The sequence below is a fragment of the Pseudomonas fluorescens genome, from assembly GCF_001307275.1.
Classification (GTDB): Bacteria; Pseudomonadota; Gammaproteobacteria; order Pseudomonadales; family Pseudomonadaceae; genus Aquipseudomonas; species Aquipseudomonas fluorescens_AA.
Window position 1 is genome coordinate 3,040,545 of record NZ_CP012831.1, and the last position, 56,093, is coordinate 3,096,637.

Sequence of the window (56,093 nt, forward strand, 5' to 3'; positions counted from 1 at the left end):
GCTCAGTTGGTTCTTTTCCACCGGCCCCAGCTCGGCGCTGGAGCAATTGCGCTCTGGCACCCAGAACAACGGGTCGTAGCCAAAACCGTGCTCGCCGCTGGCTTGGGTGAGAATGCGCCCGTGCCACAGGCCTTCGCAGAGGATCGGCAGCGGATCGTCGGCGTGGCGGACCAGGGCCAGCACACAGACAAACTGCGCGCCGCGCTCGGCTTCGGGCACGTCCTTGAGGGCATCGAGCAGCTTGGCGTTGTTCGCCGCGTCACCCTTGCCGTCAGCGTAACGGGCCGAGTAAATGCCCGGTGCGCCGCCGAGGAAGTCCACGGCCAGCCCGGAATCGTCGGCGAGCGCCGGCAGGCCCGAGATGCGTGCGGCATTGCGGGCCTTGAGGATGGCGTTCTCGACGAACGACAGGCCGGTCTCTTCCGGTTCCACCTGGCTGAATTCGCCAATCGAGCGCAACTGCACCGACCCGCCAAGCATGGCCTGCAGTTCCTTGAGTTTGCCGGCGTTGTGGCTGGCCAGTACGAGTTGGGTGAGGTTCATCATTCGCCGGGGAACAGTTCCTGGTTGAAGTTGATGGTGTTGATCTTGTCGCCGGTTTGCACCTTGATCTCGAAGGTGCGGGTTTCCTGTTGGTCCACTGGATACTGGGCGATGTAATAGATCGCGCCTTGTTCGGTGATCTGGCGGAAGGAGAGGGGGACTGTCTTGCTGGTCAGGTCCTTCACCGTGCCGCTGACGTCGGCGATCAATGGCTTGCCGCTTTTGATCACCGAGACATTGATCACACCTTGGTTCTTGCTGCGAATCAGTTCGGCAGCCTTGGCGATCTCCGGCGTCAGGAAGGTGGAGTTGAACGTGTTGTAGTGCACGGTGATATCACCGAACACTTCCTTGCGCTCGCCCTTGATGACGTCGGCGGCCATGGCGCCCACGCTCAGGCAAGCGGTGATGAGAAACAACGCTAGACGTTTCATGTCGTGCTCCTGGTGAGGCCGGGGCTTACACCGCGACCTGGTAATCGGCAAGGCCTGGGCTGCTGACCCGATAGATGCCTATTTCACCTAACAGATTAGGCCATAGCTTGCTGGCCCACCCGTGGCGGTGCTGCTGGTCCACGGCCAGGCGATCGATGACCTTGGCTTCGCGTTCGCGGCACAGCGCTTCGAAATCCTTGAAGGTGCAGAAGTGGATGTTCGGCGTGTTGTACCAGGTGTAGGGCAGGAAATCCGAAACCGGCATGCGTCCCTTGCTCGCCAGGTACCAGCGGCAGCGCCAGTGACCGAAGTTGGGGAAGGTGATGATGCACTGGCGCCCGACCCGCAGCATTTCGTCGAGGATCTTGTCCGGGTAGTGCACCGCTTGCAGGGCTTGGGTCATGACCACGATGTCGAAGCTGTTGCTGGCGAAGTTGCCCAGGCCCTTGTCCAGGTCCTGCTCGATGACGTTGATGCCCTTGGCGACGCATTCGGCAATGTTGTCCGGGTCGTTTTCCAGGCCGTAGCCGGTGACCTGTTTGTTGTCCCGCAGCCAGGTCAGCAGTTCGCCGTTGCCGCAGCCCAGGTCGAGCACGCGGCTGCCGGCGGGGATCCATTCCTGGATGATGTCCAGATCGGCTCTCATGGCGTCCTCACAGCGTTATACGGTTCATGTAGTTGCCGAACGCCTGCAGGTAGCGCGGGATCGGGATCAAAAAGGCGTCGTGGCCCTGGGGCGCGTCGATTTCCAGGTAGCAGACGTCCTTGCGCGCGGCCATCAGCGCGTCCACCAGCTCCCGCGAGCGCGCCGGGGAGAAGCGCCAGTCGGTGGTGAACGACATCACGCAGAACTTGGCGGTGGCATTGGCGAAGGTTTTCGCCAGGTTATCGTCGAAGTTCGCCGCCGGATCGAAGTAGTCCAGCGCCTTGGTCATCAACAGGTAGGTGTTGGCGTCGAAACGCCCGGAGAATTCTTCACCCTGATAGCGCAGGTAGCTCTCGACCTGGAACTCGACGCTGTGGAAGTCGTAGTTGAGCTTTTCGCTCTTGAGGCCACGGCCGAATTTCTCGCCCATGGAGTCGTCGGACAGGTAGGTGATGTGCCCGACCATCCGTGCCAGCATCAGCCCGCGCTTGGGGATCACGCCGTGTTCCTGGAACGAACCGCCGTGGAATTCGGGGTCGGTGAGGATCGCCTGGCGCGCCACTTCGTTGAAGGCGATGTTTTGCGCCGACAGCTTGGGGGCCGAGGCGATTGCCAGGCAGTGGCGCACGCGGTCCGGGTAAGTGATGGTCCATTGCAGGGCCTGCATGCCTCCCAGGCTGCCGCCGATCACGGCGGCCCACTGGCCGATACCGAGGCGGTCGGCCAGGCGGGCCTGGCTGTGGACCCAGTCTTCCACGGTCAGCACCGGGAAATCGGCGCCGAAGGGCTTGCCGGTGTCCGGGTTGAGGCTGCTGGGGCCGGTGGAACCGTTGCAGCCGCCCAGGTTGTTCAGGCTGACCACGAAGAACTTGCTGGTGTCGATGGGCTTGCCCGGGCCGATGCAACTGTCCCACCAGCCGGGCTTGCGGTCGTCGATGCTGTGGTAGCCGGCGGCGTGGTGATGCCCCGACAAGGCGTGGCAAATCAGCACGGCATTGCTCGCCGTGGCATTGAGGGTGCCGTAGGTTTCGTAGATCAGGTCATAGGCTGGCAACGAACGGCCGCAGGCCAGGGCCAGGGGCTCGCTGAAATGCGCCGTTTGCGGCGTCACCAGACCAACGGAATCGGGGGGAAAGGCAGCTGGCATCGACCCTGCTCGCGTTGAAATGAGGCGTAAGTCTAAAGACCGCTGTGGCGGGCGGCAAGCAAAGGGCGGCGCTGATTCTTCGGTGAACGTAGACCCTGTGGGAGCAAGGCTTGCCCGCGATGGGGCCGATGCGGTCTTTTGGGGACCGAGGCGCCTGTTTCGCGAGCAAGCTTTGCTCCCACTGAGAGAGGTGCTGACTGATCAGGCCGGTATCGGGTCAGATCAGCAGCCGCAGGATTTCCGGCATCATGGTCATCGCCGCCAGGTTGTTGATCACCAGCATGTCGATCAGCTTGAGCACCATGAACGCCAGGATCGGCGAGATATCCAGGCCGCCCAGGTTCGGCACGATGCGACGGAACGGCGCCAGGGCCGGTTCGCAGATCTGGTTCACCAGCTCGGCCCCCGGGTTATGGCTGCCCGGCGCGACCCACGACAGGATCACGCTGATGATCAGGGCGAAGAAGAAGATCTTCAGGAACAGCGCGGTCACGCCAATGAGCGACCAGATCAGCAATTGCAGCGGGTTGCCGGTGGTGCCGTAGGTCAGCAGCAGGGTCAGGGCCATCAGCGCCATTTGCACGAGGATCGCCAGGACCAGCGACGACATGTCCAGGCCGAACAGGCTCGGGATGATCCGGCGCAGCGGCTTGAGCAGCGGCTGGGTGGCCTTGACGATGAACTGGCACAGCGGGTTGTAGAAGTTGGCGCGCACCAGTTGCAGCACGAAACGCAACAGCACGATCAGCAAGTACAGGCTGCCGAGGGTTTGCAGCACGTAGACCGCTGCAGTGTTCAATCCAATCATGAATGGCTCCTTATTGGCCCAGTTGTTCGGCCATTTCGGCCGAGCGGTGCGCGGCGGCGCCGAGTGCTTTTTCCACCAGGGCTTCGAAGCCCCCGGCCTGGAACGATTTGATGGCCGCTTCGGTGGTGCCGGCCGGCGAGGTCACGCGACGACGCAGCTCGGCCGCATCGACATCGCTCGACACCGCCATGTGCGCGGCACCGAGGGCGGTCTGCAAGGTCAACTGGGCGGCGGTTTCCCGGGTCAGGCCAAGTTTTTCGCCCGCGGCGGTCATGGCTTCGATCAGCAGGAAAAAGTACGCCGGGCCGGAGCCGGAGACGGCGGTGACCGCGTCCAGTTGCTGTTCGGTGTCCAGCCACAGGGCCAGGCCGACGGCCGACAGCAGCGTTTCGGCCTGCTGGCGTTGCTCGGCGCTCACGTGTGGCGTGGCGAACAGGCCGCTGACGCCCTGGCGCAACAGCGCCGGCGTGTTGGGCATGCAACGTACGATCGGCTGCTCGCCGAGCCAGTTGTTCATGCTGGCACAGGTGATGCCAGCGGCAATCGACACCACCAGTTGATGGGGCTTGAGGCTGGGGCGAAGGGCTTCGCAGACGGTTTTCATCGCTTGCGGCTTGACCGCCAGCACGATGACGTCGGCGCCGTCGATGGCCTGGGCATTGTCGGCGAAGGTTTCGATGCCGTGCTCGGCACTCACTCGGGTGCGGGTCTCTTCACCCGGATCGCTGGCGCGGATCAGCGAAGCGTCCAGGCCCTTGGCCCGCAGGCCGCCGATCAGGCTGGCGGCCATGTTGCCGGCGCCGATGAAGGCAATACGCGTGTTGCTCATGACAGGTCCTTATAAAGAGATGAGTCGGTCATGGTTCAGGAGTGACCATAGTCGCGGGCACCAAACAGGGCAGTACCGATGCGCACCCAGGTGGCGCCTTGGGCAATGGCCGACTCGAGGTCGTGGCTCATGCCCATGGAAAGCGTGTCCAGCGGCAGTGCCAGGCTGGCTTGCAGGCGTTGAACGGCGGCGAAGGCTGCATCCTGGGCGGCACGTTCTTCGGTGGGTTCGGGAATCGCCATCAGCCCGCGCAGCTTCAGGCGTGGCAAAGCGCTGATGGCGCTGGCCAGGGCGGGCAGGTCCGCCGGGGTGCAGCCGGATTTGCTGGCTTCACCGCTGACGTTGACCTGGATGCAGATGTTCAGCGGCGGCAACTCGGCCGGACGCTGCTCGGACAGGCGCTGTGCAATTTTCAAGCGATCCACGGAATGCACCCAGTCGAAGTGTTCGGCGATAGCGCGCGTCTTGTTCGATTGAATGGGGCCGATGAAGTGCCAGATCAAGGGCAGGTCGGTCAATTCGACCTGTTTGCCCAGGGCCTCTTGCAGGTAATTCTCGCCGAAGTCCCGCAGGCCGGCGGCATAGGCTTCACGCAGGGCCTGGGCAGGCTTGGTCTTGCTCACGGCCAGCAGTTGGACACTGCCTTCGGCACGTTGGGCGGTCTGCTCCGCCGTGCGGATGCGCGAACTAACCTGAGCAATGTTGTCTGCTATCGTGGACATAAAGGAAGCGCCAGCGGTGAGGTTCGCGGCATTCTACTGGAATTGAGGAGCGCTATGGATATCACTGAACTGCTGGCGTTCAGCGCCAAACAGGGGGCGTCGGACCTGCACCTGTCCGCCGGGCTGCCGCCGATGATCCGCGTAGATGGCGATGTACGGCGGATCAACCTGCCGGCGCTGGACCACAAGCAGGTCCATGAGCTGATCTACGACATCATGAACGACCGGCAACGGGTGGATTACGAAAAGTTTCTGGAGACCGACTTTTCCTTCGACGTGCCGGGCGTCGCGCGATTCCGGGTCAACGCCTTCAACCAGAATCGCGGCGCGGGGGCGGTGTTCCGGACCATTCCGTCGAAAGTCCTGACCATGGAAGACCTGGGAATGGGCGAGGTGTTTCGCAAGGTGACCGAATCGCCGCGCGGGCTGGTGCTGGTGACCGGGCCGACCGGTTCGGGCAAGTCCACCACCCTGGCGGCCATGATCGACTACCTCAACAGCCATAAGCACCATCACATCCTCACCATCGAAGACCCTATCGAATTCGTTCACGAACCGCGCAAATGCCTGATCAACCAGCGCGAGGTGCACCGCGACACCCAAAGTTTCTCCACGGCCCTGCGTTCAGCCCTGCGGGAGGATCCGGACGTGATCCTGGTGGGCGAGATGCGCGACCTGGAAACCATCCGCCTGGCGCTGACCGCCGCCGAAACCGGGCATCTGGTGTTCGGCACCTTGCACACCACCTCGGCGGCCAAGACCATCGACCGGGTGGTGGACGTGTTCCCGGGCGATGAAAAGTCCATGGTTCGCTCGATGTTGTCGGAGTCGTTGCAGGCGGTGATTTCCCAGGCGCTGATCAAGAAGATCGGCGGCGGCCGGATCGCGGCGCATGAAATCATGCTGGGGACCTCGGCCATCCGGAACCTGATCCGTGAAGACAAGGTGGCGCAGATGTACTCGTCCATCCAGACCGGCGGCTCGCTGGGGATGCAAACCCTGGACATGTGTTTGAAGGACTTGGTGAACAAGGGCCTGATCAGCCGCGAACATGCCCGGGAGCGGGCGCGTACGCCGGATAATTTCTAGGGGATCTGTCAGGGGATTTGCAGCGCTTTTGCAGGCCTCATCGCGAGCAAGCTCGCTCCCACATTTGATTTGCGGCGGACACAATTTCTGTGAGCACTGAAAATCAAGTGTGGGAGCGAGCTTGCTCGCGATGGGGGCCTCAGCTGTGACACAAATGCTTGATCAGCGCTGAACCACGCGCAGCGCACCTGGTTCTTTCGGCAGCACTCGCTTGGCCACTACGTAGTGGGTGTCCCAGTACGGCTTGTTCAAGGTGTCGATGGTCACCGACTTGCCACGGCGTGGGGCGTGGATGAAACGGTCGTTGCCCAGGTAGATGGCCACGTGGTTGACCCGGCGGCTCTTGAGCTTGAAGAAGATCAGGTCGCCGGGCTTGAGATCCTTGCGCTCTACTTTCTCGCCATGACCGGCGGCCATGGCGTTGGACGTGCGTGGCAGATCGAACGTGGCGTCGTTGAAAGCGTATTTCACCAACCCGCTGCAATCGAAGCCTTTACTTGGGCTGCTGCCGCCCCAACGATAAGGTGTGCCGAGTACATTCACGGCGCGGCTCAGCACGTTGCTGCTCGCTTTGGTCGCCATGGGCGGCACCAGCTTGCTGTTGGCCGTGCCCACGCGCTGGACGCTTGGCTTGTTCTTGCTCGAAGGAGCAGAAACATGGGATTTCGGGGTGTAGCCGTTGACGTTGGGAAGACGTTGCTCACGATTGGTGGCGTGGGCGGCCAGTGGCAATAATAGGCAAATGGTTAGCCATGTCTTGAAAAATGGACGCATTAGGCAAGGCTCTTAAAGGTTAGCGCGCAACTTTATAACAGCTTTTTTTGCCATTCCGAGGCCGTTTGTCGATTCGAAACCCAGCGTAAACCCTGCACAATGGCGACAATGGGGCTTGATTGTCCGACAGAACCCCCGTGACACGGGGGTTTCCCCGGTTCGTGTCGCCCAGGACCGCTTGTCGGCGAGACACAAAAAAGTCACAAAAAGTCCGAACAAATTTTTCTATCGAGGCAAAAGAGGCCATTCATGAACAGCTATCAGCAGGACGCAATCCGCGATACCCACAGCAAAGTCATCGGGTATCTGCTGTGGATTTTCGGTTTTACCGGCGCCCACCGTTTCTATTACGGCAAGCCGGTCACGGGGACGATCTGGTTCTTCACCTTCGGCCTGCTGGGCATCGGTTGGCTGATCGACCTGTTCCTGATCCCGGCCATGGACCGCGAGGCGGACCTGCGTTTCACCCCAGGGCCGATCGAGTACAGCGTGGCGTGGATTCTGCTGACGTTTCTCGGGGTGCTGGGCGTACACCGGATGTATCAGGGCAAGTGGATCAGCGGGATTATTTACCTGCTGACCGGCGGGGTGTTTTTTCTCGGGGTGCTGTATGACTTCTGGACGCTGAACGATCAGGTGTCGATTCGTAATGCGCAGAAGCGGGGTGCTTTTCAGTAAGACCGAGTCGCCTGTATCGCGAGCAAGCTCGCTCCCACATTGGATCGAGGTGTTCACACGTCATGTGTTCACCGAAGATCCCCCTGTGGGAGCGAGCCTGCTCGCGATAGGAACGGCGCGGTATCAGGCCTGGTGGGTGATCCGCCCATCCATCAGGGTATAGCGCACCACTCCCGGCAGGCTGTGACCGAGGAACGGGCAGTTGTCGCCCTTGGAGCGCCAGGCTTCGCCGGCCACGGTGGACGCGGCAGGGTCGAACAGCACCAGGTCCGCCGGGGCGCCCACCGCCAGTTTCCCCGCTGGCAATTGCAGCGCCTGGGCCGGGCCGGCGCTCAGGCGGGCCAGCAAGGTCGGCAGGTCCAGCAAGCCGTCTTCCACCAGCGTCAGGGCCAGCGGCAGCAGCAGTTCGACGCTGCTGATGCCCGGCTCGGTGGCGCCGAACGGGGCCAGCTTGGCATCACGCTCGTGGGGTTGGTGATGGCTGGAGATGGCCGAGATCACCCCGGACTTCACCGCCTCGCGCAGGCCATCGCGGTCGGCGCGGGTGCGCAGCGGCGGCTGGACGTGGTAGACGCTGTTGAAGTCGATCAGCGCCTCGTCGGTCAGGATCAACTGGTACAGCGCCACATCGGCGGTCACCGGCAAGCCGCGGGCCTGGGCCTGGGCGATCAACGCCGCGCCGCGGGCGCTGGTCAGCTGGCTGAAGTGGGCGCGCACGCCGCTTTGTTCCACCAACAGCAGGTCCCGGGCCAGGGCCACGGTCTCGGCGGTTTCCGGGATGCCCGGCAGGCCGAGGAAGCTGGCGGTCGGGCCTTCGTGGGCCAGGCCACCTTCGGCCAGGTCGTGATCCTGGGAATTGAAGATCACCGTCAGGCCGAAGGTCGCCGCGTATTCCAGGGCGCGGCACAGGGTACGGGTGTTGCGGAAACTGTTCAGGCCGTTGCCGAACGCCACGCAACCGGCGTCCCGCAGGGCGATGAGTTCGGCCAGTTGCTCGCCGTCGAGGCCTTTGCTCAGTGCGCCGATCGGGAAGACCTTGGTGTTGCCGGCTTCGCGGGCGCGGTCGAGGATCAGTTCGGCCACGGCCGAGGTGTCCAGCACCGGTTTGGTCTGCGGTGGGCAGCACAGGCTGGTCACGCCACCGGCGGCGGCGGCCCGGGTTTCGCTGACGATGCTGCCTTTGCGGCTGTAGCCCGGTTCGCGCAGGGCGACGTTCAGGTCCACCAGGCCAGGCGCGGCCACCAGGCCCTGGGCGTCGAGGATTTCAGCCGCCACGAAACCGGTGGGCGCGGCGCCCAGGGCGACGATCTTGCAGGCATCGATATGAATGTCAGTCACTTGATCCAGGCCACTGGCTGGATCGATCACGCGTGCGCCGAGAATGCTGAGCTTCACTGGGCGTTCTCCTGGTCGAATTGGCGCTGGGCCGTTTGCCCGCTCATGGCCATGGACAGCACGGCCATGCGGATGGCGATGCCGTAGGTCACCTGGTTGAGGATCACCGAGTGCGGGCCGTCGGCCACCGCCGACTCGATCTCCACGCCGCGGTTGATCGGCCCCGGGTGCATGACGATGGCATCCGGCTTGGCCCCGGCCAGGCGGGCGGTGGTCAGGCCGAACAGGCGGTAGAACTCGCCTTCGCTGGGCAGCAGGCCGCCGGTCATGCGTTCGCGTTGCAGGCGCAGCATGATCACCACGTCGACATCCTTGAGGCCTTCGGTCATGTCGGTGTAGACCTTCACGCCGTATTGCTCGACGCCGATGGGCAGCAGGGTTTTCGGCGCGATCACGCGGATGTCCGGGCAACCGAGGGTCTTGAGGGCCAGCATGTTCGAGCGGGCGACCCGCGAGTGCAGGATGTCGCCGACGATGGCCACCGACAGGTTTTCGAAGCTGCCCTTGTGCCGACGGATGGTCAGCATGTCGAGCATGCCCTGGGTCGGGTGGGCGTGACGGCCGTCGCCGCCGTTGATGATCGCCACTTGCGGGCACACGTGTTCGGCAATGAAGTGCGCTGCGCCGGAGTCGCCGTGGCGCACGACGAACATGTCGGCGGCCATGGCTTCGAGGTTGCGCAAGGTGTCGAGCAGGGTTTCGCCCTTGCTCGCCGAGGACGTGGACACGTTCAAGGTGATCACGTCCGCCGACAGGCGCTGGGCCGCCAGTTCGAAGGTGGTGCGGGTGCGGGTGGAGTTTTCGAAGAACACGTTGCACACGGTCTTGCCGCGCAGCAACGGGACTTTCTTCACTGCCCGGGCACCGACCTCGAGGAACGAGTCGGCAGTGTCGAGGATTTCCGTCAACAGCTCGCGGCGCAGGCCGTCGAGGGACAGGAAGTGCCGCAGCTGGCCCTGATCGTTGAGCTGCAGCGGGCGCTTGGTTTCGAGAGGCGTCATCGCGATGGACTCTTACAAGGGCAGTTAAAGGGCAAGGTCTTGCAGTTCGAGTTGCAGCGGCGACGGCCCGGAGAGCTTGACCCGCTCATGGGCGGCCAGCGTCAGCGTCGCGCCGACCACGTTCGGCCGGATCGGCAGCTCGGCGGCGTCCAGGTCCAGCAGGCACACCAGCGTCACGCTGGCCGGGCGACCGTAGTCGAACAGTTCGTTCATGGCGGCGCGGATGGTCCGGCCGCTCATCAGCACGTCGTCGATCAGCACCAGGTGCTGGCCTTCGATCTCGAACGGCAGCGCCGAGGGGCGTACTTGCGGGTGCAGGCCGTTCTGGCTGAAGTCGTCGCGGTAGAAGGACACATCCAGGGTGCCCAGCGGCGATTGGCTGCCCAGTGCTTCGAGCAAGGCCTGGGCGACCCAGACGCCACCGGTGCGAATGCCGATGTAGCGCGGTTCGCTGATGCCGCGGTGTTCCAGGTGTGCCGTGAGACGAATCGCCATCTGGCTGATCAGTTCGGCAGGATTGGGCAGGCTCATGCTGGCTCCTTCAGGTTCCCGGGCCGGTGGTGAGTGGCGCGGCTTGTCGCTAAAAGAAAGCGCCTTGGCGGCGCTTTGTAAAAAATCAGGTTTCGAACAGGGCGGCGTTGGCGTCGAGCCAGCCTTGCAGCAGCAGGGCGGCGGCGATGGCGTCCACCGGGTTGTCGCGGTAGCTGCCTTTCTGCCCGCCGCGCACCAGGCGCTCGCCCTTGGCCTCGAAGGTGGTCAGGCGCTCGTCATGGGTATAGAAGGGCAGGTTGTAGCGGCCATTGAGCCGGCGGGCGAACTTTTCGGCGCGCAGGCACATGTCGCTGGGCGTGCCGTCCATGTTCAGCGGCAGGCCGACCACCACGGCATCGGGTTTCCATTCCTTGATCAGCGCTTCGACCTGGTTCCAGTCCGGAACACCGTTCTGCGCTTTCAAGGTGCACAACTCGCGGGCCTGGCCGGTAATGACCTGGCCGACCGCTACGCCGATCTGTTTGGTGCCGTAATCGAAGCCCAGCAGCAAGCGCAGGGCCATCAGGCGTGTCCTGCCTGGCTGGTGAGCAGGCTGAGGTTGACCCCCAACCGGCTGGCCGCCGCTTCCAGGCGCAGTTCGCTGCTGGTGTTGAACAGGATGTCGGCGTCGAACGGGCAGGTCAGCCAGGCGTTGTCGGCCAGCTCGGCTTCCAGTTGCCCGGGTTCCCAACCGGCATAGCCGAGGGCGATCAGGCTTTTCTCCGGGCCGACCCCATCGGCGATGGCGAACAGCACGTCCTGGGAAGTGGACAGCGACAAGCCGTCCAGGTCCACCGTGGCCTGGTATTTGGGGCCCGACGGATGGAGCACGAAGCCGCGGTCGGTCTGCACCGGGCCACCGATGAAAATCGGCACGTGCTGGCACAAGAGTGGCGGTTCGATCTCGGGCCGCAGTTGCTCAAGAATGTCCGCCAGGTTCAGCTCCTGCGGGCGATTGATCACCAGCCCCATGGCCCCATTGGCCGTGTGCTCGACGATGTAGGTCAAGGTATGGGCAAAGTTCGGATCGGCCATGTGCGGCATGGCAATCAGGAAGTGATGCTTGAGGTAGGTGGGGCTGACGTTTTTCATAGGCGCTAGTGTGGCGGGGCAGGGGCGAACTGACAAGCCGGGAAATGCCTGAGACTGTCACACAATCCCCTGTGGGAGCGAGCTTGCTCGCGATAGCAATTGATCATTCAACACAGAGGTCGACTGACCGTCTGCTATCGCGAGCAAGCTCGCTCCCACAAGGGAATTGGGGGGTTATCAGTTGCTGGACAGCCGGTCGCCGCGGGCGAATTTCCAGGTGCGGATGATTTCCAGCCGGTCGATGTCCGACAGGTCCCCGGTAAACGGCGCGAACGGTGCCGCCAGACGGACGATCCGCTGGGCGGCCTGGTCCAGCAGCGGCTGGCCGGAGGATTCGAGCACCAGCACTTCATACAACGAACCGTCCCGATTGATCGAGACCATTAGCCGCAGGTTGCCGTAGATCTGCTTGCGCCGCGCTTCGTCAGGGTAGTTGAGGTTGCCGATGCGCTCGACCTTCTTGCGCCACTCGTCCTTGTACCAGGCACCCTTGTCGCGCATGGTCGAAGCGGCGCTCAGGCGGTGGATGCGCGGGCGCTTGGCGTAGAGCTGTTGCTCCTGGGCCAGTTCGGCTTCCAGGCTGGCGATGTCGCTGGACAGTTGGGAGCTGTCGAAGGTAGGCAAGGGGGCCTGGGGCTTGGGATCAGGCTTGACCTCTTCCTTGACCGGGGCTTTCTTCGGTTTCGGCGCGACGGTGGTCACGGCCGCCTTGGGCGCCGTTTCCTGCACTTCGGGCTTGGCCGCTGGCGGCGGGGTGACTTTCTGCACCGTGTTGTCCTGGAAGGGCGCGATCTCGGTAGTCTTGGGGATCGCCTTTTTTTCCAGGGTGCCGCTGCCTTGCTGGTTTTCCTGGGCGAGGAAGTCGGCCTTCTTGGGCTTGGTCTCGCTCTTGAAGGTGGCCAGGGTGATTTCCAGGGTCTGGCTGATCTGTTTCGGCTCGACCGTGGCAAACCCGACGCCCAGCAGCAAGGCCAGGTGGATCAACGCCGCCAGGAACAGGGTAAAACCGAGGCGATCGGCCGGGCGCACGCCACGATGGGCGAGCTCTAGGGGCAGATCGGACGGGAGTGTCATGACAAGGAAACCAACATCGCGTTTTTTTCAGGCCGGGCATGATAACGCAATGTGGGTTTCCTTCAGCAGATCTGGATCAACGAGCCTTGAGCTTCTGATCGATGGCATCCATCAGCATGCCGCCGATGTCGGTGCCAAAGGCGTTATCGATCTCGCGGATGCAGGTCGGGCTGGTGACGTTGATTTCCGTCAGGTGCTCGCCGATCACGTCCAGGCCCACGAACAACAGGCCTTTTTCCCGCAGCGTCGGGCCGACCTGGGCAGCGATCCAGCGGTCCTTCTCGGTCAACGGACGGGCTTCGCCACGTCCACCGGCCGCCAGGTTGCCCCGGGTTTCACCGGCCGCCGGGATACGCGCCAGGCAATAGTCCACCGGTTCGCCGTCGATCATCAGGATGCGTTTGTCGCCATCGACGATGGCCGGCAGGTAGCCCTGGATCATGATCTGCTGCTTGCCGTGCAGCGTCAGGGTTTCCAGGATCACCGACAGGTTCGGGTGGCCGGCGGTGTGCCGGAAGATCGAGGACCCGCCCATGCCGTCCAAGGGCTTGAGGATCACGTCGCCGTGATGGTCGGCAAATTCGCGCAACACGTCCGGGCGGCGGCTGACGATGGTCGGCGGCGTGCACTGCGGGAACAGCGTGGCAAACAGCTTTTCGTTGCAGTCGCGCAGGCTCTGGGGCTTGTTGACCACCAGCACGCCGGCGTTTTCCGCTTGTTCCAGCAGGTAGGTGGAGTACACGAACTCCATGTCGAACGGCGGATCCTTGCGCATCAGGATCACGTCCAGGTCGCTGAGCAGCGCATCGCGCTCGTCGCCCAGCTCGAACCACTTCTCAGGGTTGGCGAAGACGTTCAGCGGCTTCATCCGCGCCCGCGCCTGGCCTTCGGCCTGGTAGAGGTCGCGCTGCTCCATGTAGAACAGCTCCCAGCCGCGCTTCTGAGCGGCCAGCAGCATGGCCAGCGAGCTATCCTTTTTATAGGAAATGCTGGCGATAGGGTCCATGACAATGCCGACGCGTACGCTCATGGCTTGGTTCCTCGAAATATGATGGGCACATAATGGCGTGAAAAAGTGGCGTCAGAGTGGCGCCCGGAAGATTGGCGGTCAAGGAAAAACCACCGCGCCCAGCGGCCGATAGATCGGCGATGGAGACTGTGCTAAAAAGGCTGCCATGTGACGTGCGGGCCTTGAACATCAAGGGTTTGCGCTGTCGTTCACTCTCAGGCGTTAAAAACCGGTCCGCAGCGGCAATGGCAGAGCACTCTACGCAACAGCAACCCAGCGCCTTGAAGGTCATGGTCATCGACGACTCGAAGACCATCCGCCGCACCGCCGAAACCTTGCTGCGCAACGTGGGCTGCGAGGTGATCACGGCGATCGACGGTTTCGATGCCCTGGCCAAGATCGCCGACCATCATCCGGGCATCATCTTTGTCGACATCATGATGCCGCGCCTCGATGGCTACCAGACCTGTGCCCTGATCAAGAACAACAGCGCATTCAAGGCCACGCCGGTGATCATGCTGTCGTCCCGGGATGGGTTGTTCGACAAGGCCAAGGGGCGCATCGTCGGTTCCGATCAGTTTTTGACCAAGCCGTTCAGCAAGGAAGAACTGCTGGGGGCGATACAGGCCCATGTCCCGGGCTTTGCCGCTGTCCAGCCGCACCAGGCACATTAATGACACTCGGCCAACGGGCCTGGGGTCAACAAGAAAATGGGGAACACCATGGCACGAGTTCTGATCGTCGATGATTCGCCGACTGAAATGTACAAACTGACCGGCATGCTGGAAAAGCACGGCCATCAGGTCCTGAAGGCCGAGAATGGCGCCGATGGCGTGGCGCTGGCCCGCCAGGAAAAACCCGATGCGGTGCTGATGGATATCGTCATGCCCGGCCTCAATGGTTTCCAGGCCACGCGCCAGTTGACCAAGGACCCGGACACCGGCCATATCCCGGTGATCATCATCACCACCAAGGATCAGGACACCGACAAGGTCTGGGGTACGCGCCAGGGGGCGAAGGACTACCTGACCAAACCGGTGGACGAAGAAACCCTGATCGCGACCCTGAACAAAGTGCTGGCGGGTTGACGGCGCGGCCATGAGCCAATCCCTGACGGCCTTCGAACTGCTGCTGCAGATCGACCGGCGTTGCCGGCTGCTGGGGGCGGACCTGCCTTCCCAGCCGACCCACCGTGCCGGCTGGAGCGGCATCGGCTTTCGCCTGGGCGAGCACTGGTACGTGGCGCCGATGGGCGAAGTCAGCGAAGTGCTGCACGAGCCTCGTCACACGCATTTGCCCGGGGTCAAGCCGTGGGTGCGCGGCGTGGCTAACCTGCGTGGGCGCTTGTTGCCGTTGATGGATTTGTGCGGGTTCTTCGGCCATGAGCTGTCCACCGTGCGCAAGCAACGGCGGGTGCTGGTGGTGGACCACGACGAGGTGTTCGCCGGGTTGCTGGTGGACGAGGTCCTCGGGCTGCAGCACTTTGCCCAGGACAGCCTGGAACCGATGCTGGTGGACGACCACGACGGCCCGGAAGCGGCCTTCGTCAAGGGCCGGTTCGGCGGCGAGCGCGAGTGGCAAGTGTTCAGCCCGTTTGCCCTGGCGCGGTCGCCGGGGTTCATGGATGTGGCGATTTGACGAGATGCAGCGCAGGCCCCTTGTGGGAGCGAGCTTGCTCGCGATTGCGGTGGGTCAGCCAGAGCAATGCTGACTGATCCAAGGCTATCGCGAGCAAGCTCGCTCCCACATGGGGACCACGGTGAGTGAGTTGGACTGGGTAGCACAGGCGAGAACCGATGATCAAAGCAAAAACAGGCAAGCCACTGGAAGCGTCGCGCAGTCGTTCGCAGATCATCGTGCTGTTCGTCGCGCTGATCGTCTTCATCGTGCTGCTGTTCGCCAACTTCGCTTACCTCAACACCCAATCCACCTACGACAAACAGTACATCGGCCATGCCGGTGAGCTGCGGGTGCTGTCCCAGCGCATTGCCAAGAACGCCACCGAGGCCGCCGCCGGCAAGCCTGCGGCGTTCAAGCTGCTGAGCGATGCGCGCAATGACTTCGCCCAGCGCTGGGGCTACCTGAAACAGGGCGACCCGGTGACCGGCCTGCCGCCTGCGCCCGCCACCCTGCGCCCGCAGATGCGCGCCGTGCAGCTGGATTGGGAGCGCCTGCTCAAGAACACCGATGCCATCCTCTCCAGCGAACAGACCGTGCTGTCGCTGCACCAGGTGGCGGCCACCCTGGCCGAAACCGTGCCGCAGTTGCAGGTCGAGTACGAAAAAGTCGTCGAAATCCTGCTGCAACGGGGCGCCCCCGCCACCCAGGTGGCCATGGCCCAGCGCCAGTCCCTGCTGGCCGAGCGGATTCTCGGCGCAGTGAATACCGTGCTGGCTGGGGACGAAAACGCCAGCCAGGCCGCCGATACCTTCGGTCGCGACGCGGCGCGTTTTGGCCAGGTGCTCAATGGCATGTTGCAAGGTGACCCGGCCCTGAAAATCTCCCAGGTCCAGGACCGCGATGCCCGGGCGCGACTGAGCGAAATCAGCGAGCTGTTCGAGTTCGTCTCCGGCTCGGTGGATGAAATCCTCGAGACCTCGCCGGAGCTGTTCAAGGTCCGCGAATCGGCCGGCAATATCTTCAACCTGTCGCAGACCTTGCTCGACGAGGCTTCGCACCTGGCCACGGCCTTCGAAAACCTGGCCGGCGGGCGTTCCGTCAATACCATCGGCGGTTATGTGCTGGGCCTGCTGGCGCTGATGTCGATCATCCTGATCGGGCTGGTGATGGTCCGCGAGACCAACCGCCAGTTGCACGAAACCGCGGAAAAGAACGAGCGCAACCAGAACGCGATCATGCGGCTGCTGGATGAAATCGAGGACCTGGCCGACGGCGACCTGACCGTCACGGCCTCGGTCACCGAGGATTTCACCGGCACCATCGCCGACTCCATCAACTACTCGGTGGACCAACTGCGGGATCTGGTGGCGACCATCAACCTCACCGCCGGCCAGGTCGCCGCCGCCGTGCAGGAAACCCAGGCCACGGCGATGCACCTGGCCCAGGCGTCCGAGCACCAGGCCCAGCAAATTTCCGAAGCTTCGACTTCAATTAATGAAATGGCCCAGTCCATCGACCAGGTGTCGGCCAATGCCGCCGAATCGTCGGCGGTGGCCGAACGTTCGGTGGAGATTGCCAACAAGGGTAACGAGGTGGTGCACAACACCATTCATGGCATGGACAACATTCGCGAGCAGATCCAGGACACCGCCAAACGCATCAAGCGCCTGGGCGAGTCATCCCAGGAAATTGGCGACATTGTCAGCCTGATCGACGACATCGCCGACCAGACCAACATCCTGGCCCTCAACGCCGCCATCCAGGCGTCCATGGCCGGTGATGCCGGGCGCGGGTTCGCGGTGGTGGCCGATGAAGTGCAACGCCTGGCCGAGCGTTCTTCGGCGGCGACCCGGCAGATCGAAACCCTGGTGCGGGCGATCCAGGCCGACACCAACGAAGCGGTGATCTCCATGGAGCAGACCACCACCGAAGTGGTGCGCGGTGCGCGACTGGCCCAGGACGCCGGCGTCGCCCTGGAAGAGATCGAAGGTGTGTCCAAGACCCTGGCGGCGCTGATCCAGAGCATCTCCAACGCGGCGCAGCAACAGACCACCTCGGCGGGGCAGATTTCCTTGACCATGAACGTGATCCAGCAGATCACCACGCAGACTTCCTCGGGCTCCACCGCCACCGCCGAAAGCATCGGCAACCTGGCGAAAATGGCCAGCCAACTGCGCCGTTCGGTGTCGGGGTTTACCTTGCCGGCGGCGGCAGCGGCTGGCGATGAGGAAAAAGGGTGACCAACCGGATCCACCTGTTGGAAAAGGCTTTTTGTGGCGAGGAGGTTTCTGTGGGAGCAAGGCTTGCCCGCGATGAAGGTAGCGCTGTACCTCGGAAACCGAGGTGTTTGCGTCGCGAGCAAGCTTTGCTCCCACAGGTAAATCTCTTCTTCACAGGCGTGTTGTGTTCTCCTGATTGGAGTGGTTATGGGTGATCGGCACGACTACGTGGCCCTGGAATGGGTCAAGGGCGAGATTGCCGAAACGCTGAAGCAGGCCCATCTGGCCCTCAACCGCCTGGTGGACGATCCCCAGGCGTCGGACGCCCTCGGGCAATGCCTGGCCTGCATTCACCAGGTCCACGGCGGCCTGCAGATGGTCGAGTTCTACGGTGCGGCGTTGCTGGCCGAGGAGATGGAGCAACTGTGCGCCGCCCTGCAGGACAACCGCGTCATCCATCGCGACGAAGCCATCAGTCTGTTGAGCCAGGCCCTGGGGCAGTTGCCGATCTACCTGGACCGCATACAAGGCGCTCGCCGTGACCTGCCGCTGGTGGTATTGCCCTTGATCAACGACCTGCGCAGTGCCCGGGGCGAGAGCCTGTTGTCGGAAACCAGCCTGTTCAGTCCCGAGTTGCCCGATATTGCGCCGCTCAGCGACGAAGCCTTGCAGCGCCTCGAACCCGCTGACCTGCCGAACACCTTGCGCAAATGGCGCCAGACCCTGCAAATGGCCCTGGTGGGCCTGCTGCGCGAACAGGATGACGCGACCCACCTCGGTTACCTGGCCAAGGTTTTCCAGCGCCTGGAAACGTTGTGTGCCGGGGCGCCGCTCAATGCCTTATGGCAGGTGGCCTCAGCGCTGGTCGAAGGCATGCGTGACGGACGCATCGCCAACAGCCCGGCGCTGCGCAGCCTGTTCAAGGAAGCCGACAAGGAACTCAAGCGCCTGCTGGACCAAGGCATGCCCGGCATCAATCAGCCGGCACCGCCCCACCTGCTCAAGAGCTTGTTGTTCTATATTGCCAAGGCCGAACATCCCAGCGGGCAGATGCAGATCATGAAAGAACGCTACTCACTGGACGACGCGCTGCCCGACAGCGCCATGGTCGACGAAGAACGCGCGCGCCTGGCCGGGCCCGACCGCGATGCCATGCGCTCGGTGCTCGCCGCGCTGTGCGAGGAGTTGGTACGGGTCAAGGAGCGCCTGGACCTGTTCGTGCGCAGCGATCGCCAGCACGCCTCGGAACTGGACAGCCTGCTGGCGCCGTTGCGGCAGATCGCCGACACCTTGGCGGTGCTGGGTTTCGGCCAGCCGCGCAAGGTCATCATCGATCAGCTGGCGGTGGTGCTGAGCCTCGCCCAGGGCCAGCGCGAGCCGGATGACGCGACCCTCATGGACGTTGCCGGGGCCTTGCTCTATGTCGAGGCGACCCTGGCCGGCATGGTCGGCACCGTCGAGCCCGAGAGCCGCGAAGACACGCACCTGCCCACCACCGACCTGACCCAGATCCACCAGATCGTCATCAAGGAAACCCACACCTGCCTGCAACAGGCCAAGGATATGATCGTCGACTACATCGACGCGGACTGGAACAGCGAGCAGTTGCAACCGTTGCCGGCGCTGCTGACCCAGGTGCGCGGTGCGCTGGCGATGATCCCCCTGAGCCGTGCCGCCAGCCTGGTGGAGTCCTGCAATGCGTTCATCCGCGACCATCTGTTGCTGGAGCAGGCCCAGCCGGGCTGGGAAGAACTCGACCATTTGGCCGACGTGATCACCGGTCTCGAATACTACCTGGAGCGCTTGAGCGAGGACCCGGAAACCCCTGGCGAGCCCTTGCTCGATGGGGTCGAACGGAGCCTGGCCGCGCTCGGTTATTACCCTGATGAAGCGCGGGTGCCGGTGCTTGACGATGTGTTGAGTCCCAACGAAGCCCAGGTCATGCAGGACCTGCAGGAGCTGGATGACCCGCAGACGGTGCAGTCCTTGGCACAGGTGCTGGCCAGCCCGGTCTCGGCGGTCAATCCGCCGGCCAGGAGCACCCCAGGCAGCCTGTTGCCCCCACCACTGGATGAGAGCCCGGTGGACGACGAGTTGCGCGAGGTCTTCCTCGAGGAAACTGCCGAGGTGCTCGACGTTCTGCGCGAATACTTGCCGCGCTGGAGTGCACATCCCGACGACCACGGCGCCCTGAGCGAACTGCGCCGGGCCTTTCACACCCTCAAGGGCAGTGGTCGGATGGTGCGGGCGCTGGTGCTGGGTGAACTGGCCTGGGCTGTGGAAAACCTGCTCAACCGGGTGCTGGAGCGCAGCGTCGAGCCGCAGGCGTCGGCCCGCCAGTTGATCGAAGACACGGTGCAGTTGTTGCCGGCCCTGGTGGCCGAATTCGCGGCCAATCGGCAACGCCAGCGCGATGACGTCGACCGCCTGGCCGCTCGCGCCCATGCCCTGGCCAAGGGCGGCGATGAAGACGACGAAGACGACGAGCAGGACGTGGCCGCTCTCGATCCGCTGTTGTTGAAGATCTTCGACAACGAAGCCCAGGGCCACCTCGCCAGCCTCAATCGTTTTCTCGACCAGGCGGCCGACCACCTGCCGTTGCAGGCCAGCGATGAATTGCAGCGGGCCTTGCACACCCTCAAGGGCAGCGCTTCGATGGCCGGCGTGCTACCCATCGCCGAGTTGGCCGGTGCGATGGATGAGCTGGCCCGGGAGTACCGGGCGCACCTGATTGCCCTCGACCTGGATGAGGTGGAATTGCTGCTGGAGGCCGAAGGGTTGCTGCGCCGCGGCCTGCGCCAGTTGCACAGCGAGCCGCTGGCGCCGATCCCCGACGCCGAGGACCTGATCCAGCGTGCCCAGGCCCTGCTGGCCGAGCGTCTGCACGCCGCCAACAGTGCGCCGGACAAAGCACTACGGACCAAGCGCGATCCACAACTGATCAACAACTTCCTCGCCCAGGGCATGGACATCCTGCTGGACGCCGAAAGCCTCTTGCAGCGCTGGCAGCAGCACCCCGGTGAAGGCCAGGAACTGAGTGCGCTGCTGGATGAGCTGACCACCCTCGGCGAAGGCGCGCACCTGGCCGATCTGCACCCGGTGGACGAACTCTGCGAAGCCTTGCTGGACCTCTACGGCGCGGTGGAAGAAAGCAGCCTGGCGGTCAGCGATGAATTTTTCCGGCAGGCGCAGCTCGCCCATGAAGCGCTGATCGACATGCTCGATCAACTGGCGGCCGGGCAGCACGTGCGTCCGCAGCCGGAGCGGGTAGCGGCCCTGCGTCGCCTGCTTCAGGAGAGCCTCGACCCGTCGGCCACTGGCCTGATCCGCAGCGACGGCAGCCGCACGCTGAGTATCCGCGAACTGGGCCACGCGACGGCGGAAATGGAACGCGACGCGCCCGCCGAAACCTCGGTGGAAGATGACCTCGCATCGATTTTCCTCGAAGAGGCCCAGGACATCCTCGAAAGTGCCGCCCAGGCCTTGCAACGCTGGTTGGCCGATCCGGATAACGGTGCGCCGCTGTCCTCGCTGCAACGTGACTTGCACACCCTCAAGGGCGGCGCGCGGATGGCCGACATCCGGCCGGTGAGCGACCTGGCCCAGGAGCTGGAAAACCTTTACGAAGGGCTGGTGGACCGGCGCTACAGCTACAGCGAGGAACTGGCGCAACTGCTCGGCAGCAGCCACGAACGCCTCGACCTGTTGCTCGGGCAGTTGCAACAGGGCCAACCGTTGGGCGATCCCGTTGCACTGATCGACTCTATCCGAAGGTTCCGCCAGGACAAGCCGAACGCCATCGAGACGAGCGCAGCGGCCCAGGCCGACGGTGCCGGCCATGATCCCGAGTTGCTGGAAATCTTCCTTGAAGAAGGTTTCGACATTCTCGACAGCTCAGGCGCGGCGTTGCTGCGCTGGCAGGAAGAACCGTCGAATCGCCAGGCCGTGGAGACCCTGCTGCGGGATTTGCACACCCTCAAGGGCGGTGCGCGGATGGTGGAAATCGTCCCTATCGGCGATTTGGCCCACGAGCTGGAAAACCTCTATGAAGGCCTGTCGGCGGGCCTGCTCCAGCCGACCCCGGCGCTGTTCGCCTTGCTGCAAAGCAGTCATGACCGACTGGCGCAGATGCTCGATGCGGTGCGCGCCGGCCATCCGTGTCCGCTGGCCGATCGGCTGATCGCGCAGATCCAGGCGGTGAATCATCCCCAGGCAAGTGCGGTGGCCCAGGCTGCCCCGGCGCCGGAGCCGATCACGCCCCCCATCGCAAGTCCGCCCGCGGCGCCCGCCAGACAAGACCCCAGTGCCGCGGGCGACGGTGCGGACATGGTCAAGGTCTCCGCCGAGCTGCTCGACGACCTGGTGAACCTGGCGGGGGAAACCTCGATTTTCCGTGGGCGCATCGAACAGCAGGTCAACGACGCACACGTGGCCCTGGGCGAAATGGAAACCACCATCGAGCGCATGCGCGACCAGTTGCGGCGCCTGGATACCGAAACCCAGGGGCGGATTCTCAGTCGTCAACAGGTGGAGGCCGAGCGCCTGGGCTACGAAGAGTTCGACCCGCTGGAGATGGATCGGCATTCCCAGTTGCAGCAACTGTCCCGGGCGCTGTTCGAGTCTGCCTCGGACTTGCTCGAACTCAAGGAAACCCTGGATCGCAGCAATCACGATGCCGAACTCCTGCTGCAACAGCAGGGGCGGATCAATACCGAGCTCCAGGAAGGCCTGATGCGCACGCGCATGGTGCCGTTCGAGCGCATGCTGCCGCGGCTCAAGCGCATCGTCCGGCAAGTGGCGCAGGAACTGGGCAAGGACGTGGAATTCGTGGTGGGCAATGCCGACGGCGAGATGGACCGTAACGTCCTGGAGCGTATGGCCGCGCCCCTGGAACACATGCTGCGCAACGCCGTCGACCACGGCCTGGAACCGGCCGACGTGCGCCTCGCCGCTGGCAAGCCGGCGCGAGGGCGCATCAGCCTCGACCTGTCGCGGGAAGGCGGCGACATCATTTTCGACATCCGCGACGACGGTGCCGGCGTGCCGCTGGAGGCGGTGCGGAGCAAGGCGATCAAGCGTGGCCTGCTGGCGCCGGACAGCGATATCAGCGACCGCGACGTGCTGCAGTTCATCCTGCAGCCGGGGTTTTCCACAGCGGAAAAAATCACCCAGATCTCCGGGCGTGGCGTGGGCATGGACGTGGTCCACGAAGAGGTGCGGCAGTTGGGCGGCAGCATGACCATCGATTCCACGCCGGGGCAGGGCGTGCATTTCCGCATTCGCCTGCCGTTTACCGTGGCGGTGAACCGGGCGTTGATGGTGCATTGTCACGAAGACCAGTACGCGATCCCGTTGAACGCCATCGAAAGCATTGTCCGGGTGTTGCCGGCCGAACTGGACGGCCATTACCAACTCGACCCGCCGACCTACACCTACGCCGGGCAACGCTATGAACTGTGCTACCTGGGCGAGCTGCTGAAAACCGGCGCCCGGCCGAAGCTGCTGGGCCAGAGCCAGCCGTTGCCGGTGCTGCTGGTGCAGTGCAACGAGCGGCATGTGGCCGTGCAGGTGGACGCTATCGCCGGGACCCGGGAGATCGTGGTCAAGAGCCTTGGCCCGCAGTTCTCGGCGGTGCAGGGTCTGTCCGGGGCGACGATCCTGGGGGATGGCCGAGTGGTGCTGATTCTCGACCTGCTGGCGCCGATCCGCGCCTTGCCCCATCAAGTCCCGCGCCGCCAGGTGCCGGCGGAAGGCGAGGGCGAACCGCAACGGCCACTGCTGGTGCTGGTGGTGGACGACTCGGTGACGGTGCGCAAGGTCACCAGCCGCCTGCTGGAGCGCCATGGCATGCACGTCCTGACCGCCAAGGACGGCGTGGATGCCATGGCGCTGCTGTCCGAGCACGCGCCTGACCTGATGCTGCTGGACATCGAGATGCCGCGCATGGACGGCTTCGAAGTGGCCACGCAAGTGCGCAACGACCCACGCCTGGCGCACCTGCCGATCATCATGATCACCTCCCGCACGGGCCAGAAACACCGCGACCGCGCCATGGCCATCGGTGTCAACGACTACCTGGGCAAGCCGTACCAGGAATCGGTGCTGCTCGACAGCATCGCCTACTGGAGCAGAACCCATGCATGACCTGCATCACTCACGCGCCAGCCACCTCACCGGCCTGCTGCTGCCCCTGGCCGACCGCCACCTGATCCTGCCCAACGTGGCGGTGGCCGAACTGATCGACTACCAGAGCAGTGCCTTCGATATGGACACCCCGCCGTGGTTCCTGGGGTGGGTGAGCTGGCGCGAACGGCAAATCCCGCTGCTGAGCTTCGAATCGGCCTGCGGCCAGAAAACCGTGATCGGCGAGCGAGCACGCATCGTCATCCTCAACGCCCTGGGCGGCCGGCCGGAGCTGCGCTTCATCGCATTGCTGGTGCAAGGCATTCCCCGCTCCTGCAAGCTCGACAGTCAGTTGAGCTATGTCGACGTGCCGCTGTGCGGGCTGGAGCAGGCGGCGGTACAGGTGGGGGAACATGTGGCGAAAGTGCCGGATTTGTTGGCGTTGGAGGAGTTGGTGGTGGCGGCCGGGTTGGTTCAGCAGCACAAATCCTGAAGCCTATGCAGGGCCCATGTGGGAGCGAGCTTGCTCGCGATAGCGGAGTGTCAGCCGGCTCAGCGTTGACTGATCCGCCGTCATCGCGAGCAAGCTCGCTCCCACAGGGGACTGGGTCCGTTTTTCCCACCATTACTCCAACCGTAACGATCCGCCGCTGAGCTTGATTGATGCCCTCGCCACAACACTCCTAAGGTAGCCCCCACGACAGCGAACCCGTGGAGTGGTCATGACAACAACAATATCCCCCGACTCGCGCTGGACGCGGCGGCGCAGCGAAAAGCAGCGGCGTCTCGGGCTGGTGAAGGGGCTTGCCGACGGTGTGGTGTTGCCCACCGACAAGATCGTCGCGGCGCTGGAGGCGTTGATCCTGCCCGGCGACCGTGTGGTGCTGGAGGGTAACAACCAGAAGCAGGCGGACTTCCTCTCGCGCTCCCTGGCCAAGGCTGACCCGAGCAAGCTGAATGATTTGCACATGATCATGCCCAGCGTCGGCCGTTCCGAGCACCTGGACCTGTTCGAGCGCGGCATTGCCCGCAAGCTCGATTTCTCCTTCGCCGGCACCCAGAGCCTGCGCATCAGCCAGTTGCTGGAAGATGGCCTGCTGGAAATCGGTGCGATCCACACCTACATCGAACTCTATGCCCGGCTGGTGGTGGACCTGATTCCCAACGTGGTGCTCTCGGCCGGTTTCATGGCCGACCGCGCCGGCAATATCTATACCGGCCCGAGCACCGAAGACACCCCGGCGCTGATCGAGCCGGCGGCTTTCAGCGACGGGATTGTCATTGTCCAGGTCAACCAGTTGGTGGATGACGTCAGCGACCTGCCGCGAGTGGACATTCCGGCGTCCTGGGTGGACTTCGTGGTGGTGGCCGACAAGCCGTTCTACATCGAGCCGCTGTTCACCCGCGACCCGCGCCACATCAAGCCTGTGCATGTGTTGATGGCGATGATGGCGATCCGCGGGATCTACGAAAAACACAACGTCCAGTCCCTCAATCACGGCATCGGTTTCAACACCGCCGCCATCGAATTGATCCTGCCGACCTACGGCGAATCCCTCGGTTTGAAGGGCAAGATCTGCCGCAACTGGACCCTCAATCCCCACCCAACCCTGATCCCGGCCATCGAAAGCGGCTGGGTCGAAAGCGTGCATTGCTTCGGCACCGAGTTGGGCATGGAAAACTACATCGCCGCTCGCCCCGACGTGTTCTTCACCGGCCACGACGGCTCCCTGCGTTCCAATCGCATGGTTTGCCAACTGGCCGGGCAGTACGCGGTGGACCTGTTCATCGGCGCCACCCTGCAAGTGGACGGCGACGGCCATTCCTCCACCGTGACCCGCGGCCGCTTGGCCGGCTTCGGTGGTGCGCCGAACATGGGCCACGACCCCCGCGGTCGCCGTCATGGCACGCCGGCCTGGCTCGACATGCGCCATGGCGATGGCGAGGCGCCGTTGCTCGAACGCGGCAAGAAGCTGGTGGTGCAGATGGTCGAGACGTTCCAGGAGGGCGGCAAACCGACCTTCGTCGAGACCCTCGATGCGGTGGACGTGGCGAAGAAAGCCGGCATGCCCCTGGCGCCGATCATGATCTACGGCGACGACGTCACCCACCTGCTGACCGAAGAGGGCATCGCCTACCTGTACAAGGCTCGTTCCTTGGAAGAACGCCAGGCGATGATCGCCGCCGTGGCCGGGGTCACCGCCATCGGTTTGCGCCATGATCCGAAAGACACCGCGCGCATGCGCCGCGAAGGGCTGATCGCCTTGCCCGAAGACCTCGGCATCCGTCGCACCAACGCCACCCGCGAGTTGCTCGCGGCCAAGAGCGTGGCCGATCTGGTGGAGTGGTCCGGTGGCCTCTACAACCCACCTGCCAAGTTCAGGAGCTGGTAAATGCACGCCTTCAACCTGCAACCGAAAAAACTGTCCTTGGCCGAACGTCTGGCGGACATGGCAGTGGATGCGCTGATCGACGAAGCCGACCTGTCACCTAAACCGGCCTTGGTGGACCGTCGCGGCAATGGCGCCCACACCGACCTGCACCTGGGCCTGATGCATGCTTCGGCGCTGTCGCTGTGGCCGGCGTTCAAGGAAATGGCCGAGGCCGCCCTGGAATGCGGCGAAATCGGCCTGCCGTTGCGCGAAGCCCTGGGGCGGATCGGCCGTGAGGGGGAAGCGGCGATGCTTGCCACCACGGGCGGGGTAAACACCCATCGTGGCGCGATCTGGGCCTTGGGCCTGTTGGTCGCTGCAGCGGCGCTGGAACCTGAATCCAGTGTCGCCAGCGCCGTTACTTTGCGCGCCGCCCGCCTGGCCTTGCTCAACGACCGTTATGCGCCTCGCCCCTTGAGCCATGGCGCCCAGGTCGCCCAGCGCTACGGCGTGCGCGGTGCCCGGGAAGAAGCGCAACTGGCGTTTCCGGCGGTGACTGGCCTGGGCCTGCCGCAACTCAAGCGCAGCCGCGCGGCAGGGGCGGGCGAGCAGAACGCCCGGCTCGATGCCTTGCTGGCGATCATGACCACCCTGGCCGACACCTGCGTGCTCTACCGCGCTGGCGAGCCGGGTTTGCAGGCCATGCAACAAGGCGCCAGAGCGGTGCTCGATGCCGGTGGCAGTGCGAGCCTGGGCGGTCGGCGCCAATTGCACGCGCTGGACCAACAACTGATTGCCTTGAACGCCTCGCCCGGCGGCGCTGCCGACCTGCTCGCCGCCTGCCTGTTCCTCGATCGTATCGAGCGTGGCGATGGCCTCTTCCCTGGAGTGTGCTGATGGAAACCCTATCCTTTGAATTCCCCGCCGGGCAGCCGCCACGGGGCCGGGCGCTGGTGGGCTGCGTCGGCTCGGGCGACCTGGAAGTGCTGATCGAACCTGGCCTGGCGGGCAAGCTGACCATCCAGGTGCAGACCTCGGTCAATGGCAGCGAGCAACGCTGGCAACATCTGTTCGCCCGCATGTTCGACGGCCAGACGCCACCGGCCCTGTCCATCGACATCCATGATTTCGGCGCCACCCCTGGCGTGGTGCGTCTGCGCCTGGAGCAAGGTTTCGAGGAGATCGGCCATGACTGACAGCGCAGCGTTGCTCAACAAGCACAGCTTCGTCGAACTCGGCGCCCGGCAGCGGGCCCAGGCCTTGCTCGATGACGGCACTTTCCGTGAATTGCTCGACCCGTTCCAGCGGGTCATGTCGCCGTGGTTGTTGCGTCAGGGCGTGGTGCCGCAAAGCGACGACGGCGTGGTGATCGCCAAAGGCACGCTCGATGGCCTGCCCGTGGTGATCGCCGCCATTGAAGGTGCGTTCCAGGGTGGCAGCCTCGGCGAAGTCGGCGGGGCGAAGATTGCCGGGGCGTTGGAACTGGCCGCCGAAGACAACCGCAAAGGCATTCCGACCCGCGCCGTGCTGCTGCTGGAAACCGGTGGCGTGCGGTTGCAGGAGGCCAACCTGGGGCTTGCGGCGATTGCCGAGATTCATTCGGCGATTGTCGATTTGCGTCAGTACCAGCCCGTGGTGGGCGTGGTGGCCGGCAGCGTCGGTTGCTTTGGCGGCATGTCCATCGCCGCCGGGCTGTGCAGTTATCTGCTGGTGACCCGGGAAGCGCGGCTGGGCCTGAACGGTCCGCAAGTGATCGAACAGGAAGCCGGCCTCGACGAATACGACTCCCGTGACCGGCCATTCATCTGGAGCCTGACGGGCGGCGAGCAGCGTTTCGCCACGGGACTGGTGGATCGTTATGCGGCCGACGATGTGACGCAGATCCGCCAACAGGTCAGCCAATTGCTGCACCTGGGCGTGCCCGTGCAACACCGTAGCGGCCAGGCCGAACTGTTCCTGCAGCGCTTGGCGCGCTTGGACACTGATGTGCAAATCGAACCGGCAGCGGTTCGTCAGTTGTATCAGGGAGAACGCCCATGAGTGCCTATTCATTGAGAGGCTTGCGCTGGTTCGAAGCCTTGAGTGGCGATGCCAGCGCGGTACAAGGTTTGCCTGCTTCGTTGAAGGTCGCCGATGTCCGCCTGGGCGAGCAAACCGCGCGCCTGCTGGCGGTGGTGGCCGATCCCGACAACCGTTTCCCCCGGGCGCGCAACGGCGAAGTCGGCTTGCTGGAAGGCTGGGGCCTGGCCAAGGCGGTGGATGACGCCATCGATGCCGACCGCGATGCCGCCCACAAGCGTGCGTTGATCGCGATTGTCGATGTACCGAGCCAGGCCTATGGCCGGCGTGAAGAAGCCCTGGGCATTCATCAGGCCTTGGCCGGTGCGGCGGACAGCTATGCCCGTGCGCGGCTGGCCGGGCATCCGGTGATTGGCTTGCTGGTGGGCAAGGCGATGTCGGGGGCGTTCCTGGCCCACGGCTACCAGGCCAACCGGCTGATTGCCCTGCGCGACCCGGGCGTGATGGTCCACGCCATGGGCAAGGCCTCGGCGGCGCGGGTGACCTTGCGCAGTGTCGAAGAGCTTGAAGCCTTGGCCGCCAGCGTGCCGCCGATGGCCTATGACATCGACAGTTTTGCCAGCCTGGGCCTGCTGTGGGAAACCTTGTCGGTGGAGCAGATCGAGCAGCCCTGCGCGAGCGATCTGGCTCGGGTGACTGACTGCCTGCAACAAGCGATCAACGATGTCGCCAATGCGCCTCGCGACTTGCGCAGCCGCCTCGGTGCGACCCATCGGGCCGCCTCCAGCACGGTTCGCCAATTGTTGAGCGCGCAGTGGTGAACGGGTTCCTGGCCCATGACCTGCTCTGGGGAATGACGCCGGAGCACTTGCCGGCGGATGCGCCACGCTGGGCCGTCGAGAGCCTCGGCCTCGGCCAACCGGTGGTGGTGCGCCGGGCGTTGACCTTGTCCGGGGATGTCGCGGTGGGCGTGCGCGGTCGCTCCAGGGCGCAGCGTTACGCCACGTCGATGCCGATGGCTGCGATCCAGCGCCGGGTGCGCCCGGAGGACCTGTGCCAGATCGAGTCGCCGCGCGATCTGCCGGCCCTGCACGCCCTGGCCCGGCTGCGCCCGCTACTCGATGGCAGTGGCTGGACCTGGGGCGTTAGCGGCAGCGCCGGGTTCGAACTCGCCAGCGGTGTCGAGGCCCTGCATGAGCGCAGTGACCTGGATTTGATTCTGCGCACACCGCACTGTCTGGATCGTCTCCAGGCCAGGGATTTGCTGGCGCTACTGGATGCTTCGGTATGCGCCGTGGACATGCAGTTGCAAACGCCTCGCGGCGCCGTGGCCCTGCGGGAATGGGCGGGTTCGTCGCCTCGGGTCTTGCTCAAGGACGATGTTCAGGCCCGGCTGGTGAGCGATCCTTGGCAGCCTTGCGTGGAGCAGGTCGTGTGAGCAGCCTCTTCGTCTTTCCCGGCCAGGGTGCGCAGCGCGTGGGCATGCTTCATGGGCTGGCGCCGCTGATCCTGGACGAGGCAGGGGATGTGCTCGGTGAAGACGTCTTGCGACTGGACAGCGCCGAGGCGTTGCAATCGACCCGCGCCGTGCAGCTGTGCCTGCTGATCGCCGGCGTGGCGGCGGCCCGCCGATTGCTGGAACAAGCCCCCGCGCCGGATTATGTGGCAGGGCTGTCCATCGGTGCGTATCCGGCGGCGGTCGTTGCCGGGGCGCTGGGCTTCGAGGATGCGCTGCGGCTGGTCAGCCTGCGCGGTGAACTGATGCAGCAGGCGTATCCGCATGGCTACGGCATGAGCGCGATCATCGGCCTGGACCTGGCGGCAGTGGAAGCCTTGCTGGCCCAGGTGCATAGCCAAGCAACGCCGGTCTACCTGGCCAATATCAACGCCGACAACCAAGTGGTCATTGCCGGCAGCGACGAAGCCATGGGCCTGGTCGCCGAAAAGGCTCGGCGCCAAGGCGCTGGCAAAGCCTGTCGGCTGGCGGTGAGCGTGCCGTCCCATTGCCCGTTGCTGGAGGCTCCGGCGCGGACATTGGCCCAGGCGTTTGCCGAGGTGCCGTTGAAAGCCCCCACACTGGGCTATCTCAGCAGCAGCCGCGCCCGGCCGGTGATCAGCACTGAGGCCCTGCGCGACGACCTGGCGTTCAACATGTGCCGCGTCGTCGATTGGCGCGGCACCGTGCAAAGCGCCTACGAGCGTGGCGTGCGGCTACAGATCGAACTGCCACCCGGCGCGGTACTCACCGGGCTGGCGCGCCGGGTGTTCGAGCAGGGCACCGTCATTGCCTTCGACGGTGCCCGGCTCGATACCTTGCAGGCGCTGTTGCGTGAGGAGGGAAACCGCCAACCCTAGACCACCTACTCAAGCTGACGAAGCACAAAAACAACAACTTCGACGATGCACTTTGAGGACTACGACAATGATTATTTACGGTGTGGCGCTGTTGGCGATCTGTACGCTGACAGGGGTGATCCTGGGCGACATGCTCGGCGTGTTGCTGGGCGTCAAATCCAACGTGGGCGGGGTCGGCATTGCCATGATCCTGCTGATCTGCGCACGGTTGTGGATGCAAAAACGCGGCGGCATGACCAAGGACTGTGAGATGGGCGTGGCCTTCTGGGGCGCCATGTACATTCCGGTGGTGGTGGCGATGGCCGCGCAGCAGAACGTGGTCACGGCCCTGCACGGTGGCCCGGTGGCGGTGTTGGCGGCCATCGGTTCGGTGGTGCTCTGTGGTTGCACCATTGCGCTGATCAGCCGGACCCACAAAGGCGAGCCATTGCCCGATGAGCCGGCGGAACTGACCCCGCTGGGCACGCCAGCAGGAGGTCGCTGATATGTGGGATCTCATCGAGAAAGGCCTGGAGCATAACGGTCTGATCACGGCGTTCGCGTTCGTGGGCGTGATCATGTGGGTATCGGTGGTGTTGTCCAAGCGCCTGACCTATGGACGGATCCACGGTTCGGCGATCGCCATTGTCATCGGCCTGGTGCTGGCCTGGGTGGGCGGCACCATGACTGGCGGGCAAAAAGGTCTGGCGGACTTGTCCCTGTTCTCCGGTATCGGTTTGATGGGCGGGGCCATGTTGCGTGACTTCGCCATCGTTGCCACGGCCTTCGAAGTGCAGGCCACCGAGGCGAAGAAGGCCGGGATGATTGGCGTCATCGCGTTGCTGCTGGGCACGATCCTGCCGTTCATCGTCGGTGCGAGCATCGCTTGGTTGTTCGGTTATCGCGACGCGGTGAGCATGACCACCATCGGCGCGGGTGCGGTGACCTACATCGTCGGGCCCGTGACCGGGGCCGCGATTGGCGCCACGTCCGATGTGATGGCGTTGTCGATTGCCACCGGCTTGATCAAGGCGATCATCGTAATGGTCGGCACCCCCATGGCGGCGCGCTGGATGGGCCTGGATAACCCGCGCTCGGCCATGGTATTCGGTGGCTTGGCCGGGACGGTGAGTGGCGTGACGGCCGGCCTGGCCGCGACGGACCGGCGGCTGGTGCCGTACGGCGCGTTGACGGCGACGTTCCACACCGGGTTGGGGTGCTTGCTGGGGCCTTCGTTGTTGTACTTCATTGTTCGCGGGATTGTTGGTTAAGCCTCCGGATCGGCTCTGAGTGGGCCGATGCCATCGCGAGCAAGCTCGCTCCCACAGTGGATCGGGGTGAACCTGGATTCTGGGTATGCCACGAACCTTGTGGGAGCGAGCTTGCTCGCGATGGGGGCAGCACGATTTCAGGCCTGGCGATTGGCATACATCCGGCACTCGGCCAACAGCGCCAGCAGGTTCGGATCACGCTCCTTGGCCTTGAGGAACACCACGCCGATGTGCTGCTGCAACCGGTACTTTTCCTGCAACGGGATCAGTTTCACCCGGTTTTCATACACCGCCGCAATCCGGCCGGGCAGCAACGCATAGCCCACCCCGGAGCTGACCATGCTCAGCAGGGTGAAGATGTCGTTGACCTGCATCGCCACCTTCGGTTCGAACCCCGCCTGCTTGAATACCCGAATCCCGTCCTGATGTGTGGCAAAACCCTGGGTCAAGGTGATGAATGTCTCGTCGCGGACCTCGGCCAGGTCGACTTCGCTGCGCTGGGCAAAGGGTGAGTCGGCTGGCGTGGCGAGGAAGATGTCATCGGAAAACAGCGCAATCTGCTCGCAGTCCGGGTCGTTGACGCTGTCGTCCAGGGACACCAGGATCGCATCGACCTCCATGTTCTTGAGCTTGTACAGCAAGTCGATGTTGGAGCCCATGATCAGGTCGATATTGAGTTCGCTGCGGCGGATCTTCAGGCCCATGATCAACTGCGGCACGGTCTTGACCGTCAGCGAATACAGCGAGCCGAGCTTGAAGCGCTCGGCGGAGAAACCGGCGGCCTCACGGGTCAGGCGCACGCTGTCGACCACGTCCTGGATCAGCTTCTGCGCCCGTTCTTCCAGCACGTAAGCGCTTTCCAGCGGTGTGAGGTTGCGCCCTTCGTGCTTGAACAATGGGCAGCGCAGGGCGCTTTCCAGCGAGTGAATGGCCCGGTGCACACTGACGTTGCTGGTCTGCAACTCGGCCGCCGCCCGCGCCAGGTTACCGGTGCGCATGAAGGCCAGGAACACCTCCAGTTTCTTCAGGGTCAATTCTTCGTCGATCAGCATGGGGCGGACTCTTATTCGTATGGTTTGATTGTGCCCCAATCGACTCTTTTTGGAGGAGTTAATCAGTGGTGGGTTCAGAGGGGTAGCAGCAAAGCATTGCACTTTGCAGCGCCAAGCCTGAGCCTGGGCACCTGTTTCTAAATGTGAGGTGGTATTGGATGTATCACGGGGAACGACTCAACGCCTGGACGCACCTGGTGGGGGCGGTGGCGGCGTTTATCGGCGCAGTGTGGTTGCTGGTGATCGCCGGGATGGCGGGCGATCCGTGGAAGATCGTCAGCGTGGCCATCTACGGGTTCACTTTGTTGGTGCTGTACAGCGCTTCGACGGTTTATCACAGCGTGCGCGGGCGCAAAAAAGAAATCATGCAGAAGGTCGATCACTTTTCGATCTACCTGTTGATCGCCGGCAGCTATACCCCGTTCTGCCTGGTGACCCTGCGCGGGCCGTGGGGCTGGACGTTGTTCGGGATCGTCTGGGGGCTGGCGGTGATCGGGATCTTGCAGGAAATCAAGCCGCGTTCCGAAGCGCGGATCCTGTCGATCGTGATCTACGCCGTGATGGGCTGGATCGTGCTGGTGGCGGTCAAACCGTTGTTGGCGGCCCTGGGCAGCACCGGGTTTGCCTGGCTGGCCTCGGGCGGCGTGTTGTACACCGTGGGCATCATCTTTTTCGCCCTTGACCATCGTCTGCGCCACGCCCACGGCATCTGGCACCTGTTCGTGATCGCCGGCAGCCTGCTGCACTTCGTGGCGATTCTGTTTTATGTGCTCTAACCCCTGAGCAACCTGGATTCAATGTGGGAGCGAGCTTGCTCGCGATAGCGTCGGATCAGTCAGCATCGATGTTGACTGGCCCACCGCCATCGCGAGCAAGCTCGCTCCCACAGGGGGTATCAGACTTCAGAAATCCCCCCACAACTGCTGCGCCACGGCCAGGGCCACCACCGGCGCGGTTTCGGTGCGCAGCACGCGGGGGCCGAGGCGGGCGGCCTGGTAGCCGGCGGTCTTGGCCTGCTCGACCTCGGCATCCGACAACCCGCCTTCGGGACCGATCAGGAAGGCCAGGGTCGACGGTTTTTCATGACTGACCAGCGGTTCGGCCACCGGGTGCAGCACCAGCTTCAGTTCGGCTTCGGCCTGCTTCAACCAGTCAGCCAGCAGCAGCGGTGGATGGATCACCGGCACGGTCGAGCGCCCGCACTGCTCGCAAGCGCTGATCGCCACCTGGCGCCAGTGCAGCAGGCGCTTGTCGGCGCGCTCGTCCTTGAGGCGCACTTCGCAACGTTCGCTGAAAATCGGCGTGATCTCGCTGACCCCCAGCTCCGTGGCTTTCTGGATCGCCCAATCCATGCGCTCGCCCCGGGACAGGCCCTGGCCGAGGTGGATACGCAACGGCGATTCAAGTTGTCCGGCGAACTGCTCGTCCAACTGCACCCGCACGCGCTTTTTGCCGACTTCGGCCAACGTGCCGCGAAACTCCTGGCCGGAGCCATCGAACACTTGCACCGCATCGCCCTCGGCCATGCGCAGCACCCGACCGATGTAGTGGGCCTGGGCTTCAGGCAGTTCGTGGTCGCCGAGGCTCAGGGGGGCGTCGATGAAGAAGCGGGACAGTCTCATGTTTTGTTCTCTATTGAATCTGAATTCGACATTGCTGCAGGGGAGCTTTTTTGGCGAGGGAGCTTGCTCCCGCTCGGGTGCGCAGCGCCCGCTCTTCTTTAGGGCCGCTTCGCAGCCCAGCGGGAGCAAGCTCCCTCGCCACAGAGAAACGTGTCGTCAGCCCGGATCGCGATAGCCCGGGTGAAAGTCCTTCGGCACCGCCACGCTGACCTTGTCCCGGGTGGCGATGTCGATGCCTTCACTGGCCACTTCGGCGAGGAAGTCGATCTGCTCGGGGGTGATGACATACGGCGGCAGGAAATACACCACGCTACCCAACGGCCGCAACAATGCACCGCGCTCCAGGGCATGCTGGAACACCGCCAGGCCACGCCGTTCCTGCCACGGATACGCGGTTTTGCTGACCTTGTCCTTGACCATCTCGATGGCCAGCACCATGCCGGTCTGGCGCACTTCGGCGACGTTCGGGTGATCGGCCAGGTGCGCAGTGGCGCTGGCCATGCGCTGGGCCAGGGCCTGGTTGTTTTCGATGACGTTGTCTTCTTCGAAGATGTCCAGCGTCGCCAGGGCCGCCGCGCAGGCCAGCGGGTTGCCGGTGTAGCTGTGGGAGTGCAGGAAGGCGCGCAGGGTCGGGTAGTCGTCGTAGAACGCGCTGTAGACCTCGTCGGTGGTCACGCACGCCGCCAGCGGCAGGTAGCCGCCGGTCAGGGCCTTGGACAGACAGAGGAAGTCCGGTGTGATACCGGCCTGTTCACAGGCGAACATCGTCCCGGTGCGGCCAAAGCCGACGGCGATTTCGTCATGGATCAGGTGCACGCCATAGCGGTCGCACGCCTCGCGCAATAACTTCAGGTACACCGGATGGTACATGCGCATGCCGCCGGCACCCTGGATCAGTGGCTCGACGATCACCGCCGCCACCGTGTCGTGGTGCTCGGCCAGGGTCTGCTCCATGGCGGCGAACAGGTTGCGCGAATGTTCTTCCCAGCCCATGCCTTCGGGGCGGTGGTAGCAGTCGGGGCTCGGCACCTTGATCGTGTCCAGCAGCAACGCTTTGTAGGTTTCAGTGAACAACGGCACATCGCCCACTGACATCGCCGCGATGGTTTCGCCGTGGTAGCTGTTGCTCAGGGTGACGAAGCGTTTCTTGTCCGGCCGGCCGCGATTGATCCAGTAGTGGAAGCTCATCTTCATCGCCACTTCGATGCAGGACGAGCCGTTATCGGCATAGAAGCACCGGGTCAGGCCCTCGGGCGTCATCTTCACCAGGCGCTCGGACAGTTCGATCACGGGCTGATGGCTGAAGCCGGCCAGGATCACATGCTCCAACTGATCGACCTGGTCCTTGATGCGCTGGTTGATGCGCGGGTTGGCGTGGCCGAACACGTTGACCCACCAGGAACTGACGGCATCGAGGTAGCGCTTGCCTTCGAAATCTTCCAGCCACACGCCTTCACCACGCTTGATGGGGATCAGCGGCAGCTGTTCGTGGTCTTTCATCTGGGTGCAGGGATGCCACAGCACCGCGAGGTCGCGTTGCATCCACTGGTTATTCAGGCCCATTTACAGTCTCCTCGAGGCGGCTCGCGGCGGGCGCGGGCAAAACAATCGCGCAAGCCTATGCAATGGCGGCCCTGGGGACAACCCATTGTGTCGTTGACGCGACTTTGCGCGAGGCGATAGACGCCGCTGGCGGCGCTTTGATGGCTGTCGTATTCTTCGCCGTTCCCTGAGCCGACTGGCTCGAAAAACCGAGAGCCGCCTGGCTCGAAAGCTGAAATTTCCTACGTTTAATCCGGAGTTCGTTGAATGTCTGCTGGTTGGCTGCGCGCCTGTGCGCTGGTGATGATAGGGCTGTTCAGCGTTTCGGCGCTGGCCAAGGACAAACAACCGACGGCCATCGTCATCGGCGGCGGCCTGGCGGGACTCACCGCGGCCTATGAGCTGCAGAACAAAGGCTGGGCCGTGACGCTGCTGGAAGCCAAGCCGGACCTGGGCGGTCGCTCGGGCATGGCCACCAGCGAGTGGATCGGCAATGAGAAGACGCAGCCGGTGCTGAACAAATACGTCTCGGCCTTCAAGCTGAGCACCACGCCGGCCCCGGAGTTCGTGCGTACCCCCAGCTACCTGATCGACGGCACCTACTTCACCGCCGCCGATCTGGCGACCAAGCAGCCGGCCACCGCCGAAGCCCTCAAGCGCTATGAAACCACCCTGGACGACCTGGCGCGCTCCATCGAAGACCCGCAGAACCCGGCGGCCAATAACACGTTGCACGCCCTGGACCAGATCACCGTGTCCAACTGGCTCGACCGCCTGCAACTGCCAGCCACCGCGCGGCAACTGGTCAACCAGGAAATTCGTACCCGTTATGACGAGCCTTCGCGCCTGTCGCTGCTGTATTTCGCCCAGCAGAACCGCGTCTATCGTGGCGTGTCCGACCGCGACCTGCGCGCCTCGCGCCTGCTCGGCGGCAGTCCGACCCTGGCCCAGGCGTTCGTCAAGCAACTGAAAACCATCAAGACCAACTCGCCGGTGTCGGCCATCTCCCAGGACAAGGATGGCGTGACCGTCAAGGTCGGCAGCGTGGGTTACCAGGCTGACTACGTGGTGCTGGCGGTGCCACTGCGGGCACTGAACAAGATCCAGTTGACCCCGGCCCTGGACGCCCAGCATCAAGGCGCGATCAAGGGCACCAACTACGGTTGGCGCGACCAGATCATGCTCAAGTTCAAGACCCCCGTCTGGGACAGCAAGGCACGCATGTCGGGCGAAATCTACAGCAACGCCGGCCTGGGCATGATGTGGATCGAGCCGGCCATGAAGGGCGGCGCCAACGTGGTCATCAACCTGTCCGGCGACAACGCCCGGGTGATGCAGGCCTTCGGCGACAAGCAGATGGTCGATCAGGTGCTGATCCGCCTGCACGCGTTTTATCCACAGGCCCGTGGCGCGTTCACCGGCTATGAAATCCGCCGCTACAGCACCGACCCGTCCACGGGCGGCGCGTACCTGGCCTTCGGCCCGGGCCAGATCAGCAAGTACTGGCGTCTGTGGGAAAAACCGTTGCAGCGTGTAGCCTTTGCCGGCGAACACACCGACACCCTGTATCCGGGCACCCTGGAAGGCGCGTTGCGCAGCGGCCAGCGGGCTGCCAGCCAGGTTGAAGACCTGGCGGCCGGCAAGTCGTTCGAACCGGCCAAGGTCGCTCCCGCCGCGACAGCCGCCGCTGCCGGTGCGGTGGCGGCGAAGAAGGGCAACTTCTTCAGCAACCTGTTCGGTGGCTCGGATGACGACAAGAAGCCGGAGCCGGTCAAGGCGCCCGAGCCGGTAGCGCCAGCACCGACGCCAGCGCCAGCACCTGTGCCGGCACCTGCGCCGGCACCTGCGCCGGTAGAGGCGCCTAAGGCCGCAGCCCCGGTAAAAGCCGAGCCTGCCAAGAAAGCATCGGCGAAGAAACCGGCAGCCAAGACCCCGGCAAAAAAAGCCCCGGCCAAGGCCCCGGTGAAAAAGACCGAACCGGCGAAGAAGCCAGCGGCGAAGCCGGCGACGACCACTGAAACCAAGGTTCAGTAGTCGTCCTGGCGAAAAGCGCGGCTCAAGGGTCTAGCACTGTTCGCTCAAGGCTTGTCTGAATCATTGTGGCGAGGGAGCTTGCTCCCGCTGGGCTGCGCAGCACCCCTTTTTGTGAGCGCTTCGCACTCAAGCGGGAGCAAGCTCCCTCGCCACGGGCTCATCGCTTTTCTTAAGTAAGCAGCATAAGGCCCAAGGGCTGCTCTTTTTTTATCCTGCATTAGGCGTGTACTGACGCTGTCACCCAGAGCCCGGCGTTGTGCAACGAGCGCTAACTTCTTACACGCTGCGGCGATATATCGGAAACTTCCCACCCATTAACAGGATGGAAGTGATAGAGCGCACCAGTCATAGGCTCTAGGCTCCTAAAAAACTGGAGCGCTTATGAAAATCCTAATAGCGATGGTTGCGTTGGTAGTACTTTCTGGGTGTGTCTATGGCGAATGCCGGGATCCTTTGAGGATTCCGATGATCCCAAAAAGAGATCTGCAGTTGGCATACAAGTGCACGATGGATCCATACAAGCCCGAGTGCTCGGTGAATTAGTACATCAACTGTCAGGCTATCCTAGGATATTAGAGCTGGGGAGGGCCCAGCACACATGCTTCATGGCAAAAAAGCGCCGTGAGCAGGCTGCGATAGGGCCCTTTCAATCACGCGATCGCTGTTTGCACCGGTCGCCATCACCACCGTTTCCCCTTTAATCTTTCCTTAACCCACCCCCTCCAGACTGATGATCGTATTTCTCGATATTTCAAAGCGAAAATTTCCGCTTTAAATCGATAGATAACTCGCTAGTCTTGATCGCAGTTTTTACAGGATATGAGCAATGCAGCTTCGCAACTCTTCTTCTCGCTATGGCTGGGTCAGTATCGCTGTGCACTGGGGCGTTGCGCTGGTGGTGTACGGGCTGTTCGCCCTGGGCCTGTGGATGGTCGGCCTGGATTACTACAGCACCTGGCGCAAAGACGCGCCGGACCTGCACAAGAGCATTGGCCTGGTGCTGCTGGCGGTCATGTTGCTGCGGGTAATCTGGCGGTTTGTCAGCCCGCCACCACCGACTCTGCCAACCTATGGCCGCCTGACCCGCGTCGGCGCCAAGCTTGGCCATAGCGCACTGTATCTCGGGTTGTTCGCCGTGATGATTGCCGGTTACCTGATTTCCACCGCAGACGGTGTCGGGATTCCGGTGTTTGGCCTGTTTGAAGTACCCGCGCTGGTGTCCGGACTGCCCGATCAGGCAGACGTCGCCGGTGAGATTCATTTCTACCTGGCATGGGCGTTGGTCATTTTTTCCGGCCTTCATGCGTTGGCAGCATTGAAACACCACTTTATCGACCGTGACGCGACCCTCAAGCGAATGCTGGGGCGCCAAGCCTGATGTTCAACCTCGACTCCAAAGGAATAGAAAGCATGTTGAAAAAGACGCTCGCCGCCCTGGCAATCGGTTCTGCCCTGCTGTCTGCCGGCCAGGCCATGGCTGCCGACTACGTCGTCGACAAGGAAGGCCAGCACGCCTTCGTCGACTTCAAGATCAGCCACCTGGGCTATAGCTACATCACCGGTACCTTCAAGGACATCGACGGCAAGTTCAGCTTCGACGCCGCCAAGCCTGAAGCCAGCAAGATCGAGTTCAACGTGAATACCGCCAGTGTGTTCACCAACCACGCCGAGCGCGACAAGCACATCGCCAGCGCTGACTTCCTGAACGCCAGCAAATTCGGCAAGGCGACCTTCGTTTCCACCAGCGTCAAGTCCACTGGCAAGAACGCTGATGGCAAGGAAACCGCCGATGTGACCGGTGACCTGACCCTGCTGGGCGTGACCAAGCCGGTTGTGGTCAAGGCCACCTTCCTGGGTGAAGGCAAGGACCCATGGGGCGGCTACCGTGCTGGCTTCGAAGGCACCACCAGCATCAAGCGTTCGGACTTCGGCAAGCAGAAAGACCTGGGTCCAACCTCCGACGCGGTCGAACTGTACGTCTCGTTTGAAGGTGTCAAAGCGAAGTAACCTTCGCGCCTGACAAAAAAACGCCCCTGGTCTTGGGACCAGGGGCGTTTTTTATTGCGCGGATTCGGGCAACGCAGAGAACCCTGTGGGAGCGAGCCTGCTCGCGATGACGGCAGTTCTGTCACATTGATGTTGGCTGATACACCGCTATCGCGAGCAAGCTCGCTCCCACATTTGGAATGTGTTGGGCCAAAAAAACTGGTCTTGGGACCAGGGGCGTTTTTTATTGCGCGGATTCGGGCAACGCAGAGAACCCTGTGGGAGCGAGCTTGCTCGCGATGACGGCAGTTCTGTCACATTGGTGTTGGCTGATACACCGCTATCGCGAGCAAGCTCGCTCCCACATTTGGAATGTGCGGGCCAAAAAAACTGGTCTTGGGACCAGGGGCGTTTTTTATTGCGCGGATTCGGGCAACGCAGAGAACCCTGTGGGAGCGAGCTTGCTCGCGATGACGGCAGTTCTGTCACATTGGTGTTGGCTGATACACCGCTATCGCGAGCAAGCTCGCTCCCAAATCTGGAATGTGTCGAGCCAAAAAAAAGCCCCGGGTCGCGAGACCCGGGGCTTTTTCACGGCTTGAAAAAACTCAGCGATTGCGTGTCAGCAATGCCGGTTTTTCGCCCCGTGGACGGCTTGGCAGTTGATCCAGCTGTTCAGGTGTCGGGAAGCGATCGGCTTTCGATTCCTTGTGCATGATTTTCGGCTGGTTGCTGCGCGGGTTCTGCACGGCCGGTTCCTGGCGAGGCTGGTCGTCACGGGCCGGGCGGCGCGGGCGGGTGTCGTCGCGACGGGCCTGGCCGTCACGGGGGGCACCGTTGCGTGGGCCGCTGCGCTTGGCCGGCGGTGTGCCGGTAGACGAGCCGTTGCTGTTGCGCGGACCGTTCTGGCGACCCTGTGGCTGGCCACCGCGCGGAGCGCCTGCACCTGCGCCCTGTGCCGGGGCGCCCGGACGGCGACCGCGGCCCTGGGCCGGTTTCTGCTGTGGCACGTAGTCGACGCGGTTACCGAAGTTATCGACATCGTCATCCAGGAACTCGTCCGGGGCACGATCGGCTGCGGCGCGCGGAGCCGGACGCTGCTGCTCACGGGCCGGGGTGCCTTCGCGGGGCTTCTGTTCGCGGGCAGGGCGTTCGCCGCGGCCATTGCTGTTGCTGGCCGATTTTTCCTTGCCCTTGTCCTTGCCTTTGTCTTTGCGACCGCCGCCGCCACCACCGCCGTTCGGACCGTCGCCCCGTGGGCCGCGGGCATTGCGCGGATTACGCACATCCGGACGTTCGCGTACTTCAGGCTTCTCGGCTTCGATCGTGCTGGCATCGAAGCCCATCAGGTCGCCGTCGGCGATTTTCTGCTTGGTCATGCGCTCGATGCTTTTGAGCAGCTTTTCTTCGTCCGGCGCGACCAGCGAGATCGCTTCGCCCGAACGACCGGCACGGCCGGTACGGCCGATACGGTGAACGTAATCTTCATCGACGTTCGGCAGCTCGAAGTTGACCACGTGGGGCAACTGGTCGATGTCCAGGCCACGGGCCGCGATGTCGGTGGCCACGAGGATGCGCACTTCGCCGGCCTTGAAGTCGGCCAGGGCCTTGGTGCGGGCGTTCTGGCTCTTGTTGCCGTGGATCGCCACGGCTGGCAGGCCGTGCTTGTCCAGGTACTCGGCCAGGCGGTTGGCGCCGTGCTTGGTACGGGTGAAGACCAGGACCTGTTCCCAGGCACCGGCGGTAATCAGGTGCGCCAGCAGGGCACGCTTGTGGCTGGCCGCCAGGCGGAACACACGCTGCTCGATACGCTCGACCGTGGTGTTCGGCGGCGTGACTTCGATGCGCTCCGGGTTGTGCAGCAGCTTGCCGGCCAGGTCGGTGATGTCCTTGGAGAACGTCGCCGAAAACAGCAGGTTCTGGCGCTTGGCGGGCAGGCGGGCGAGGACTTTCTTCACGTCATGGACGAAGCCCATGTCGAGCATGCGGTCGGCTTCGTCCAGCACGAGGATTTCAACGTGGGACAAATCGACGCTGCCCTGGCCGGCCAGGTCCAGCAGGCGACCGGGGCAGGCCACCAGTACATCGACGCCACGGGACATGGCCTGGACCTGGGGGTTCATGCCGACGCCGCCAAAAATGCAGGCGCTGACGAACTTCAGGTCGCGAGCGTAGACCTTGAAGCTCTCGTGTACCTGGGCCGCCAGTTCGCGGGTGGGGGTCAGGACCAGTACGCGCGGTTGGCGCGGGCCATGACGCTGGGATTTGTCTGGATGACCGTTGGGAAACAACCGCTCCAGGATCGGAAGGGCGAAACCACCGGTTTTACCAGTACCTGTCTGCGCCGCGACCATCAGGTCGCGACCTTGCAACACGGCGGGAATGGCCCGCTGTTGCACCGGGGTAGGCTGGGTATAGCCGGCGGCTTCGATGGCGCCGACTAAAGCCTCGGAGAGACCGAGGGAAGCAAAGGACATGAGTAATCCTGTTTTAGTGAGGGCCTGGCCCAATGGGATAGTCTTGCCGGGCGCGAATGACGTTCAACCAAAAGACGTCATCCCGTCCGGTCCTGCCGGGCCTCGAAGGCGGGTCCGGACAAGGCTCGCGCGGGCTGTAGGCTGCGCTGTAGCGGTGTCGGGATGCCTTTTGCAAGACCGGGCGTCCGGGCGTGAGCCTGGCGGGAAGGCCGGAGTATAACAGAGCAAACGCCTCGCGCCGCTTTCCTGCTGCTCAACGGTTTATTTCAGTGCTGGCCCGGCCGGGCGAAGTGGCCTTGGTCATATCGCCTGCGCCGTAGCGGGCGCTCAGCTCGGCATAGGCCGGTTCGCGCTTGAAACGCTTGAGTTCGGCACTGAAGCGTTGCACCAGCAAATCCATCCCGGCATTGCGTCGCACCGCCAGGTATTGGCTTTGACGGCTCACCACCACCGGGTTTTCGGTGATCTGGTCGCCCAACTGCATTTGTTCGAGCACATGTCGGCCGACCCTGCGGTCGGTGATGAGCAGGTCGATCCGCCCCAGTTGCAACTTGCCGAAGTTGGCTTCGTGGGTGGGCGCCGCTTCACGTTTGAACAGGGTCGACTCACTGAAGGCCTGGCTGTACAGGTAGCCGGGCGAGGTGCCGACGGTCAGGCCGCCCAGGTCGTCGAGCGTGCGAAACGGATGGGGGCGGGCGTTGGCGTAGAACATCACGAATTCCACGTCCGACAGCGGTTCGCTGGGGTAAAGCAACAGGGCATCGCGCTCATCGCTGTGGAAAATGTCCAGCGCACCGTCCGCCAACCCTTGTTCCAGCATCGCCAGGCACCGCTTCCAGGGCAGGAACTGCCATTCCACATCGATGCCCAGGCGCTTGAACACAATGGCCGTGGTTTCGTAATCCAGGCCGAGCTTCTTGCCGTTCTCTTCGTAGACATAAGGCGCCCAGGGTTCGGTGACAATGCGCAACTTCTCGGCCTGGGCGGTCACGCTCAGGCACAAGAGAAGAAGGGCGGTCAGCAGCTGGACAATGACGGGCATGGGCCTGAGGTTACGACGAGAGCTTATCAAATAGCTAGAGCGCCCTGGCCTGTGCCCTGGTGGCCTGTTTGGCTAGTGAGTCAACTTCTGCGAATTTGAACTGACGAACTCACCACACAGGCCACTACTTGCCTTTTGCCTGCATCAGGTGCGCATAGATGGCTTCGCGGCGCTCACCCAGCACGAGACGAATCAGCGGATGATCGAGCCAACGTTTGAGTTCATGGTCCTGCAGCGATTTTTCCAGGCGATGTTCGACGTTCTCCAGGGCTTTTTCCCACCAGACCGGGGCGCAGGCCTGATCGAACTCGTTGGTATGGCGATAGCAGCCATAGAGAATCTCGCGCATGAACTGGCGTTTATGGCTGGGCAGCCCCAGGGTGATGAATTTGTAGGCCAGGCGTTGGAAGGTCGGCGGCCGAGGCAGGGTGGCGGTGACTTGGCCGGTTTCATCCAGGGCCTGGTGGCAAGTCGGTGCGGCGCCGTGTTTGTCGAGCCAGGCTTTGGTCTTGGCGCGGAACAGCTGCTTGCGGCTCCAATAGTGGTGGATCAGGTCCGGGCATTCGCGCACTTGCACCGAGCGATAGGCCGCTACCGAAAGGCAGAACTCTTCCAGCGTGTAGGCACCCTTCGCCAATGGATACAGTTCATCCATCAGGGCGATCGAGCGATCCAGGACTGACGCATCGACGCAGTTGAGACCAATGACCCCGGAGTTCAGCAAGGGCATGTCGTCGTCCGCCAACTGCCGCTGGCGCAGGGTGTCGGCCAGTGTCAGGTAAAGCTCGGCGTCCTTGTTGGCGCCATACGTCAGGCCGAAGGCATTGCACAGCAACGTACCAGGCTGGACGCGGCGAAACAGTTCGAGGGGGGAGCAGTGGAAAAAAGTGTCGGTGTCGATCAGCAGCGCCACCTCGGCTTCTTCGAGCACCTTCTGCATTACCACGTGCTTGGCGCGGAAGTGATACCCGTGGGGTTCGATCCAGGCCTGGCGGGTTTCATTGTCCAGCGGGCGCAAACGCACCGGCAGCCCTGCGTACGGTGCGGGATTGTCGGTGAACACCTGGATATCCAAGGCTTCGTCCGGCGTCTTGCGCAGGCCGGCCAGCGCGCTGGCGATGCTGAACAACGCTTCCTGGTGGTAGGTTTCGGCCCCGTAGACCAGATAAATGAGTTGTGGGGTCGTTAGCCTGTGACCATTAGGCATCTACTGCAATCCTCCAGATGTCTGCGCTTAAAAAAAAGGCCTTGGTTTTCGCCAAGGCCTCTTTGTACCACCGCATTAAGTCAATCAGCGCGGCAGCTTGAGGTTGTTCCATACCGCGAGACTGGGCTCGGCCTGGTTAAGGGTATAGAAATGCAGCCCCGGTGCGCCGCCCTGCAACAAACGTTCACACATTTGTGTGATGACTTCCTCGCCGAAGCTTTGGATGCTTGAGGAGTCATCGCCATAGGCTTCCAGTTGTTTGCGGATCCAGCGTGGGATTTCTGCACCGCATGCGTCGGAGAAGCGTGCCAGCTTGCTGTAGTTGGTGATCGGCATGATTCCCGGCACGACAGGAATGTCGACGCCCAGCTTGCGGATACGTTCGACGAAGTAGAAATAACTGTCGGCGTTGAAGAAGTACTGGGTGATGGCGCTGTTGGCGCCAGCATTGGCCTTGCGTACGAAATTGCGCAGATCGTCTTCGAAGTTGCGTGCTTGCGGGTGCATTTCCGGATACGCAGCCACTTCGACGTGGAAGTGTTCGCCGGTTTCTTCACGAATGAAGCTCACCAGTTCGTTGGCGTGGCGCAGCTCACCGCTGGCCATGCCCATGCCCGACGGCAGGTCGCCGCGCAGGGCAACGATGCGCTTGATGCCGGCGGCCTTGTACTGGGCCAACAGGCTGCGCAGGTCGTCCTTGCTGTCGCCGACGCAGGACAGGTGAGGGGCTGCGGGAACTTTGACTTCGCTTTCGAGCTGCAACACGGTGTTCAGGGTGCGATCACGGGTCGAACCGCCGGCGCCATAGGTGCAGGAGAAGAAATCGGGGTTGTAGCTGGCCAACTGGCGGGCAGTGGCGATCAGTTTTTCATGCCCAGCATCGGTCTTCGTCGGGAAGAACTCGAAGCTGTAGCGACGGTCTTGGGACATGGTCATATCCTTGGAAACTCGTAGGCCGGTGAGGCTTGCATATCCCTGGTGGGGGCGGGCTTATGTGGGAGCGAGCTTGCTCGCGATTGCCATCGCCTCGGTACGGCAGTTGGGCCGAGGTGTCTGCATCGCGAGCAAGCTCGCTCCCACAAAAAAGCCTGCTCCCGTGGGGGAGCAGCGCCGATCAGTAGCGGTAAGCGTGCGGCTTGAACGGGCCTTCGACGGTGACGCCGATGTAGTCAGCCTGTTGCTTGGTCAGCTTGGTGACCACGCCGCCGAAACCGCGGACCATTTCCAGGGCCACTTCTTCGTCGAGTTTCTTGGGCAGTACTTCCACGGTCAGGCGCTCGGCTTTCTGGGCCGGCGACAGGTCGGCGTATTTCTGGCCGAACAGGAAGATCTGGGCCAGGACCTGGTTGGCGAACGAACCGTCCATGATGCGGCTTGGGTGACCGGTGGCGTTGCCCAGGTTAACCAGGCGGCCTTCGGCCAGCAGGATCAGGTAGTCGTCGTTCTGTGGGTCGAAGCTGCCGGTACCGGTGCGGTGCACCTTGTGGACTTGTGGCTTCACTTCTTCCCATGCCCAGTTCTTGCGCATGAAAGCGGTGTCGATTTCGTTGTCGAAGTGACCGATGTTGCAGACCACGGCGCGCTTCTTCAGGGCCTTGAGCATGTTGGCATCGCAGACATTGACGTTGCCGGTGGTGGTCACGATCAGGTCGATCTTGCCCAGCAGCGCCTTGTCGATGCTGGCTTCGGTGCCGTCGTTGATCCCGTCGATGAACGGGGAAACCAGCTCGAAACCGTCCATGCAAGCCTGCATGGCGCAGATCGGGTCGACTTCGGACACCTTGACGATCATGCCTTCCTGACGCAGGGACTGGGAAGAACCCTTGCCCACGTCACCGTAGCCGATCACCAGCGCCTGCTTGCCCGACAGCAGGTGGTCGGTGCCGCGCTTGATGGCGTCGTTGAGGCTGTGACGGCAGCCGTACTTGTTGTCGTTCTTGCTCTTGGTCACCGAGTCGTTGACGTTGATGGCCGGGATCTTCAGTTCGCCCTTGGCCAGCATGTCCAGCAGGCGGTGTACGCCGGTGGTGGTTTCCTCGGTCACGCCGTGGACGTTTTCCAGCACGGATGCGTATTTCTTGTGCAACAGCTCGGTCAGGTCGCCGCCGTCGTCGAGGATCATGTTGGTGTCCCATGGCTGGCCATCCTTGAGGATGGTCTGTTCCAGGCACCACTCGTACTCTTGCTCGGTCTCGCCTTTCCAGGCGAATACCGGGATACCGGCGGCGGCGATGGCGGCAGCGGCCTGGTCCTGGGTCGAGAAGATGTTGCAGGACGACCAGCGCACTTCGGCACCCAGGGCAACCAGGGTTTCGATCAGCACGGCAGTCTGGATGGTCATGTGGATGCAGCCGAGGATTTTTGCGCCTTTCAATGGCTGTTCGCCAGAGTACTTGCGACGCAGACCCATCAGGGCTGGCATTTCGGATTCGGCGATGATGATTTCGCGACGACCCCAGGCAGCCAGGGAAATGTCGGCGACTTTGTAATCGGTAAAAGCTGCAGGCGTGATAACAGCGCTCATGAAGAGCCTCCATTCGTAATGTATGCGAATGGGCGCCGTTGTGCGTTTAGTGTCCGTGCGGGCAGGCCCGTACAAACAACGCCCCATCCGAGCCTGACAGGTCGAGCCTGCTGCAGCGCCCCTCGGACAGGTGGCGGGAACGGTCCAACGGGTGGACCGGGTAAAGCGGGGCGATTATAACGGGCTAATCGGATCTTCCAAAAGGGTTTCTGTCGGCAAATCGAAATTGCCGATGATCGTCATAGGGCCCGCGACCTAGAGCCTGACCGCCCGGTCTGCCATGATGCGGCTATTCAACGGCCAGACGCTCAGGAGTGATCATGAATTTCCACACCCGCAAATGGGTCAAGCCCGAAGACCTCAACCCCAACGGCACGCTGTTCGGCGGCAGCCTGTTGCGCTGGATCGACGAGGAGGCGGCGATCTACGCCATTGTCCAGCTGGGCAACCAGCGCGTGGTCACCAAGTACATTTCGGAAATCAATTTCGTCAGCGCTTCGCGCCAGGGCGACATCATCGAGCTGGGCATCACCGCCACCGAGTTTGGCCGCACCTCCATCACCCTGACCTGCGAGGTGCGCAACAAAATCACCCGCAAGAGCATCCTGACCGTGGAGAAGATGGTCTTCGTCAACCTCGGCGAAGACGGCTTGCCCGCGCCTCATGGGCGGACCGAGATCACGTACGTCAAGGATCAGTTCAAGGAGGATGTCGTCGGGTGAGATCGGCGGCGCTGTCATCGCGAGCAAGCTCGCTCCCACAAGGGGACTGCGGTGAGGACTCCCCTGTGGGAGCGAGCTTGCTCGCGATGACGATTGCACATTCAACACCGATGCAAACCGACCCACCGCTATCGCGAGCAAGCTCGCTCCCACATTTGTGTTCGGGGTGCCACTGAACAGCTCTGAACGCCGCGTGTCGTAGGTACATCACGCCACCGGTTCAGGAGCTGTATGGACACCCACAAAGACGGCAAGACCCCTGACCTTTCGGCTCAGGAGCAGCACGAAGTCGACCGTAACCAGCCGCCGCGGGCGGCCGTGTTGCATGAAATCATCCGCACCCAGGGCAATCTGGAGCTGGAGCGCAGTATCGCCGCGCTCTGGTGGTCGGCGCTGGCGGCGGGACTGACCATGGGGCTGTCGCTGATGGCGATGGGCTTGCTCAGCTCCCGGCTGCCGGATCACGAGGGCTTCAAGGTCATCGCCAGTTTCGGTTACTGCGCCGGCTTTCTCGCGGTGATCCTGGCCCGCCAGCAACTGTTCACCGAAAACACCCTGACCGCCGTGCTGCCGATCATGAGCAAACCCACGCTGGGCAACTTCGGTCGGTTGTTGCGGCTGTGGGGGGTGGTGCTGGTGGGCAACCTGTGCGGCACCTTGCTGGTGGCCTACGTGATGCTGCACCTGCCGATTTTCGACCCGCGCACCGACCAGGCTTTCCTGGAAATCGGCCGCAAGGTCATGGAGAACGACACCGGCCAGATGTTCGCCAAGGGCATCATTTCCGGCTGGATGATCGCCACCATGGTCTGGATGATCCCGTCCATGGAAAGCGCCAAGATGTGGATCATCATTTTGATCACCTACCTCATGGCGCTGGGGGATTTCACCCACATCGTCGTCGGCTCGGCCGAAGTGTCCTACCTGGTGTTCGCCGGCCAGTTGTCCTGGGAGGACTTCTGGATGGTCTTCGCCGGGCCGACACTGGCCGGCAACATCGTCGGCGGTAGCTTCATCTTCGCTTTGATCAGCCATGCACAGATCCGCAGCGAAGTCGGCCTGCCCAACGATAAACGCCCAGATAAGCCTGCGCGGCGCAACGATTCGGAGTAGGCGGGAACCTGATCCCTGGCTCCCGGCGTGAGCGGCGGTTATTTGAATTGCATGTTGCGCAGTGTCTTGCGGGTTGTCGACTCCGGATCGAGCATCCCCGTGTAGCGGGACCTGTAGTTGGCGATGACCCGTTCGAGTGAATTGTTGAACGCGATCTTCTGCTCCAGTGAGTTTTTGGAGGCCTTTGGATCTTGCACGTCTTGCAGGTCCCGGATGACCCCTTTTATCAGCTTGATGTTCGCATCGGGCTGGCCGCCGATAAAGCGTGCGGGATTCAGCACGTTTTGCACGACGTTATGGATGCGCGTGCCAATGTCGTGCAGGTGCATTTGCTCGACGGCGTGACGGGTCACCTCGGAAATGGCGCCGGTCGCGCCGCTGTCCCACTCGGCGGCAGCCTGCAGGAACTGCATGAAGTCCGGGTCATTGCCGTGGTTGAGGCGTTTTGCCAACCAATCCAGCTTGCCGGGCTGGTCCGCAAGCTGGTCGAGGGCCCAGATGGCGCTCTGCATTTGTGAAGTGGGTTCAAGCTTGGAGGATGTTTCGTTGGCCGCCTGGATCGCTTCCTTCAATTGCGTCAACGCCAGTAGTGTGTGGCGCCTGAAGGCGATTACCTCGGCGCAGGCTTCGTCGCCTTCCAGTTCTATGCTCAGCGGCTCGAAGTCCTTGTCGCTCAACGCCAGCAGGGCGTCCTCGACCGAGGCAAACGAAAAGGTCTGCTGCGTGGTGTTGCGCTCGTCCACGTGGGTTTGAACAGCCTTGCGCAGTTCTTCCTGGAGATGGTTCTTGGTCTCCTTGGACATGCTGAAGTTGATCGTTCCGCTCACCAGGCCAGAGTAATTGCCTTTATCGGTTATCAGCGGCACGACGACGGTCTTGTCGGCAAAGGGCTTCAGTTGTTCGGCATTCCATGCAGAGCTGGCTGTGTGGGGAGCCTTGAGCACCCGATCGATCAGGGCCGAGATGCCCGTGCCTCGCGGGCTTTCCTGGGCCGACTCTTGAGCCTCGAATACCAGAATCAACGGCTCGCCGTCCGGGATCGGGCTCATGGAGGTGGCCGGGTTGTAGATGGCAGGTACCGGTGTGTTGTTCAGGATGCCGCCATCGGCAAATGCCGTGGTGGTGCCCACCGCTTGGAACGGCTGTCCTTGCAGGGTCGGCTGGCTGAACACCACCGGCAGCGATGCGGAGATATGCGCGGCCACGGCAATGTCCATATCGGGGGTCAGGTCCGCGCTGAAGACCACCAATTGCGTGCCTTCCTCGAACATGGCGGTGCCGGTGATTTCCACGGATTTGATTTGCGGGACCTCTTTGCTCAGGACGGCCAGGTCGGCAAAAGTGACGTATTGGTTCCTTTCCACATTGGCAACGGCTTGTTGCGCGTCTTCGGAAAGAGGCTCCGGGTGTTCTTTGCAACGCTGCAACAGCGACGTGCAAGCTTCCTCCCTGATCAGTTTCTCCAGTGGCATCCCTTTGGAACCCAGGCGTGGCAGCAAATCACACAACAGTTGCGCCAGCGGGAGTTTTTCCAGTTTCTCGCCCAGCTTCGACAATCCGTTCTGGATTTTTTGAACAGTAGCGTTGGTGCTGTCGAGCAAGGAAATGAGAGGGATATCGTCAGAAATCCTATCGAAGCCGGCATGATTCATGCCGCTGGCGAGCAACGCTGCCGATATGGCCCCCGCAGAGGAGCCTGAAATCGTTCTGATATTGTCCATGATGCCGTTGGTTTCGAGCGTATCGACGAAGCCAGAATACGCCACCCCCTTGGCGCCACCGCCACTGAGCACCAATTCTGTGATGGGAGGCCGATTGATACTGACTTGAGCGCTACCGTCTTCATTTCGAACGAGGGTGATCGACCGGTCTGTCGCGCCGCATGCCAATTGTTGGGGGCGTTCAGGGATGGCTTGCTTTGCGGGCTGGCCTGCGTTTTCAAACGTGTGAAGGGAGGGGGTGTATTGCGAGATTGCTAGCATTCTGGTTCGTTCCGTGTGCCCGGGAGGGAGGGGGCCGAACTGTAAGCAAGATCTGAAGGCTAATTTCGTTGCGACTCAATTGGACAAACATCCGCCGGCTGCAAGCAGTACCCGGCGGATGTCAATGCGAAACGCTCTGGAACAAGGCTTCTGGAGGGCTGGTAAAACAGCTCGCATGGCTGGGGGGCTAAGTCTTACTGAAGGCGTCGCCCATTCGCTCATGGGCAGGGCATATTTCTCAGGCCCTCAAACAGCGACTGCCGCCAAGCGTCGTTGTCGCTGAATAAAGAACAACGCGGTCAATACCGTGAGGCCGCCGACCGCTGCTCCGGTCCAGGGTAGATCCGCCAGGTCGGCACCGCTGGCCACCACCAACCCACCCATCCAGGCCCCGGCGGCGTTGCCCAGGTTGAATGCGCTCTGGTTGAGTGTGGAGCCGAGGTTCGGTGCTTCGTGGGCCTGGTCGATGATCAGCAATTGCAGGATCGGGCACAGGGCGAAGGCGAAGATGCCCCACAGCACCAGGGTGATTGCCGCCGGGATCACCGACCGGCTGGTCTGGCTGAACGCGGCCAATACCAGCACCACGGCCAGGGCCATGCCGACGAGCGAAGGCAGCAGGCGCCGGTCCGCCAGGCGTCCACCGAGGAAGCTGCCGGCCGTCAGGCCGACGCCGAACAACAGCAGCATGACGGTGATGCCGTGGGGGCTGACACCGGTGATGTCCTGCAGGATCGGCGCGATGTAGGTGAATACGCTGAACAGACTGGTTGAGGCCAGTACGCTCATGCCCAGGGCGAGCAACACGTTGGCCTTGCCCAGGACCTTGAACTCACTGGCCAGGTTGGCTTTGTCCATGGGAATTTCCTTGGGCAGCCAGACCCATTGGGCAATGGCCGCGATCACGCCGATGATCGAGACCGCCCAGAAAGTCGAGCGCCAGCCGGCGTATTGACCCAGGGCCGTGCCCAACGGGACGCCCAGCACGTTGGCCAGGGTCAGGCCGGTGAACATCATGGCAATCGCCTGGGCCCGCTTGTTCGGCGCCACCAGCCCGGCGGCCACCACCGAGCCGATGCCGAAGAACGCCCCGTGGCACAGCGCCGTGATCACCCGGGCAGCCATCAGCGTGGTGTAGTTCGGCGCCAGGGCGCAGAGCACATTGCCGAGAATGAACATCAGGGTCATGCCCAACAGCGTGGCCTTGCGCGGCATGTTGGCGGTGCCGATCGCCAGGATCGGCGCGCCGAACACCACGCCCAGGGCGTAGCCGGTGATCAGCAGCCCGGCCTGGGGAATGCTCACGGCCAGGTCCCGGGCGACATCGGGCAACAGCCCCATGATGACGAATTCAGTCGTGCCGATGCCAAAAGCGGCAACGGCCAAAGCAAGCAAGGCGAGTGGCATGCGCAAGGTCTCTGTCTGTAGTCTTGACGCCCGGATCAGGCATACGCATGCCGGCGCCCGGTTCTAGTGAACTTGGCAGCAGCAGAATTATTGGAATTGGCTTATGCGCAACTGAGTGCGGCGTGATCGGCTTGAAGTATAAACGATCGCGAATCAATTCATGAGCCCGCTGATCGTAGGAGCTGTCGAGTGAAACGAGGCTGCGATCTTTCCACTGACAATTGGGTCTGACGTGAAAGATCAAAAGATCGCAGCCTTCGGCAGCTCCTACGGGCGGAGGGAGAAGACAAGGAGCGTGCCGTGCTTGCGACGGCCTTGGTGTTGGTAGCGGCGCTGTTGCATGCGGCGTGGAATACGCTGATCAAATTCAGTGGCGAGCGTTTGCTGGTGGTGGCGTGCATGGACAGCGTCGCCCTGCTGTTCGTCGCGTTGGCCCTGGGTTTCGTGGCATTGCCGCCGTTGGAGATCTGGCCGTGGATCCTGGCCTCGGCGGCGTTCGAGCTGTTGTACCGCTATTTGCTGATCCAGGCTTATCGGGTCGGTGACCTGGGGTTGGTGTATCCACTGATGCGTGGCCTGTCGCCGCTGGTGGTGCTGGCCCTGACGTTTATTTTCGCCGGTGAAGCGCTGACGACCCAGCAGGTCATCGGTATCTTGCTGATCCCGTTCGGCATGCTTTGCCTGTTGTGGCAGGGCGGTGGCGGCGATCGGCTGCCGTGGTCGATGTTGCCGGTGGTGGCGTTGATCGGCCTGTGCATCGGTTGCTACACCTTTATCGACGGCCATGCCCTGCGGCGTTGGTCCCATCCGCTGGATTACCTGGTCTGGGTCACGCTGCTCAGCGCCTGGCCCTTCCCCTTGCTGGCGTTGGTGAGCAAACGGCCGGCGTTCATGCGGTTCTGGCACGAACAGTGGCGACTGGGGTTGGCGGTCGGATTCTGCGTATTGTTCAGCTACGCTCTGGTGCTGTGGGCCATGCAACTGGGCTCGATCGCCGAAGCGGCGGCGTTGCGGGAAATCAGCGTGATCCTGGTGGTGCTGTTTGGCATGCGCTACCTGAAAGAACCTTTTGGCTTGCCGCGGCTCTTAGCCTGCGGGCTGGTGCTGATTGGCATGCTGGTGATGAAAGCCTGACGCTCGACTCTCTATAAAACTCAAAAAGGAAGTGCGGTATGACGGTTGCCCTGTGGTGTGTGTTGATTGCTTTTCTCCTGCCTTACCTGTGTATCGGGATCGCCAAGGCCGGTGGGAAATACCGGTTGCAGGATAATCACGACCCCCGGGATTTTCTGGACTCGCTCGAAGGCGCTCCCCGGCGTGCCTACGCGGCGCAACTGAACAGCTTTGAAATCAGCCCGTTTTTCGCCGCCGCCGTGATCGTCGCGCACCTGGCCGGCAACGCCGAACTGGTCACCATCAACGTGCTGGCGGTGCTGTTCATCACCAGCCGCCTGCTCTACATCATTTGCTATCTGGCGGACTGGGCGATTCTGCGTTCGCTGGTGTGGTTCGTGGGGGTAGGGTTGGTGGCGAGTTTCTTCTTCGTTTCGATTTGAGCCTGGCGGCTGAATCGTCGGCGTCTGTACTGGCCTTATCGCGAGCAAGCTCGCTCCCACTTGGATCTAGCCGCACACAAGATATGTGTCCACTGGCGATCGACTGTGGGAGCGAGCTTGCTCGCGATGGGGCCTGTACCCTCAATCCATTTCTCAAGGGTTGGCGGTCACCGCATTCGCCACCTGAGGTACTTGCGGCAACACCATGCCCTTGGGCCAGAGCATCCAGATCTGCCCCTGCTGTTTCATGTCCCCGGCCAGTTGGCCTGCCGCTTCACCCGTGCCCCAGAACAGGTCCGCCCGCACTTCGCCGGTAATCGCACCACCAGTGTCCTGGGCGGCGACGGGGCGGTTCAAGGCGCTGCCGTCGGGGCGAGTGGTGGATAACCACAACAGGCTGCCCAGCGGAATCACCTTGCGGTCCACCGCCACGCTGTAGCCGGCGGTCAGAGGTACATTCAGCGAACCTCGTGGGCCTTCGTTGCTGTCGGGGTTGCGGTTGAAGAACACGTAGCTGGGGTTGCTGGCGAGCAATTCGGGAATGCGGTTCGGGTTGGCCTTGGCCCAGGCACTGATGGTGCCCATGGTCACGTCTTCTTTCTTGAGTTCGCCTTGTTCGACCAGCCAGCGTCCGATGGGGCGGTAGGGATGGCCGTTCTGGTCGGCATAGCCGATGCGCAGTTGGCGGCCATCGGCCAGTTGAATGCGTCCCGAACCCTGGATCTGCAGGAATTGCAGGTTCATGGGATCGGTCAGCCAGGCAATGACCGGCGCCTTCACGCCATTGGTCTCGATGGTGGCCGCGTCGTCGTACGGCTTGAGCACCCGGCCTTCGAGGCGGCCGCGCAGGCGTTTGCCCTTGAGCTCAGGGTAGATGCTGTCCAGCGACACGATGATCATGTCCTCCGGTACACCGTAGACCGGGATATTCGCCGTGGTGGTCTGGGTGAGGCTGCCGGGGTAGACCGGCTCGTAATAGCCGGTAATCAGGCCGTTGGGGCTGTTGTCCCCCGAGCGCAGGCCATAGACGTCCAGGTTCTGTTTCAGGAAGTTGCGTACATCCTGTGGGGTTTGCGGCACGTTGGCCGCTGCCGCACAGGTCGGACCCCAGGTCGCATCGGCCTTGAGCCGGGTGCACGCGCTGCGCCAGGAACCGAAACCGGCCAGCAGGTCTGCATCGGACACCGCCGGCAGCGCCTCCCAGGGGGCGCTGACATAGGTGGCGAGGGCGTGGGTCTGAGGTTCTTCGACCTTTTCGCCGCGGTTACAACCGGCCAACAGTGCGATCAGCGGTAGGGTCAATGCCAGGCCTTTGTGCCAGGGCTTGATGCGGCTGTTCATGAAGATTTCCTTTGCAGCCATTCGGGCGCTGTCAGGCGCTCGAACAACCCGTATTGTTGATAGGGGCATTGGTCTTTACCGATGACCCGAGGATACTAACCGCCGTTTCCTGCCCCGAGGCCAAGATGTTTGTAAAACGATTTTCCATGGCCGTGCTGGCCTGCCTGATGTTGTCCGCCTGTGGCGGCGTCGATCCCAATTCTCCCCTGGGCCAGCGCAAGACCATCTTCAAGCAGATGCTCAAGACCAACGAAGAGCTGGGCGGCATGTTGCGCGGCCGAGTCCCGTTCGATGGCGCACGTTTCGCCGAGGGCGCGGCGCAACTGGACCAATTGTCCCATGAGCCGTGGAAGCACTTCCCGCAAGTGCGCGAGCAAGACCACACCAGCGCCCGGGATGACGTCTGGCAAAAACAGGCACGCTTTCAGGAACTGGCCCGCAACCTTGAAGCGGCCACCGGTGAGTTGGTGACCGCCAGCAAAGTCCAGCCTTACAGGGCCAGTTACCTGGGGCCGGCGGTGCAGAAGGTCGAAGATGCGTGCAGTGCCTGTCATAAAGAGTTTCGGGATTATTGACATGCCTTGAAGGATCGCAGGCTTCGCCAGCGCCTACAGATCGGGTGTTCACTTATCCAACTCATCCACCGCTTCCTGCAACTCCTTGCGGGAGGTTGCCAGCTTGTCCTTGCGTTTGTTGATCCGCTCGGCGTCGCCTTTCTTCATGGCCTTTTCCAGGTCGGCCTGACGCCGGCTGACC

General features: G+C 62.8%; 52 protein-coding genes, 1 pseudogene and 1 riboswitch (2 of these 54 cut by a window edge). Of the genes and pseudogenes, 26 read left to right on the top strand and 27 right to left on the bottom strand.

Going from position 1 to position 56,093, the window contains the following annotated elements; genetic code table 11:
• From rdgB to AO356_RS13445, 7 genes are all read right to left on the bottom strand, one after another.
• Positions 1–546, bottom strand: the 5' portion of a protein-coding gene (rdgB, locus tag AO356_RS13415) for an RdgB/HAM1 family non-canonical purine NTP pyrophosphatase (RefSeq protein ID WP_060740198.1). The gene continues 51 nt to the left of window position 1, outside the view; only the first 546 of its 597 coding nucleotides appear in the window; its start codon is at positions 544–546; the stop codon falls past the left edge of the window.
• The gene (locus tag AO356_RS13420) at positions 543–977 is read right to left on the bottom strand and encodes a DUF4426 domain-containing protein (protein ID WP_060740199.1); all 435 of its coding nucleotides are present in this window, start codon (positions 975–977) and stop codon (positions 543–545) included. Before AO356_RS13420 ends, rdgB begins: the two co-directional genes overlap by 4 nt.
• 25 nt (positions 978–1,002) lie before the next feature.
• A complete protein-coding gene (gene metW / locus AO356_RS13425) occupies positions 1,003–1,623 on the bottom strand; it encodes a methionine biosynthesis protein MetW (RefSeq protein ID WP_060740200.1) in 621 nt (206 codons plus the stop codon).
• Between the two features lie 7 nt (positions 1,624–1,630).
• Complete coding sequence (metX, locus tag AO356_RS13430) at positions 1,631–2,770, bottom strand: homoserine O-succinyltransferase MetX (protein WP_046063237.1); 1,140 nt, start codon at positions 2,768–2,770, stop codon at positions 1,631–1,633.
• 217 nt (positions 2,771–2,987) lie between these two features.
• Complete coding sequence (locus AO356_RS13435; RefSeq protein WP_060740201.1) at positions 2,988–3,578, bottom strand: YggT family protein; 591 nt, start codon at positions 3,576–3,578, stop codon at positions 2,988–2,990.
• Positions 3,579–3,588: 10 nt separating this feature from the next.
• Positions 3,589–4,407, bottom strand: a complete 819-nt coding sequence (gene proC / locus AO356_RS13440; protein ID WP_060740202.1) for a pyrroline-5-carboxylate reductase — start codon at positions 4,405–4,407, stop codon at positions 3,589–3,591.
• A gap of 35 nt (positions 4,408–4,442) precedes the next feature.
• Positions 4,443–5,129 carry a YggS family pyridoxal phosphate-dependent enzyme gene (locus AO356_RS13445; protein WP_060740203.1) on the bottom strand — a complete coding sequence of 229 codons (687 nt, stop codon included), beginning with the start codon at positions 5,127–5,129 and terminating at the stop codon, positions 4,443–4,445.
• A 54-nt stretch (positions 5,130–5,183) separates the two neighbouring features.
• Between AO356_RS13445 and AO356_RS13450 the strand changes: the two genes are divergently transcribed.
• Positions 5,184–6,218, top strand: a complete 1,035-nt coding sequence (locus AO356_RS13450; protein WP_060740204.1) for a type IV pilus twitching motility protein PilT — start codon at positions 5,184–5,186, stop codon at positions 6,216–6,218.
• A gap of 162 nt (positions 6,219–6,380) precedes the next feature.
• On the opposite strand, the gene AO356_RS13455 is transcribed toward AO356_RS13450, so the two are convergent.
• Positions 6,381–6,992, bottom strand: a complete 612-nt coding sequence (locus tag AO356_RS13455) for a C40 family peptidase (protein ID WP_060740205.1) — start codon at positions 6,990–6,992, stop codon at positions 6,381–6,383.
• Positions 6,993–7,241: 249 nt separating this feature from the next.
• On the opposite strand from AO356_RS13455, the gene AO356_RS13460 reads away from it, so the two are divergent.
• A complete protein-coding gene (locus AO356_RS13460; RefSeq protein ID WP_060740206.1) occupies positions 7,242–7,670 on the top strand; it encodes an NINE protein in 429 nt (142 codons plus the stop codon).
• Positions 7,671–7,793: 123 nt separating this feature from the next.
• Here the strand turns inward: AO356_RS13460 and AO356_RS13465 are convergent, their stop codons facing one another.
• The 7 genes from AO356_RS13465 to gshB all read right to left on the bottom strand — a co-directional run bounded on the left by AO356_RS13465 (position 7,794) and on the right by gshB (position 13,793).
• The gene (locus tag AO356_RS13465) at positions 7,794–9,065 is read right to left on the bottom strand and encodes a dihydroorotase (protein WP_060740207.1); all 1,272 of its coding nucleotides are present in this window, start codon (positions 9,063–9,065) and stop codon (positions 7,794–7,796) included.
• Complete coding sequence (locus tag AO356_RS13470) at positions 9,062–10,066, bottom strand: aspartate carbamoyltransferase catalytic subunit (protein WP_003177495.1); 1,005 nt, start codon at positions 10,064–10,066, stop codon at positions 9,062–9,064. The genes AO356_RS13465 and AO356_RS13470 overlap by 4 nt, the downstream gene beginning before the upstream one ends.
• Positions 10,067–10,090: 24 nt before the next feature.
• Entirely contained in the window at positions 10,091–10,597 is a 507-nt protein-coding gene (pyrR, locus tag AO356_RS13475; protein ID WP_060740208.1) for a bifunctional pyr operon transcriptional regulator/uracil phosphoribosyltransferase PyrR, read from the bottom strand.
• 85 nt (positions 10,598–10,682) lie between these two features.
• On the bottom strand, positions 10,683–11,120 hold the full coding sequence (ruvX, locus tag AO356_RS13480) for a Holliday junction resolvase RuvX (RefSeq protein WP_003177497.1): 438 nt from the start codon (positions 11,118–11,120) through the stop codon (positions 10,683–10,685).
• Positions 11,120–11,689 (bottom strand): YqgE/AlgH family protein, encoded by a 570-nt coding sequence (locus tag AO356_RS13485; RefSeq protein ID WP_053126215.1) that lies wholly within the window; start codon positions 11,687–11,689, stop codon positions 11,120–11,122. The genes ruvX and AO356_RS13485 overlap by 1 nt, the downstream gene beginning before the upstream one ends.
• A 177-nt stretch (positions 11,690–11,866) precedes the next feature.
• Positions 11,867–12,763: an energy transducer TonB gene (locus tag AO356_RS13490; protein ID WP_060740209.1), complete on the bottom strand. Its 897-nt coding sequence runs from the start codon at positions 12,761–12,763 to the stop codon at positions 11,867–11,869.
• A gap of 76 nt (positions 12,764–12,839) precedes the next feature.
• On the bottom strand, positions 12,840–13,793 hold the full coding sequence (gene gshB / locus AO356_RS13495; protein WP_060740210.1) for a glutathione synthase: 954 nt from the start codon (positions 13,791–13,793) through the stop codon (positions 12,840–12,842).
• Between the two features lie 224 nt (positions 13,794–14,017).
• On the opposite strand from gshB, the gene AO356_RS13500 reads away from it, so the two are divergent.
• From AO356_RS13500 to madM, 15 genes are all read left to right on the top strand, one after another.
• Positions 14,018–14,446: a response regulator gene (locus AO356_RS13500; protein ID WP_060740211.1), complete on the top strand. Its 429-nt coding sequence runs from the start codon at positions 14,018–14,020 to the stop codon at positions 14,444–14,446.
• Between the two features lie 48 nt (positions 14,447–14,494).
• Entirely contained in the window at positions 14,495–14,860 is a 366-nt protein-coding gene (pilH, locus tag AO356_RS13505; protein WP_003206465.1) for a twitching motility response regulator PilH, read from the top strand.
• A 10-nt stretch (positions 14,861–14,870) separates the two neighbouring features.
• Positions 14,871–15,410, top strand: coding sequence for a chemotaxis protein CheW (locus tag AO356_RS13510; protein WP_060740212.1), 540 nt, complete (start codon positions 14,871–14,873; stop codon positions 15,408–15,410).
• A 158-nt stretch (positions 15,411–15,568) separates the two neighbouring features.
• Positions 15,569–17,632, top strand: a complete 2,064-nt coding sequence (locus AO356_RS13515; RefSeq protein WP_060740213.1) for a methyl-accepting chemotaxis protein — start codon at positions 15,569–15,571, stop codon at positions 17,630–17,632.
• Positions 17,633–17,818: 186 nt separating this feature from the next.
• Positions 17,819–23,755: an Hpt domain-containing protein gene (locus AO356_RS13520; RefSeq protein WP_060740214.1), complete on the top strand. Its 5,937-nt coding sequence runs from the start codon at positions 17,819–17,821 to the stop codon at positions 23,753–23,755.
• Entirely contained in the window at positions 23,748–24,227 is a 480-nt protein-coding gene (locus AO356_RS13525) for a chemotaxis protein CheW (protein ID WP_060740215.1), read from the top strand. Before AO356_RS13520 ends, AO356_RS13525 begins: the two co-directional genes overlap by 8 nt.
• Positions 24,228–24,456: 229 nt before the next feature.
• Positions 24,457–26,127, top strand: a complete 1,671-nt coding sequence (gene mdcA, locus AO356_RS13530) for a malonate decarboxylase subunit alpha (protein ID WP_060740216.1) — start codon at positions 24,457–24,459, stop codon at positions 26,125–26,127.
• Complete coding sequence (locus tag AO356_RS13535) at positions 26,128–27,003, top strand: triphosphoribosyl-dephospho-CoA synthase (RefSeq protein ID WP_060740217.1); 876 nt, start codon at positions 26,128–26,130, stop codon at positions 27,001–27,003. It begins immediately after the preceding gene.
• Positions 27,003–27,302 carry a malonate decarboxylase subunit delta gene (locus AO356_RS13540; protein ID WP_003206454.1) on the top strand — a complete coding sequence of 100 codons (300 nt, stop codon included), beginning with the start codon at positions 27,003–27,005 and terminating at the stop codon, positions 27,300–27,302. Before AO356_RS13535 ends, AO356_RS13540 begins: the two co-directional genes overlap by 1 nt.
• Positions 27,295–28,146: a biotin-independent malonate decarboxylase subunit beta gene (locus AO356_RS13545; protein WP_060740218.1), complete on the top strand. Its 852-nt coding sequence runs from the start codon at positions 27,295–27,297 to the stop codon at positions 28,144–28,146. The genes AO356_RS13540 and AO356_RS13545 overlap by 8 nt, the downstream gene beginning before the upstream one ends.
• Positions 28,143–28,946 carry a biotin-independent malonate decarboxylase subunit gamma gene (gene mdcE / locus AO356_RS13550; RefSeq protein WP_060740219.1) on the top strand — a complete coding sequence of 268 codons (804 nt, stop codon included), beginning with the start codon at positions 28,143–28,145 and terminating at the stop codon, positions 28,944–28,946. Before AO356_RS13545 ends, mdcE begins: the two co-directional genes overlap by 4 nt.
• Positions 28,940–29,563, top strand: a complete 624-nt coding sequence (locus tag AO356_RS13555; protein WP_060740220.1) for a malonate decarboxylase holo-ACP synthase — start codon at positions 28,940–28,942, stop codon at positions 29,561–29,563. The genes mdcE and AO356_RS13555 overlap by 7 nt, the downstream gene beginning before the upstream one ends.
• A complete protein-coding gene (gene mdcH, locus AO356_RS13560) occupies positions 29,560–30,480 on the top strand; it encodes a malonate decarboxylase subunit epsilon (RefSeq protein ID WP_060740221.1) in 921 nt (306 codons plus the stop codon). Before AO356_RS13555 ends, mdcH begins: the two co-directional genes overlap by 4 nt.
• Positions 30,481–30,547: 67 nt before the next feature.
• Positions 30,548–30,964, top strand: a complete 417-nt coding sequence (madL, locus tag AO356_RS13565) for a malonate transporter subunit MadL (protein WP_060740222.1) — start codon at positions 30,548–30,550, stop codon at positions 30,962–30,964.
• 1 nt (position 30,965) lies between these two features.
• The gene (madM, locus tag AO356_RS13570; protein ID WP_060740223.1) at positions 30,966–31,730 is read left to right on the top strand and encodes a malonate transporter subunit MadM; all 765 of its coding nucleotides are present in this window, start codon (positions 30,966–30,968) and stop codon (positions 31,728–31,730) included.
• A gap of 137 nt (positions 31,731–31,867) precedes the next feature.
• Here madM and AO356_RS13575 read toward each other — a convergent pair whose 3' ends face one another.
• The gene (locus AO356_RS13575; RefSeq protein ID WP_060740224.1) at positions 31,868–32,782 is read right to left on the bottom strand and encodes a LysR substrate-binding domain-containing protein; all 915 of its coding nucleotides are present in this window, start codon (positions 32,780–32,782) and stop codon (positions 31,868–31,870) included.
• Between the two features lie 158 nt (positions 32,783–32,940).
• Between AO356_RS13575 and trhA the strand changes: the two genes are divergently transcribed.
• Positions 32,941–33,558, top strand: coding sequence for a PAQR family membrane homeostasis protein TrhA (gene trhA / locus AO356_RS13580; RefSeq protein WP_060740225.1), 618 nt, complete (start codon positions 32,941–32,943; stop codon positions 33,556–33,558).
• A gap of 126 nt (positions 33,559–33,684) precedes the next feature.
• On the opposite strand, the gene AO356_RS13585 is transcribed toward trhA, so the two are convergent.
• Entirely contained in the window at positions 33,685–34,404 is a 720-nt protein-coding gene (locus AO356_RS13585) for a 16S rRNA (uracil(1498)-N(3))-methyltransferase (RefSeq protein ID WP_060740226.1), read from the bottom strand.
• Between the two features lie 156 nt (positions 34,405–34,560).
• Positions 34,561–35,967: an adenosylmethionine--8-amino-7-oxononanoate transaminase gene (locus AO356_RS13590; protein ID WP_060740227.1), complete on the bottom strand. Its 1,407-nt coding sequence runs from the start codon at positions 35,965–35,967 to the stop codon at positions 34,561–34,563.
• A 246-nt stretch (positions 35,968–36,213) separates the two neighbouring features.
• Here AO356_RS13590 and AO356_RS13595 point away from each other — a divergent pair, with 246 nt between their 5' ends.
• The 3 genes from AO356_RS13595 (at position 36,214) to AO356_RS13605 (ending at position 39,987) form a co-directional block, all read left to right on the top strand.
• Positions 36,214–37,980 (top strand): flavin monoamine oxidase family protein, encoded by a 1,767-nt coding sequence (locus tag AO356_RS13595; RefSeq protein ID WP_060740228.1) that lies wholly within the window; start codon positions 36,214–36,216, stop codon positions 37,978–37,980.
• 826 nt (positions 37,981–38,806) lie between these two features.
• Positions 38,807–39,358 carry a cytochrome b gene (locus AO356_RS13600; RefSeq protein WP_060740229.1) on the top strand — a complete coding sequence of 184 codons (552 nt, stop codon included), beginning with the start codon at positions 38,807–38,809 and terminating at the stop codon, positions 39,356–39,358.
• 32 nt (positions 39,359–39,390) lie between these two features.
• Complete coding sequence (locus AO356_RS13605) at positions 39,391–39,987, top strand: YceI family protein (RefSeq protein WP_025215936.1); 597 nt, start codon at positions 39,391–39,393, stop codon at positions 39,985–39,987.
• A gap of 587 nt (positions 39,988–40,574) precedes the next feature.
• Here AO356_RS13605 and AO356_RS13610 read toward each other — a convergent pair.
• From AO356_RS13610 to ahcY, 5 genes and pseudogenes are all read right to left on the bottom strand, one after another.
• Entirely contained in the window at positions 40,575–42,443 is a 1,869-nt protein-coding gene (locus tag AO356_RS13610; protein WP_060740230.1) for a DEAD/DEAH box helicase, read from the bottom strand.
• A gap of 231 nt (positions 42,444–42,674) precedes the next feature.
• Positions 42,675–43,485: pseudogene (locus AO356_RS13615) on the bottom strand (substrate-binding periplasmic protein); the annotation flags it as partial.
• A 124-nt stretch (positions 43,486–43,609) separates the two neighbouring features.
• Entirely contained in the window at positions 43,610–44,692 is a 1,083-nt protein-coding gene (locus AO356_RS13620; protein ID WP_060740232.1) for a hypothetical protein, read from the bottom strand.
• An 84-nt stretch (positions 44,693–44,776) separates the two neighbouring features.
• Positions 44,777–45,622, bottom strand: a complete 846-nt coding sequence (metF, locus tag AO356_RS13625; RefSeq protein WP_060740233.1) for a methylenetetrahydrofolate reductase [NAD(P)H] — start codon at positions 45,620–45,622, stop codon at positions 44,777–44,779.
• Between the two features lie 184 nt (positions 45,623–45,806).
• A complete protein-coding gene (gene ahcY, locus AO356_RS13630; RefSeq protein ID WP_060740234.1) occupies positions 45,807–47,216 on the bottom strand; it encodes an adenosylhomocysteinase in 1,410 nt (469 codons plus the stop codon).
• 23 nt (positions 47,217–47,239) lie between these two features.
• Positions 47,240–47,346: riboswitch (S-adenosyl-L-homocysteine riboswitch) on the bottom strand.
• A 190-nt stretch (positions 47,347–47,536) separates the two neighbouring features.
• Between ahcY and AO356_RS13635 the strand changes: the two genes are divergently transcribed.
• Both AO356_RS13635 and AO356_RS13640 read left to right on the top strand, forming a co-directional pair.
• Entirely contained in the window at positions 47,537–47,938 is a 402-nt protein-coding gene (locus tag AO356_RS13635) for an acyl-CoA thioesterase (protein ID WP_060740235.1), read from the top strand.
• Positions 47,939–48,169: 231 nt separating this feature from the next.
• Positions 48,170–49,051: a formate/nitrite transporter family protein gene (locus AO356_RS13640; protein WP_060740236.1), complete on the top strand. Its 882-nt coding sequence runs from the start codon at positions 48,170–48,172 to the stop codon at positions 49,049–49,051.
• Positions 49,052–49,089: 38 nt separating this feature from the next.
• On the opposite strand, the gene AO356_RS13645 is transcribed toward AO356_RS13640, so the two are convergent.
• Together AO356_RS13645 and AO356_RS13650 are read right to left on the bottom strand one after the other, a co-directional pair.
• On the bottom strand, positions 49,090–50,817 hold the full coding sequence (locus tag AO356_RS13645; RefSeq protein ID WP_237140813.1) for a patatin-like phospholipase family protein: 1,728 nt from the start codon (positions 50,815–50,817) through the stop codon (positions 49,090–49,092).
• A 462-nt stretch (positions 50,818–51,279) separates the two neighbouring features.
• Entirely contained in the window at positions 51,280–52,440 is a 1,161-nt protein-coding gene (locus AO356_RS13650; protein ID WP_060740237.1) for an MFS transporter, read from the bottom strand.
• A 300-nt stretch (positions 52,441–52,740) separates the two neighbouring features.
• On the opposite strand from AO356_RS13650, the gene AO356_RS13655 reads away from it, so the two are divergent.
• Positions 52,741–53,574 carry an EamA family transporter gene (locus AO356_RS13655; RefSeq protein WP_060740238.1) on the top strand — a complete coding sequence of 278 codons (834 nt, stop codon included), beginning with the start codon at positions 52,741–52,743 and terminating at the stop codon, positions 53,572–53,574.
• Between the two features lie 38 nt (positions 53,575–53,612).
• Complete coding sequence (locus tag AO356_RS13660) at positions 53,613–53,996, top strand: MAPEG family protein (protein WP_060740239.1); 384 nt, start codon at positions 53,613–53,615, stop codon at positions 53,994–53,996.
• Between the two features lie 153 nt (positions 53,997–54,149).
• Here AO356_RS13660 and AO356_RS13665 read toward each other — a convergent pair whose 3' ends face one another.
• Entirely contained in the window at positions 54,150–55,337 is a 1,188-nt protein-coding gene (locus AO356_RS13665; protein ID WP_060740240.1) for a murein transglycosylase A, read from the bottom strand.
• A 125-nt stretch (positions 55,338–55,462) separates the two neighbouring features.
• On the opposite strand from AO356_RS13665, the gene AO356_RS13670 reads away from it, so the two are divergent.
• Positions 55,463–55,912, top strand: coding sequence for a c-type cytochrome (locus tag AO356_RS13670; protein WP_060740241.1), 450 nt, complete (start codon positions 55,463–55,465; stop codon positions 55,910–55,912).
• Positions 55,913–55,960: 48 nt separating this feature from the next.
• Here the strand turns inward: AO356_RS13670 and AO356_RS13675 are convergent, their stop codons facing one another.
• Positions 55,961–56,093, bottom strand: partial view of a DUF1090 domain-containing protein gene (locus tag AO356_RS13675; RefSeq protein WP_060740242.1) — the end only. Its footprint extends 263 nt past the window's final position; the window shows 133 of its 396 coding nt (coding positions 264–396); its start codon lies beyond the right edge, outside the window — the gene reads right to left on this strand; it ends in the stop codon at positions 55,961–55,963.

What these genes read in the sequence shown, in the direction of transcription:
- AO356_RS13585 (WP_060740226.1), bottom strand. Translation starts at nt 34,404, where the DNA reads ATGAGACTGTCCCGCTTCTTCATCGACGCCCCCCTGAGCCTCGGCGAC.
- AO356_RS13435 (WP_060740201.1), bottom strand. Translation starts at nt 3,578, where the DNA reads ATGATTGGATTGAACACTGCAGCGGTCTACGTGCTGCAAACCCTCGGC.
- AO356_RS13540 (WP_003206454.1), top strand. Translation starts at nt 27,003, where the DNA reads ATGGAAACCCTATCCTTTGAATTCCCCGCCGGGCAGCCGCCACGGGGC.
- AO356_RS13650 (WP_060740237.1), bottom strand. Translation starts at nt 52,440, where the DNA reads ATGCCACTCGCCTTGCTTGCTTTGGCCGTTGCCGCTTTTGGCATCGGC.
- metW (WP_060740200.1), bottom strand. Translation starts at nt 1,623, where the DNA reads ATGAGAGCCGATCTGGACATCATCCAGGAATGGATCCCCGCCGGCAGC.
- AO356_RS13575 (WP_060740224.1), bottom strand. Translation starts at nt 32,782, where the DNA reads ATGCTGATCGACGAAGAATTGACCCTGAAGAAACTGGAGGTGTTCCTG.
- pilH (WP_003206465.1), top strand. Translation starts at nt 14,495, where the DNA reads ATGGCACGAGTTCTGATCGTCGATGATTCGCCGACTGAAATGTACAAA.
- AO356_RS13525 (WP_060740215.1), top strand. Translation starts at nt 23,748, where the DNA reads ATGCATGACCTGCATCACTCACGCGCCAGCCACCTCACCGGCCTGCTG.
- AO356_RS13605 (WP_025215936.1), top strand. Translation starts at nt 39,391, where the DNA reads ATGTTGAAAAAGACGCTCGCCGCCCTGGCAATCGGTTCTGCCCTGCTG.
- madL (WP_060740222.1), top strand. Translation starts at nt 30,548, where the DNA reads ATGATTATTTACGGTGTGGCGCTGTTGGCGATCTGTACGCTGACAGGG.
- AO356_RS13510 (WP_060740212.1), top strand. Translation starts at nt 14,871, where the DNA reads ATGAGCCAATCCCTGACGGCCTTCGAACTGCTGCTGCAGATCGACCGG.
- AO356_RS13635 (WP_060740235.1), top strand. Translation starts at nt 47,537, where the DNA reads ATGAATTTCCACACCCGCAAATGGGTCAAGCCCGAAGACCTCAACCCC.
- AO356_RS13610 (WP_060740230.1), bottom strand. Translation starts at nt 42,443, where the DNA reads ATGTCCTTTGCTTCCCTCGGTCTCTCCGAGGCTTTAGTCGGCGCCATC.
- AO356_RS13660 (WP_060740239.1), top strand. Translation starts at nt 53,613, where the DNA reads ATGACGGTTGCCCTGTGGTGTGTGTTGATTGCTTTTCTCCTGCCTTAC.
- pyrR (WP_060740208.1), bottom strand. Translation starts at nt 10,597, where the DNA reads ATGAGCCTGCCCAATCCTGCCGAACTGATCAGCCAGATGGCGATTCGT.
- metX (WP_046063237.1), bottom strand. Translation starts at nt 2,770, where the DNA reads ATGCCAGCTGCCTTTCCCCCCGATTCCGTTGGTCTGGTGACGCCGCAA.
- AO356_RS13520 (WP_060740214.1), top strand. Translation starts at nt 17,819, where the DNA reads ATGGGTGATCGGCACGACTACGTGGCCCTGGAATGGGTCAAGGGCGAG.
- mdcE (WP_060740219.1), top strand. Translation starts at nt 28,143, where the DNA reads ATGAGTGCCTATTCATTGAGAGGCTTGCGCTGGTTCGAAGCCTTGAGT.
- madM (WP_060740223.1), top strand. Translation starts at nt 30,966, where the DNA reads ATGTGGGATCTCATCGAGAAAGGCCTGGAGCATAACGGTCTGATCACG.
- ruvX (WP_003177497.1), bottom strand. Translation starts at nt 11,120, where the DNA reads ATGGCCCTGCGCTTGCTGCTGGGCTTCGATTACGGCACCAAACAGATC.
- mdcA (WP_060740216.1), top strand. Translation starts at nt 24,457, where the DNA reads ATGACAACAACAATATCCCCCGACTCGCGCTGGACGCGGCGGCGCAGC.
- AO356_RS13460 (WP_060740206.1), top strand. Translation starts at nt 7,242, where the DNA reads ATGAACAGCTATCAGCAGGACGCAATCCGCGATACCCACAGCAAAGTC.
- AO356_RS13545 (WP_060740218.1), top strand. Translation starts at nt 27,295, where the DNA reads ATGACTGACAGCGCAGCGTTGCTCAACAAGCACAGCTTCGTCGAACTC.
- AO356_RS13490 (WP_060740209.1), bottom strand. Translation starts at nt 12,763, where the DNA reads ATGACACTCCCGTCCGATCTGCCCCTAGAGCTCGCCCATCGTGGCGTG.
- AO356_RS13500 (WP_060740211.1), top strand. Translation starts at nt 14,018, where the DNA reads ATGGCAGAGCACTCTACGCAACAGCAACCCAGCGCCTTGAAGGTCATG.
- AO356_RS13455 (WP_060740205.1), bottom strand. Translation starts at nt 6,992, where the DNA reads ATGCGTCCATTTTTCAAGACATGGCTAACCATTTGCCTATTATTGCCA.
- AO356_RS13535 (WP_060740217.1), top strand. Translation starts at nt 26,128, where the DNA reads ATGCACGCCTTCAACCTGCAACCGAAAAAACTGTCCTTGGCCGAACGT.
- AO356_RS13670 (WP_060740241.1), top strand. Translation starts at nt 55,463, where the DNA reads ATGTTTGTAAAACGATTTTCCATGGCCGTGCTGGCCTGCCTGATGTTG.
- AO356_RS13445 (WP_060740203.1), bottom strand. Translation starts at nt 5,129, where the DNA reads ATGTCCACGATAGCAGACAACATTGCTCAGGTTAGTTCGCGCATCCGC.
- AO356_RS13420 (WP_060740199.1), bottom strand. Translation starts at nt 977, where the DNA reads ATGAAACGTCTAGCGTTGTTTCTCATCACCGCTTGCCTGAGCGTGGGC.
- proC (WP_060740202.1), bottom strand. Translation starts at nt 4,407, where the DNA reads ATGAGCAACACGCGTATTGCCTTCATCGGCGCCGGCAACATGGCCGCC.
- ahcY (WP_060740234.1), bottom strand. Translation starts at nt 47,216, where the DNA reads ATGAGCGCTGTTATCACGCCTGCAGCTTTTACCGATTACAAAGTCGCC.
- AO356_RS13590 (WP_060740227.1), bottom strand. Translation starts at nt 35,967, where the DNA reads ATGGGCCTGAATAACCAGTGGATGCAACGCGACCTCGCGGTGCTGTGG.
- AO356_RS13600 (WP_060740229.1), top strand. Translation starts at nt 38,807, where the DNA reads ATGCAGCTTCGCAACTCTTCTTCTCGCTATGGCTGGGTCAGTATCGCT.
- gshB (WP_060740210.1), bottom strand. Translation starts at nt 13,793, where the DNA reads ATGAGCGTACGCGTCGGCATTGTCATGGACCCTATCGCCAGCATTTCC.
- AO356_RS13640 (WP_060740236.1), top strand. Translation starts at nt 48,170, where the DNA reads ATGGACACCCACAAAGACGGCAAGACCCCTGACCTTTCGGCTCAGGAG.
- AO356_RS13665 (WP_060740240.1), bottom strand. Translation starts at nt 55,337, where the DNA reads ATGAACAGCCGCATCAAGCCCTGGCACAAAGGCCTGGCATTGACCCTA.
- AO356_RS13620 (WP_060740232.1), bottom strand. Translation starts at nt 44,692, where the DNA reads ATGCCTAATGGTCACAGGCTAACGACCCCACAACTCATTTATCTGGTC.
- AO356_RS13515 (WP_060740213.1), top strand. Translation starts at nt 15,569, where the DNA reads ATGATCAAAGCAAAAACAGGCAAGCCACTGGAAGCGTCGCGCAGTCGT.
- AO356_RS13470 (WP_003177495.1), bottom strand. Translation starts at nt 10,066, where the DNA reads ATGACGCCTCTCGAAACCAAGCGCCCGCTGCAGCTCAACGATCAGGGC.
- metF (WP_060740233.1), bottom strand. Translation starts at nt 45,622, where the DNA reads ATGTCCCAAGACCGTCGCTACAGCTTCGAGTTCTTCCCGACGAAGACC.
- trhA (WP_060740225.1), top strand. Translation starts at nt 32,941, where the DNA reads ATGTATCACGGGGAACGACTCAACGCCTGGACGCACCTGGTGGGGGCG.
- AO356_RS13485 (WP_053126215.1), bottom strand. Translation starts at nt 11,689, where the DNA reads ATGAAAAACGTCAGCCCCACCTACCTCAAGCATCACTTCCTGATTGCC.
- AO356_RS13450 (WP_060740204.1), top strand. Translation starts at nt 5,184, where the DNA reads ATGGATATCACTGAACTGCTGGCGTTCAGCGCCAAACAGGGGGCGTCG.
- AO356_RS13595 (WP_060740228.1), top strand. Translation starts at nt 36,214, where the DNA reads ATGTCTGCTGGTTGGCTGCGCGCCTGTGCGCTGGTGATGATAGGGCTG.